General features: G+C 62.0%; 52 protein-coding genes and 1 tRNA gene (2 of these 53 running past the window's edge). 19 read left to right on the forward strand and 34 right to left on the reverse strand.

What is annotated here, in order from left to right:
- From ATO7_RS00550 to ATO7_RS00600, 11 genes are all read right to left on the reverse strand, one after another.
- On the reverse strand, positions 1-234 hold the 5' portion of the coding sequence (locus ATO7_RS00550) for a helix-turn-helix domain-containing protein (RefSeq protein WP_083558975.1). It extends 720 nt beyond the left edge of the window; the window shows 234 of its 954 coding nt (coding positions 1-234); it begins with the start codon at positions 232-234; the stop codon falls past the left edge of the window.
- 2 nt (positions 235-236) lie between these two features.
- Positions 237-989: a type IV pilus biogenesis/stability protein PilW gene (gene pilW, locus ATO7_RS00555; RefSeq protein ID WP_083558976.1), complete on the reverse strand. Its 753-nt coding sequence runs from the start codon at positions 987-989 to the stop codon at positions 237-239.
- Positions 986-2,089, reverse strand: coding sequence for a 23S rRNA (adenine(2503)-C(2))-methyltransferase RlmN (gene rlmN, locus ATO7_RS00560; protein ID WP_083558977.1), 1,104 nt, complete (start codon positions 2,087-2,089; stop codon positions 986-988). The genes pilW and rlmN overlap by 4 nt, the downstream gene beginning before the upstream one ends.
- A gap of 16 nt (positions 2,090-2,105) precedes the next feature.
- Positions 2,106-2,531 carry a nucleoside-diphosphate kinase gene (gene ndk / locus ATO7_RS00565; RefSeq protein ID WP_083558978.1) on the reverse strand — a complete coding sequence of 142 codons (426 nt, stop codon included), beginning with the start codon at positions 2,529-2,531 and terminating at the stop codon, positions 2,106-2,108.
- Between the two features lie 144 nt (positions 2,532-2,675).
- A complete protein-coding gene (locus ATO7_RS00570; RefSeq protein WP_083558979.1) occupies positions 2,676-3,038 on the reverse strand; it encodes a HesB/IscA family protein in 363 nt (120 codons plus the stop codon).
- A gap of 9 nt (positions 3,039-3,047) precedes the next feature.
- Complete coding sequence (locus ATO7_RS00575; protein ID WP_083558980.1) at positions 3,048-3,455, reverse strand: iron-sulfur cluster assembly scaffold protein; 408 nt, start codon at positions 3,453-3,455, stop codon at positions 3,048-3,050.
- On the reverse strand, positions 3,452-4,624 hold the full coding sequence (locus tag ATO7_RS00580) for a cysteine desulfurase family protein (protein ID WP_083558981.1): 1,173 nt from the start codon (positions 4,622-4,624) through the stop codon (positions 3,452-3,454). Before ATO7_RS00580 ends, ATO7_RS00575 begins: the two co-directional genes overlap by 4 nt.
- Before the next feature lies 1 nt (position 4,625).
- On the reverse strand, positions 4,626-5,792 hold the full coding sequence (locus ATO7_RS00585) for a cysteine desulfurase family protein (RefSeq protein ID WP_083558982.1): 1,167 nt from the start codon (positions 5,790-5,792) through the stop codon (positions 4,626-4,628).
- Positions 5,789-6,226, reverse strand: coding sequence for an Rrf2 family transcriptional regulator (locus tag ATO7_RS00590; RefSeq protein WP_083558983.1), 438 nt, complete (start codon positions 6,224-6,226; stop codon positions 5,789-5,791). Before ATO7_RS00590 ends, ATO7_RS00585 begins: the two co-directional genes overlap by 4 nt.
- Positions 6,223-6,990 (reverse strand): serine O-acetyltransferase, encoded by a 768-nt coding sequence (gene cysE / locus ATO7_RS00595; RefSeq protein WP_083558984.1) that lies wholly within the window; start codon positions 6,988-6,990, stop codon positions 6,223-6,225. The genes ATO7_RS00590 and cysE overlap by 4 nt, the downstream gene beginning before the upstream one ends.
- A gap of 88 nt (positions 6,991-7,078) precedes the next feature.
- Positions 7,079-7,876, reverse strand: a complete 798-nt coding sequence (locus ATO7_RS00600) for an RNA methyltransferase (RefSeq protein ID WP_083558985.1) — start codon at positions 7,874-7,876, stop codon at positions 7,079-7,081.
- On the opposite strand from ATO7_RS00600, the gene ATO7_RS00605 reads away from it, so the two are divergent.
- A complete protein-coding gene (locus tag ATO7_RS00605; RefSeq protein WP_083558986.1) occupies positions 7,875-8,645 on the forward strand; it encodes an inositol monophosphatase family protein in 771 nt (256 codons plus the stop codon). The two genes, ATO7_RS00600 and ATO7_RS00605, sit on opposite strands and share 2 nt — an antisense overlap.
- A gap of 12 nt (positions 8,646-8,657) precedes the next feature.
- Here ATO7_RS00605 and ATO7_RS00610 read toward each other — a convergent pair whose 3' ends face one another.
- A complete protein-coding gene (locus tag ATO7_RS00610) occupies positions 8,658-9,017 on the reverse strand; it encodes a hypothetical protein (RefSeq protein WP_083558987.1) in 360 nt (119 codons plus the stop codon).
- A gap of 50 nt (positions 9,018-9,067) precedes the next feature.
- Positions 9,068-9,610 carry an arylesterase gene (locus ATO7_RS00615; RefSeq protein ID WP_240499400.1) on the reverse strand — a complete coding sequence of 181 codons (543 nt, stop codon included), beginning with the start codon at positions 9,608-9,610 and terminating at the stop codon, positions 9,068-9,070.
- A gap of 73 nt (positions 9,611-9,683) precedes the next feature.
- Here ATO7_RS00615 and ATO7_RS00620 point away from each other — a divergent pair, with 73 nt between their 5' ends.
- Both ATO7_RS00620 and ATO7_RS00625 read left to right on the forward strand, forming a co-directional pair.
- Positions 9,684-10,355, forward strand: coding sequence for an ABC transporter ATP-binding protein (locus ATO7_RS00620; RefSeq protein WP_083558988.1), 672 nt, complete (start codon positions 9,684-9,686; stop codon positions 10,353-10,355).
- A gap of 9 nt (positions 10,356-10,364) precedes the next feature.
- Positions 10,365-12,839, forward strand: coding sequence for an ABC transporter permease (locus ATO7_RS00625; RefSeq protein WP_083558989.1), 2,475 nt, complete (start codon positions 10,365-10,367; stop codon positions 12,837-12,839).
- On the opposite strand, the gene yhbY is transcribed toward ATO7_RS00625, so the two are convergent.
- On the reverse strand, positions 12,840-13,193 hold the full coding sequence (gene yhbY, locus ATO7_RS00630) for a ribosome assembly RNA-binding protein YhbY (protein WP_206044747.1): 354 nt from the start codon (positions 13,191-13,193) through the stop codon (positions 12,840-12,842).
- A 139-nt stretch (positions 13,194-13,332) separates the two neighbouring features.
- Here yhbY and ATO7_RS00635 point away from each other — a divergent pair, with 139 nt between their 5' ends.
- Both ATO7_RS00635 and ATO7_RS00640 read left to right on the forward strand, forming a co-directional pair.
- Positions 13,333-15,282 (forward strand): tetratricopeptide repeat protein, encoded by a 1,950-nt coding sequence (locus ATO7_RS00635; RefSeq protein ID WP_146680089.1) that lies wholly within the window; start codon positions 13,333-13,335, stop codon positions 15,280-15,282.
- A complete protein-coding gene (locus tag ATO7_RS00640) occupies positions 15,279-15,551 on the forward strand; it encodes a hypothetical protein (protein WP_083558991.1) in 273 nt (90 codons plus the stop codon). The genes ATO7_RS00635 and ATO7_RS00640 overlap by 4 nt, the downstream gene beginning before the upstream one ends.
- Positions 15,552-15,569: 18 nt before the next feature.
- On the opposite strand, the gene ATO7_RS00645 is transcribed toward ATO7_RS00640, so the two are convergent.
- From ATO7_RS00645 to ATO7_RS00675, 7 genes are all read right to left on the reverse strand, one after another.
- On the reverse strand, positions 15,570-15,986 hold the full coding sequence (locus ATO7_RS00645; protein ID WP_083558992.1) for an SRPBCC family protein: 417 nt from the start codon (positions 15,984-15,986) through the stop codon (positions 15,570-15,572).
- Between the two features lie 10 nt (positions 15,987-15,996).
- Entirely contained in the window at positions 15,997-16,938 is a 942-nt protein-coding gene (gene secF / locus ATO7_RS00650; RefSeq protein WP_083558993.1) for a protein translocase subunit SecF, read from the reverse strand.
- 18 nt (positions 16,939-16,956) lie between these two features.
- Complete coding sequence (secD, locus tag ATO7_RS00655; RefSeq protein WP_083558994.1) at positions 16,957-18,822, reverse strand: protein translocase subunit SecD; 1,866 nt, start codon at positions 18,820-18,822, stop codon at positions 16,957-16,959.
- 141 nt (positions 18,823-18,963) lie between these two features.
- A complete protein-coding gene (gene yajC / locus ATO7_RS00660; RefSeq protein WP_083558995.1) occupies positions 18,964-19,296 on the reverse strand; it encodes a preprotein translocase subunit YajC in 333 nt (110 codons plus the stop codon).
- Positions 19,297-19,331: 35 nt separating this feature from the next.
- Positions 19,332-20,429: a tRNA guanosine(34) transglycosylase Tgt gene (tgt, locus tag ATO7_RS00665; protein ID WP_083558996.1), complete on the reverse strand. Its 1,098-nt coding sequence runs from the start codon at positions 20,427-20,429 to the stop codon at positions 19,332-19,334.
- An 11-nt stretch (positions 20,430-20,440) separates the two neighbouring features.
- Complete coding sequence (gene queA / locus ATO7_RS00670) at positions 20,441-21,457, reverse strand: tRNA preQ1(34) S-adenosylmethionine ribosyltransferase-isomerase QueA (RefSeq protein WP_083558997.1); 1,017 nt, start codon at positions 21,455-21,457, stop codon at positions 20,441-20,443.
- Between the two features lie 64 nt (positions 21,458-21,521).
- Positions 21,522-21,608, reverse strand: a tRNA-Leu gene (locus ATO7_RS00675).
- Positions 21,609-21,790: 182 nt separating this feature from the next.
- Here ATO7_RS00675 and ATO7_RS00680 point away from each other — a divergent pair.
- Both ATO7_RS00680 and ATO7_RS00685 read left to right on the forward strand, forming a co-directional pair.
- Positions 21,791-22,858, forward strand: coding sequence for a coiled-coil domain-containing protein (locus ATO7_RS00680; protein ID WP_083558998.1), 1,068 nt, complete (start codon positions 21,791-21,793; stop codon positions 22,856-22,858).
- A gap of 81 nt (positions 22,859-22,939) precedes the next feature.
- Complete coding sequence (locus ATO7_RS00685) at positions 22,940-24,655, forward strand: HDOD domain-containing protein (RefSeq protein ID WP_158522969.1); 1,716 nt, start codon at positions 22,940-22,942, stop codon at positions 24,653-24,655.
- Here the strand turns inward: ATO7_RS00685 and ahr are convergent.
- The gene (gene ahr / locus ATO7_RS00690; RefSeq protein ID WP_083559000.1) at positions 24,632-25,654 is read right to left on the reverse strand and encodes an NADPH-dependent aldehyde reductase Ahr; all 1,023 of its coding nucleotides are present in this window, start codon (positions 25,652-25,654) and stop codon (positions 24,632-24,634) included. The two genes, ATO7_RS00685 and ahr, sit on opposite strands and share 24 nt — an antisense overlap.
- A gap of 108 nt (positions 25,655-25,762) precedes the next feature.
- Here ahr and ATO7_RS00695 point away from each other — a divergent pair, with 108 nt between their 5' ends.
- Together ATO7_RS00695 and ATO7_RS00700 are read left to right on the forward strand one after the other, a co-directional pair.
- Positions 25,763-27,694 carry an acetoacetate--CoA ligase gene (locus ATO7_RS00695; protein ID WP_083559001.1) on the forward strand — a complete coding sequence of 644 codons (1,932 nt, stop codon included), beginning with the start codon at positions 25,763-25,765 and terminating at the stop codon, positions 27,692-27,694.
- A 69-nt stretch (positions 27,695-27,763) separates the two neighbouring features.
- Positions 27,764-28,903, forward strand: coding sequence for an acyl-CoA dehydrogenase family protein (locus tag ATO7_RS00700; RefSeq protein WP_083559002.1), 1,140 nt, complete (start codon positions 27,764-27,766; stop codon positions 28,901-28,903).
- Between the two features lie 64 nt (positions 28,904-28,967).
- Here ATO7_RS00700 and ATO7_RS00705 read toward each other — a convergent pair whose 3' ends face one another.
- Together ATO7_RS00705 and ATO7_RS00710 are read right to left on the reverse strand one after the other, a co-directional pair.
- Positions 28,968-30,020, reverse strand: coding sequence for a carboxypeptidase-like regulatory domain-containing protein (locus tag ATO7_RS00705; protein WP_083559003.1), 1,053 nt, complete (start codon positions 30,018-30,020; stop codon positions 28,968-28,970).
- Between the two features lie 150 nt (positions 30,021-30,170).
- On the reverse strand, positions 30,171-30,749 hold the full coding sequence (locus tag ATO7_RS00710) for a hypothetical protein (protein ID WP_083559004.1): 579 nt from the start codon (positions 30,747-30,749) through the stop codon (positions 30,171-30,173).
- 7 nt (positions 30,750-30,756) lie between these two features.
- On the opposite strand from ATO7_RS00710, the gene ATO7_RS00715 reads away from it, so the two are divergent.
- Positions 30,757-31,116 (forward strand): hypothetical protein, encoded by a 360-nt coding sequence (locus ATO7_RS00715; RefSeq protein ID WP_083559005.1) that lies wholly within the window; start codon positions 30,757-30,759, stop codon positions 31,114-31,116.
- 69 nt (positions 31,117-31,185) lie between these two features.
- On the opposite strand, the gene lptG is transcribed toward ATO7_RS00715, so the two are convergent.
- On the reverse strand, positions 31,186-32,256 hold the full coding sequence (gene lptG / locus ATO7_RS00720; RefSeq protein WP_083559006.1) for an LPS export ABC transporter permease LptG: 1,071 nt from the start codon (positions 32,254-32,256) through the stop codon (positions 31,186-31,188).
- The gene (gene lptF / locus ATO7_RS00725) at positions 32,253-33,347 is read right to left on the reverse strand and encodes an LPS export ABC transporter permease LptF (protein ID WP_083560946.1); all 1,095 of its coding nucleotides are present in this window, start codon (positions 33,345-33,347) and stop codon (positions 32,253-32,255) included. Before lptF ends, lptG begins: the two co-directional genes overlap by 4 nt.
- 226 nt (positions 33,348-33,573) lie before the next feature.
- On the opposite strand from lptF, the gene ATO7_RS00730 reads away from it, so the two are divergent.
- The 5 genes from ATO7_RS00730 (at position 33,574) to ATO7_RS00750 (ending at position 45,269) form a co-directional block, all read left to right on the forward strand.
- Positions 33,574-38,955, forward strand: a complete 5,382-nt coding sequence (locus tag ATO7_RS00730) for a beta strand repeat-containing protein (RefSeq protein ID WP_158522970.1) — start codon at positions 33,574-33,576, stop codon at positions 38,953-38,955.
- A gap of 220 nt (positions 38,956-39,175) precedes the next feature.
- Positions 39,176-40,441 (forward strand): SH3 domain-containing protein, encoded by a 1,266-nt coding sequence (locus ATO7_RS00735; RefSeq protein ID WP_083559008.1) that lies wholly within the window; start codon positions 39,176-39,178, stop codon positions 40,439-40,441.
- Positions 40,442-40,545: 104 nt separating this feature from the next.
- Positions 40,546-42,024, forward strand: coding sequence for a leucyl aminopeptidase (locus tag ATO7_RS00740; RefSeq protein WP_083559009.1), 1,479 nt, complete (start codon positions 40,546-40,548; stop codon positions 42,022-42,024).
- Entirely contained in the window at positions 42,021-42,452 is a 432-nt protein-coding gene (locus ATO7_RS00745; protein ID WP_206044748.1) for a DNA polymerase III subunit chi, read from the forward strand. Before ATO7_RS00740 ends, ATO7_RS00745 begins: the two co-directional genes overlap by 4 nt.
- Before the next feature lie 63 nt (positions 42,453-42,515).
- A complete protein-coding gene (locus tag ATO7_RS00750; protein ID WP_083559011.1) occupies positions 42,516-45,269 on the forward strand; it encodes a valine--tRNA ligase in 2,754 nt (917 codons plus the stop codon).
- Positions 45,270-45,280: 11 nt separating this feature from the next.
- Here ATO7_RS00750 and ATO7_RS00755 read toward each other — a convergent pair whose 3' ends face one another.
- The gene (locus tag ATO7_RS00755; protein ID WP_158522971.1) at positions 45,281-46,771 is read right to left on the reverse strand and encodes a patatin-like phospholipase family protein; all 1,491 of its coding nucleotides are present in this window, start codon (positions 46,769-46,771) and stop codon (positions 45,281-45,283) included.
- Positions 46,772-46,907: 136 nt separating this feature from the next.
- Here ATO7_RS00755 and ATO7_RS00760 point away from each other — a divergent pair, with 136 nt between their 5' ends.
- Genes ATO7_RS00760 through ATO7_RS00770 form a run of 3 tightly spaced genes read left to right on the forward strand, consistent with a single transcriptional unit; the run spans position 46,908 to position 50,782 of the window.
- Positions 46,908-47,822 carry an AAA family ATPase gene (locus ATO7_RS00760; protein ID WP_083560947.1) on the forward strand — a complete coding sequence of 305 codons (915 nt, stop codon included), beginning with the start codon at positions 46,908-46,910 and terminating at the stop codon, positions 47,820-47,822.
- A gap of 15 nt (positions 47,823-47,837) precedes the next feature.
- The gene (locus tag ATO7_RS00765; protein ID WP_083559013.1) at positions 47,838-48,821 is read left to right on the forward strand and encodes a DUF58 domain-containing protein; all 984 of its coding nucleotides are present in this window, start codon (positions 47,838-47,840) and stop codon (positions 48,819-48,821) included.
- Positions 48,818-50,782: a transglutaminase TgpA family protein gene (locus ATO7_RS00770; protein WP_158522972.1), complete on the forward strand. Its 1,965-nt coding sequence runs from the start codon at positions 48,818-48,820 to the stop codon at positions 50,780-50,782. The genes ATO7_RS00765 and ATO7_RS00770 overlap by 4 nt, the downstream gene beginning before the upstream one ends.
- A 5-nt stretch (positions 50,783-50,787) precedes the next feature.
- On the opposite strand, the gene ATO7_RS00775 is transcribed toward ATO7_RS00770, so the two are convergent.
- The 7 genes from ATO7_RS00775 to ilvN form a co-directional block, all read right to left on the reverse strand.
- Positions 50,788-52,074, reverse strand: coding sequence for a CmpA/NrtA family ABC transporter substrate-binding protein (locus tag ATO7_RS00775; RefSeq protein ID WP_083559015.1), 1,287 nt, complete (start codon positions 52,072-52,074; stop codon positions 50,788-50,790).
- Positions 52,075-52,125: 51 nt separating this feature from the next.
- Complete coding sequence (gene rimI, locus ATO7_RS00780; RefSeq protein WP_240499401.1) at positions 52,126-52,602, reverse strand: ribosomal protein S18-alanine N-acetyltransferase; 477 nt, start codon at positions 52,600-52,602, stop codon at positions 52,126-52,128.
- Positions 52,599-53,405, reverse strand: a complete 807-nt coding sequence (locus ATO7_RS00785; protein ID WP_083559016.1) for a uracil-DNA glycosylase — start codon at positions 53,403-53,405, stop codon at positions 52,599-52,601. Before ATO7_RS00785 ends, rimI begins: the two co-directional genes overlap by 4 nt.
- Before the next feature lie 6 nt (positions 53,406-53,411).
- Complete coding sequence (gene pssA, locus ATO7_RS00790) at positions 53,412-54,197, reverse strand: CDP-diacylglycerol--serine O-phosphatidyltransferase (protein WP_083559017.1); 786 nt, start codon at positions 54,195-54,197, stop codon at positions 53,412-53,414.
- Between the two features lies 1 nt (position 54,198).
- Positions 54,199-54,843 carry a phosphatidylserine decarboxylase gene (locus ATO7_RS00795; RefSeq protein WP_146680091.1) on the reverse strand — a complete coding sequence of 215 codons (645 nt, stop codon included), beginning with the start codon at positions 54,841-54,843 and terminating at the stop codon, positions 54,199-54,201.
- 88 nt (positions 54,844-54,931) lie between these two features.
- Positions 54,932-55,945 (reverse strand): ketol-acid reductoisomerase, encoded by a 1,014-nt coding sequence (ilvC, locus tag ATO7_RS00800; protein ID WP_206044819.1) that lies wholly within the window; start codon positions 55,943-55,945, stop codon positions 54,932-54,934.
- Positions 55,946-55,956: 11 nt separating this feature from the next.
- A complete protein-coding gene (ilvN, locus tag ATO7_RS00805; protein ID WP_083559020.1) occupies positions 55,957-56,457 on the reverse strand; it encodes an acetolactate synthase small subunit in 501 nt (166 codons plus the stop codon).
- Positions 56,458-56,629: 172 nt separating this feature from the next.
- Here ilvN and ilvB point away from each other — a divergent pair, with 172 nt between their 5' ends.
- Positions 56,630-57,671: the 5' portion of a biosynthetic-type acetolactate synthase large subunit gene (ilvB, locus tag ATO7_RS00810; RefSeq protein WP_240499402.1), read on the forward strand. The gene runs 824 nt beyond the window's last position; the window shows 1,042 of its 1,866 coding nt (coding positions 1-1,042); it begins with the start codon at positions 56,630-56,632; the stop codon falls past the right edge of the window.

The raw sequence follows: 57,671 nt of genomic DNA on the forward strand, positions 1-57,671 counted from the left end.
CAGCGCTTCGGCACACTTGCGGTAGTAGCCGCGCGCGTACACCGGCTCGCCCATGCCCAGATAATCGTCGCGCTCGACCATGTGCAGCACATTGTCGGTCAATCGCGTACGCGCACTCATGTCTTCGATCGACAGGCCGCGCTGTTCCCGCGTCTGGCGTACCAACTTGCCGGGTACCGGTATCTGGCTCAAATCTTCAGGAGCATCCAGATATTCGTAATCCTGCTCACTCATGGCTACCAGGCTTCCCCAGTATTCAGGTCAATGCGGGTTCCGATATCCGGCGCACGCGACAGCAATTCGTCGGCATAGGCCTGAACGGCGGTGCGATCGCCCAGCGCATGTTCGGTTCGCAGCCCCAGCACCAGACTTTCCAGCGAGTGCCCACCCTGCGCTTCCAGGCGCTGCAGAAATGCGCGCGCACGCAAGTAATCCTGGCGCTCGTAGCTGATCGCGGCCAAGTGGCGCAGCGCACGAGCGTAGCGCGGGTTATAGACCAACGCGCGTCGGAAGTTTTCTTCCGCACGCGCCACGTCGCCATTGCGTTGGTAACACGCTGCCGCGTTGCCGTAGGCGACTTCCGGCGTGGTGTAGCGCGGCATCGACAAGGCTTTGGCGAACTGTTGTTCAGCCGCATCCAGCTCGCCCTGATCACACAGAAACTGGCCGTAGCTGGCAATAATATTGCCATCCTCTGGTGCCAACGAACGCGCACGATCAAAGGCGCGACGGGCCTTGCCGCCTTCGCCGTAATGCGCATGCACCAGCGCCAAACCCCAATGGGTATCGGCCAATTTGTCGTTTTGCTCTAAAGCTTTGTTCAGGCGTGAGGAGGCCAGCTCGATATTGCCCTGGCGCAGATAATCCAAACCCAGCTGGGTGTTGATGCGCGCGGCCTGGTCAAGATCGGCCTCGAAACGCGGTGAACCGGTCTGCACACAGGCCGAGAGCAGCACAACGGCAAGCAATGTCGCCCAGCGCCGCATCATGACTGCACCACCACGGGAATCTCGCTCAAGCGACGGCGCTGGCGGTTCTTGACCTGCCCGACCAGCTGACCGCACGCGGCATCGATGTCGTCGCCGCGCGTTTTGCGCGTGGTGGTCACAATGCGCTTGCCACGCAGAATCTCGGCAAACGCCTGCACCGCTTCGGGCTTGGAGGTTTTATAGCTCGTGCCCTGAAACGGATTGAAAGGAATCAGATTGACCTTGGCCGGCAGACCGCGCAGCAGAGCCGCCAACGCGCGCGCCTGTTGTGCGGAATCGTTGACGCCATCCAGCATCACGTACTCGTACACGATCTGAACGTGCCGGTCCTTGCCATCGGTGTAACGGCGACAGGCCGCCATCAATTCCGACAGCGGATATTTACGGTTGATGGGGACGATCTCGTTACGCAGATCATCGTCGGCGGCATGCAGAGACACGGCCAACGCGGTGTCCACGGTTTCGCGCAGACGGTCGATGAACGGCACCAGCCCGGAGGTGCTGACCGTAACCCGGCGCTTGGACAGGCCGTAGCCGAGATCATCCAGCAGCACGCGAATGGCCGTCACCACCTGGTCAAAATTGGCCAGCGGCTCGCCCATGCCCATGAACACCACATTGGAGATCACGCGCTGCTCGCGCGGCACGGCGTTGAGCGCCTTCTGCGCAAACCACACCTGACCGAGGATTTCCGAAGCCGACAGGTTGCGCGAGAAACCCTGGGTGGCGGTGGCACAGAACTGACAGTCCATGGCACAGCCGACCTGCGAGGAGATGCACAAGGTGCCGCGTGCCGCCTCGGGAATGAACACGGTTTCAACCGCGTTGCCCTCGTCCACCCGCAACAACCATTTGCGCGTGCCGTCGGCCGAGACCTGCTCGGTAATGAGCTCGGGCGTGCGCACCTCGGCAATGTCCTGCAGCTGCTCGCGCAAGGCCTTGGCAATATCGGTCATCGCCTCGAAGCGCGGCTCGCTGCGCTGATACATCCATTGCATCAGCTGACGCGCACGAAAAGGCCGCTCCCCCAACGCTGCGAACCATTGTTCGAGCGCCGGGCGATCCATACCCAGAAGATTGGTGGGAGCGGCCTGTGTCATCGCGTTCTCGTCGGTCTTAGCCGCGCGGGCAGAGGCCGGATTCGCCGAAGAAGTAGTCGATTTCGACTTTGGCGGTTTCCGGCGCATCACTGCCGTGCACGGCATTGGCGTCGATGGAGTCTGCGAAATCAGCACGGATCGTGCCAGGCGCAGCGTCTTTCGGGTTGGTGGCACCCATCAGATCACGGTTCTTGGCAATGGCGCCTTCACCTTCCAGCACCTGCACCATCACCGGACCGGAAATCATGAACTCGACCAGATCGTTGAAGAACGGACGCTCTTTGTGCACGGCGTAAAAACCTTCCGCGTCGGCACGGCTCAACTGAACCATGCGCGCTGCCACGATCTGCAGACCGGCCTTTTCGAAACGGCTGTAGATTTCACCGATCACGTTCTTGGCAACGGCGTCGGGTTTGATGATGGAGAGCGTGCGCTCTGTCATGAAAAGCTCCTGTAAACAAAGCCCGATGACTGCGTGCGCAGCATCGGGCGCAAAAAGGGATCGTGAATGGAGCACCGCTTTACGCACCAGCGCACAGCAGCACTCCCTTAACCGACCGAATTTTAACGGTTTACGGCGTTTCTGTCACAGCGTCGCAGGGCGTGCGTTGCTGCTGGGCGCCGCCGTGGTGAAGCTTTCGCCGCAGCCGCACAGCTCCTCGGCGTTGGGATTGTCGAAATGAAACAGCTCATTGAGCCCTTCGCGACGAAAATCCAGGGTCAGCCCCTGCAACAACGGCAGGCTATCCACCTCGACAAACAACTTGACGCCATGCGCTTCGACCAGGTGGTCGCCCGGCGCAGCTTCGTCAGCGTAATCCAGCACATAGGAGTAGCCCGAGCAGCCCGTTTCACGCACGGCCAGACGCAAACCAAGGCCGTGGCCACGGCGTTCGATTTGCGAGCGGATACGCTCGGCAGCAGCAGGGGTCAGGGTAATCTCATTCATAGTTCGTACTCATTCAGCGGTTGGCGCCGACACGGCCTCGACCGTCGGCGCATCATCCAGGGCCTGATTCAAGGCTTCCACGGCCATCACCGCGCAATAACGCTTGACCGCAGGCAGGTCCAGTTGTTCCGCGATCAGACGCGGTTCCAGCGTGGCCATGGCGTCACGACGCCGCCCGGTGACATGGGCACACAGCCACGCGCCAGTGGCAATCAAATAGGGGCAACCCAGTGCCTGGAACAGCGCATCATCGATGCGCCCGTCCGGCGCCACCAGCAATTCAAGCTGCAGCACCGCGTGGCTGGCCGGCGTCGTGGCACGCCCACGCGAAGGTTTTTGTTCGGCCTCGAAACAACCATGACGGCGCGGCTCGCGAAACAGCTTCCAGATCTTGTCCGAATATGCACTGGGATTCATGCCGCTGCCTCCTCGCGCCACAGAGGTGACAGCGCGCGCAAACGCCGCACGCTGGCGATCACGCGCTGAGCCGCCTGATCGACCTGCTCGGCCGTGGTGGTCGGGCCAAAGCTGAACCGCAAACTGGCGTCGGCCAGGCTGTCGCTACGCCCCAGTGCGCGCAGCACATAGGACGACTCGGCATGGTCCGAAGTGCACGCCGAACCACTGCTCACGGCCAGATCGATCAGATCAGCGCGCAGGGCCTCGCCATCGACACCGTGAAAACTCAGATTGAGGATATGCGGTGATTGCGCGGTTTGCGCACCATTGACCTCGACCTGCGGCAGACCAGCAACAAGCTGATCCAGCAAACGACGGCGCAACCGCCCCAGATGGCGGAACATCTGCTCACGCTCCGCCTCGGCCAGCTCCGCAGCACGGACCAGCCCGACAATCTGATGCACCGGCAAGGTGCCCGAGCGCAGCCCGCGCTCCTGGCCACCACCGAACACCAGCGGCTGCACCTTGACCGGAGGTTTGCGCCGCAGATACAGCGCGCCGACCCCTTTGGGGCCACCCAGCTTGTGCGCCGAAAAGCTCATCATCGCGACGTCCCAGCGGCGCGCCTCGATGGGCAGCTTGCCCAGCGCTTGGGCCGCATCCACATGCAGCAGCACCTGAGCCTCACCGCACACCCGGGCCAGTGCCGGAATGTTGTGGACCACACCAGTTTCGTTGTTGACCAGCATGCAGCTGGCCAGACAGGTCTCATCGGTTATGGCCGCGGTCAGCGCTTGCGTGGTAATCAGCCCTTGTTCATCGGTCTCCAGCCAGTCCAGGCTCCAGCCCCGGCTGGCCAGCTGACGGCACGGATCCAGCACCGACTTGTGCTCGGTCTTGGCCAGCGCAATACGCTTGCCCTTGTTGCTGTAGAACGCCGCGCCACCCAGCAGCGCCATGTTGTTGGATTCTGTCGCACCGGACGTGAACACGATGTCCTCGGCCTTGGCGCCGATCAATGCGGCGAAGCGTTCACGGGCCTGCTCCACGATGTGCGCGGCCTGACGTCCGGGCGCGTGATCCGAGCCGGGATTGGCAAAATGGCCCGTTTCGGTCATGCACATGGCCATAGCCTCGGCGACCTCGCGACGCACCGGCGTGGTCGCGGCGTGATCAAGGTAAATCATTTCAGCCACCGAACAGTCCTGCCGCGAAAGCCGGCGCGCGCGTGCCCACGATCTCGTTCAGCGCCTTGAGAAAGACATCGACCTCATCATGCGTGTTGCGCACCCCAAAGCTGACCCGGATCGCGCTGTGCGCGGTGTCTTCGTCGTAACCCATGGCCAGCAGCACATGGGTGGGCTGACCGGTGCCGGCGTGGCAGGCCGAACCGCTGGTCACCGCGATGTCACGCCGATCCAGTTCCATCAACAGCGCCTCGGAATGAAAGCCGCGCACGCCAAACTGACAGGTGTTGCTGACCCGGGCGGCCTCGCGGGCAAAAATCTGCACATTGGGCAGGCTCGTCAGGCCCTGCTCCAGGTGCTCGCGCAAAGCCAGCGTGTGCTGCTGCCGCGCCTTCAGATCGCGCCGCGCCAGCACCGCCGCCTGCCCGAAACCCACGATGCCGGGCACGTTCTCGGTGCCGGCACGCAGGTGATGCTCATGCCCGCCACCGAACAGCAGCGGGCGCAATTCCACATCACGCTTGCACAGCAGCGCGCCAACCCCCTTGGGGCCATAAATCTTGTGCGCAGACAGGCTGAGCAGATCAACCGGCGTGGCGGCGAAATCCAGAGCCAGCTTGCCCGCGGCCTGAACCGCATCCGTGTGCATGCGCGCGCCATGCGCTCGGGCCACGCCGCCGAGTGCGGCGATGTCCTGGATCACCCCAGTTTCGTTGTTGGCCCACATGATCGACACCAGCGTTGAATCCGACGCCCCCTCGGCCAGCACCCGCGCCAGACTGTCTTCGCTGATCCGCCCCTCGCCATCCACCGGCAGGATATCCACCTGCGCGCCGGCGTCGGCGCGCGTCTGGGCCGCCTCCAGCACCGCCGCATGCTCGGTGCTGGCAACCACATAGCGAGCCTGCTGTTGGCCCGCGCCCGACGCCACCGCATTGAACGCCAGGTTGTCGGCTTCCGTGCCACCTGAAGTGAACACAATTTCGCCCGGCTGCGCGCCAAGCAACGCGGCTACCTGCTCACGCGCGGTGTCGATCGCCTGGCGCGCCAGACGCCCGGCTCGGTGCACGCTGGACGGGTTGCCGTAGTGCTGACTCAACCACGGCTGCATGGCCTCCAGTACGTCCTCGGCCATGGGCGTGGTGGCATTGTGATCGAAATAAATCATGCGCGCGGCGCCTCATCGCCCTGCTCTGCACAACCGGGCTGACCACCCCTGGCGCACTCGCACAGCGAGGCCAGGGTGGCGTCCTCCAGATAGTTGCGCATGCACTCGGACAAACCCGACCAGAATTCACTGAGCAGGGTTTGGTGCACCGGCCCGGCCGCATCCTGGGTGATTTTCTGCGCTTCCACCGCAGCAACAACCTCGGCCACGCTGATCGCATCCGCAGCGCGACACAGGCGGTAGCCACCGCTGGCGCCTCGCACGCTCTCCACCAGGCCCCGGTTCTTCAGACCGCAGAAAATCTGTTCAAGATACTTCACCGACAGTCCCTGACGCCGCGCCACATCGGCCAGCGGCACCGGTTGCTGGCAGCCGTGCAAGGACAGATCAAGCAGGGCGGTCACCGCGTAGCGACCGCGCGAGGTGACATTCACTCCTCAGCCTCCTGACACGGATCGAATTCCGGCACGTCGAGTTCGGGAACATCAACCTGTGGCTCGCGCCCGCCAAGCTCGCACAAGCGTTTGCAGATCTGTTTGAGCTGCTCGTCCTGGGCATGGATGTGCTCCAGCATCTTGCTGATTGCATTGGCCACAGGGTCGGGCATGTCCTTGCTCAAGCCGTAAGCGTCGAAACCCAGCTTCTTGGCGATCGCAACCGTGGCGTCCGAAGGTTCGGGCGTTTTTTCGCGCAACACCTGACGCGCCAGCACGCCAACCATAGTGGCACCATCCGGCACCTCCTTGGTGACCACCGCGTTGGAGCCGATACGCGCCCCCTCGCCCACAGTGAAAGGTCCGAGCACTTTTGCCCCCGCTCCCACCACCACATTGTTCTTCAGGGTGGGATGACGCTTGCCTTTGTTCCAGCTGGTTCCGCCCAGCGTCACGCCCTGATACAGGGTGACGTCGTCACCGATTTCGGCGGTTTCACCGATCACCACGCCAAAACCGTGGTCGATGAAAAAACGCCTGCCGATGCGCGCACCGGGATGAATCTCGATACCGGTCAGCCAGCGGCTGACATGCGCCACCCAGCGCGCCAGCCAGTGCAGGCGGCGACGCCACAGCGCATGCGCGACACGATGGAACCACAGGGCATGCAGGCCCGGATAACAGGTCAGCACTTCCCAGGTCGAGCGCGCCGCGGGGTCGCGACCGAATACCGACTGGATGTCTTCACGCATGGACGAGAACATGGGCTTTCCTGCTGAACCGGCGACTGCCGCCGCCTTTTCCTACTGAACGAGTCGGAATTTTAACGCGATCCGCGCCAGGGCATGCAAATCACGGCTCCGCCGTGGCGCTGTCCAAGGTCTTTTCGGTGGCGGCGAGCTGCCCGCGCAGGATGTTGATCTCGTTGGTATCAAGCGCTGCCCGCGCATAAATGCGCCGGATGCGGCGCAGGATGGCGTCCTGGTTCTTGCCGGCAAAAAACCCGGTGCGCTTGATCACCCGGTCAATGTGACCGATCAGCCCCTCCAGCTCTTCAGAGCGTGCCGGCCGGTAGCCCTCCGGCGCAGCTTGCGGCAGGCGCGCCGCCGACTGTATCCATTCGTAAGCCAGAATCTGAACCGCCGCAGCAAGATTCAGCGAGGCAAAAGCGCTCTGCGTGGGAATCCGCACCAGGCGCTGGCACAGATCCACTTCCTCATTGGTCAGACCGGTGCGCTCGCGCCCGAACACCAGGGCCACCTCACCGTCGCCGGCCAGCTGCCCGGCCTCGGCGCAGAAATCGCGCGGCAACATCACCTGCGGGCCGATATGGCGCTCGCGCGCCGTTGTGCCCACCACCAGTGTGCAATCAGCCACGGCTTCAGCCAGCGTCGCGCAGACCCGCGCGTTGTCGAGCACGTCGACCGCGCTGACCGCGCGCGCGGTCGCTTCATCACTGGGAAAAATGCCCGGCTTGGGGTCAACCAGCACCAGCTGACTCAGTCCCATGGTCTTCATGGCCCGGGCCGCGCCCCCTATGTTGCCCGGGTGAGTCGTCCCGCACAGCACAACGCGCAACGGCGGTCGGCCGTCTGCCGGGTTGTGCGTGGTATCCTGTGCGGCTGTTTGTCCTGCCCTGTCGGCGTCCATGCACCCTCTCGTCAATATCGGAATTTCTGCCGCACGTGCGGCTGGCAACATTATGATGCGCCACCTGGATCGCGTCGATCAGTTGAAGATCGACCGCAAGGGCCGCTACGACTTCGTCTCCGACGTCGACCACCGGGCCGAGCAGGCGATCATCGAGACCATTCACCGCGCCTACCCGGATCACGCGATCCTGGGCGAGGAAAGCGGCGAGCATGGCGAACACGAGGTGCAATGGATCATCGACCCGCTCGATGGCACGACCAACTACCTGCACCAGATTCCGCACTTCTGCACCAGCATCGGCATCGTTGATCGTGGCGAGCTGGCCCACGCGATTGTTTACGATCCGTTCAAGGAAGAGCTGTTCACTGCGAGCAAGGGCCGCGGCGCGCAGCTCAATCGTCGTCGCATCCGCGTCAGTGGCGCACGACGCCTGGATCAAGCTCTGATCACCACTGGCGAACCGCTGGACGAAGGTCCGCGCATGGACCGCTACCTGCCTCAGCTGGAGCGCGTCACCAAGGGCGGTGGCGGCATTCGCCGCAGCGGCTCGGCGGCGCTCGATCTGGCCTATGTTGCAGCCGGTCGCTACGACGGCTTCTGGGAACTCAACCTCAAACCCTGGGATATCGCTGCCGGCATCCTGCTGGTGCGTGAAGCCGGCGGTGCGGTGCAAGAGTTGGCCGGCGGCGATCCGCTGAAAAGCGGCGACATCGCGGCGGCCAACACGCGTCTGATTGAACCTTTGATGGCAGCGATTGCGGGCTGAGGCTGATCACGCTCAGTTGAGCACCCGGTAACCGCGCCCGCGCAAGCAATTGCGCAACACCTGCCCTTTTTCGCTTTCGCCCTGGAGCGCGCCACCGGCGCCACCACCGACCGCGCCGGCACCCGCCGAGCGCGCGATGGCGGAACTGTCACCGCCCAGCACCGCGGTGATCGCGCCGCTGACCACGGCGCCGAAACCCGCGCTTTTGGCCGCGGCTTGGCCGGTCGAGACCTGGTCGGCGTAGGCCTCGCATTCGCTGTAATCCTGCTGATACCGGGCCTGATCAACACCTTTGGTGTCCACAATCGCATTTTTGCTGGCGCATGCAGCCAGCCCGCCGATCAGCATCAGTGCGCACACACGTTCGATCATGATTGGACTCTCCGTTCGTTCGCCAACATCGCCAGGGTAACAAGCACAGCCTAGCGCGACGCCGATCCCAGCAACGGCTCCAGCACCGGCCAGACCACATCCAGCATGCGCGGCTGTGCCGCCGCGGTTGGATGGATGCCATCATCCTGAAACAGGCTCGGGTCGGTTGCTATGGGAGCCAGAAAAAACGGCACCAAGGGCACATCCGTGTGAGCCGCAACCTGGCTGAAGCTGGCCTGGAAGGCCTCGCTGTAGCGCGCGCCATAGTTGGGCGGAATGCGCATCTCGAACAGCACCACACGGGCGCCGGCCTGGCTCGACAGCGCAATCATGCTGGTCAGGTTTTCGCGCATCTGCTCAAGGCTTTGCACGCGCAAGCCATCGTTGGCGCCCAGTTCGATGAGAACCACCGCCGGTTTTGCGCGGTCCAAAGCCTGTGGCAAGCGACGCAGCCCCCCTTCCGTGGTCTCACCCGATATGCTCGCATTGATGACCTGGTGCGGGAACGACTGCGCGCTCAAGCGCTGTTGCAGCAAACTGACCCAGCCCTGCGCCTTGGGGACGCCGTAAGCCGCAGACAGGGAATCACCCATCACCAGTATGTTCGGGCTCGCTTGCGCCGCGAACGAAACTAAGCAGACAAAGAAAATCAGGACTCGCGCCATCATGTCACTCGCCATCCAGGCTGAAAAAATCGAAAAAAGCGTCGGTTCCGGCAGCAGCCGCATCCAGATTCTCAACGCCACCAGCGTCTCTATCGATAGCGGTGAGACTGTCGCCATCCTCGGGCGTTCCGGCGCCGGCAAAACCACCCTGCTGTCTTTGCTTGCTGGTCTGGACCAGCCCAGCGCCGGACGTATCCTACTTGACGGCCACGCGCTCAATGGCCTGGACGAGGAACAACGCGCCAAAGTGCGCGCCGGGCGCGTGGGCTTCGTGTTTCAGTCCTTTCAGCTGCTCAGCGGTTTTACCGCCTTGGAAAACGTGCGCCTGTCTGCTGAACTGGCCGGCTTGAGCGACGCCCGTGAGCGCGCGATCAGCGCCCTCAAGGATGTCGAACTGGGCCACCGCCTGGAGCATTTGCCGCGCCAGCTGTCCGGCGGCGAAAAGCAGCGAGTCGCGCTGGCCCGGGCCTTTGTCGCCAGGCCGGCCATCCTGTTTGCCGATGAACCCACCGGCAACCTGGACGCGGCCACCGGCGCGCACATCGTGGAACTGATGTTCGCGCTCAACGCGCAGCACGGCACCACCTTGGTGCTGGTGACGCATGACGAAGCCCTGGCCGCACGCTGCCAGCGCCAGTTGCGCTTGCGTGACGGCCAGCTCGTCAACGCCTAGGAGAACATCATGAACTGGCGTTTACGCTGGGCGCGCCACCACCTCAGCGCCCTCATCCACGACAGCGAACTGCGCGTACTCGGCCTGGCGCTGGTTTGCGCGGTAGCCGCCAGCAGCGCGGTGCAGCTGTTCGGCGACCGCATGGCCCGGGCGATCACCGCACAAAGCGGTGAATCGCTGGGCGCGGATCTGATCATCAGCGCGCGCAGCCCGATCGATGACACAGCGATCAGCGCACTCAACCCGCAGCTGCGCATGGCCAGAACCATTCACCTGCCCTCGGTGATCTGGTTTGGCGACAGCAATCATCTGGCCGGACTAAAAGCGGTGGATGAGCACTATCCATTGAAGGGTGAGTTGCGCACCGCCGCCGCACCGCTGCACGAAGAACGTGTTGCACGGCAGATTCCCGAGCCGGGCAGCGCCTGGGTCGACGCCCAGCTGTGGAGCGAGCTGCGCCTGCAGCGCGATGCCACGATCGAGGTCGGTGCCACAACCTTGCGTGTGTCGCGCCTGCTGACCTACGAGCCGGATCGCGGCTCAGGCTTTGTCGACATCGCACCACGCCTGCTCATCAACATGCAGGATCTGCCGGCGACCAAGCTGCTGCAACCCGGCAGCCGCGCCCAGTACCGCGTGCTGGTCAGCGGCGATGAAGACAGCCTGCAACAGGTCAAGGCGCTGGAATTCCCACCCGATACGCAGCTCAGTACACCCGCCGACGCACGCCCGGAAATTCGCAGCGCAGTGAGTCGGGCTGAGAGTTTTCTGGCCTTGGCCAGCATGACCGCCAGCCTGCTAGGCGCCATCGCCGTGGGCCTGTGCGCGCATCAATACGGCCAGCGTCTGCGTGCCGATGTTGCCCTGCTACGCTGCCTGGGGGCCGCGCGCCGGGATATTCTCGGCGCCTTGCTGATCAGCCTTCTGACCATGGCCAGTGTGGCCGGTGGGCTGGGCGCTGCGATCGGCTGGGCTGTGCAATTCCTGCTGCAGGATTTGGCCCAACTGATGCTGCTGCCAAGCCTGCCGCCGCCGCATCCGCTGGCACTGGCTCAGGCCTGGCTGATTGCCCTGATTCTGCTCGCCGGCTTTGCCCTGCCGCCACTGCTGGACGCAACCCGGGCGGCGCCGATTGCCGTGCTGCGCAATGACAACCCACAGCAGCGCTCCGGCTGGGGCTGGCAATTTGCCGCACTGGCCGGGTTGGTCGGCCTGCTGGCCTTGCAGGCCCCGACCTGGAGCATGCTCGGCGCGGTGATCGCTGGCCAGGCGCTGACCGCAGCGCTGCTGGCGGTGTTGAGCCTGGCTATCCTGGCGCTGCTGCGACCATTGCGCCATGCCGCGCTGCGCGGCTGGCGTCTGGGCCTGGGCAATCTGTTGCGCCGCACCGGCCTGTCGATTGCCCAGAGCATGGCGCTGGGCCTGGGCCTGCTGGCGCTGCTGCTGCTCACCGTGGTGCGTCACGATCTGCTGCAGGGCTGGCAGAACAAGCTGCCGCCCGACACCCCGAACCAGTTCCTCATCAACATCCAGAGCGACCAGGTCGAACCTCTGCAGGCGTTCCTGAAAGCCCGCGGGGTAACCGCTCAGCGCATCTGGCCGATGGCCCGAGCGCGCCTGGTGGCGGTCAACGACCAGCCCGTTGATGCCGACAGTTTCAGCGATCCGGAAACCCAGCGCTGGATCAACCGGGACTTCAATCTGTCCTGGGCCGATCAACTTGGTGATGACAACCGCATGGTCGAGGGGCAGTTCTGGGGCCCAGAAGCCCACGGACAAGCGCTGATCTCGGCCGAGCTTTACGTGCAGGAGCGTCTGGGTGTGGGCATCGGCGACACCCTCAGCCTGGACTTTGCCGGTGATGTCCGGCGTTTCACCATCCACCATCTGCGCGAGGTTGACTGGGAATCCTTCCAGCCCAATTTCTTCTTGCTCACCCCGCCCGGGGTGCTCGACGATGTGCCTGCAACCTGGCTGACCAGCTTCTACCTGCCCCCGGAACAACGCAGCGCAATGCGCGACCTGAACCAGACTTTCCCCGGCGTCACAGTGCTCGACCTGGATGCGCTGATGGATCAGGTGCGCACGATCATGCAGCGCATTGTCGGCGCGCTGGAAATGGTCTTCGTGTTCACCGTGGCGGCGGGACTGATCGTGCTGCTGGCGGCCATGGAAGCCGGCCGCCACGAACGCCGCCGTGAGATTGCCCTGATGCGCACCCTGGGCGCCTCGCGCCGGGAAGTGCGCCAGGCTCTGCTCAGCGAGTTCGCCGCGCTAGGGGCGCTCAGCGGTCTGGTCGCCGCACTGTGCGCCCAGGCGGTCGGCTGGGTGCTGGCGGCCCAAGTGTTCGAGATTCCCTATGAAATCCGCTGGCTGACTGTGGTGGGCAGTGCAGCCGCCGGGGCCGTTCTCGTTTGCGCCCTGGCTTGGCTGAGCCTGCGTCCGGTGACCAACACGCCACCGGACCGCATCCTGCGCGAATGATCAGCGACGCGTCCGCGGCGGGTTCTTTTTTGCCCGGGCCTGGGCAGCCGTCGCCTGGGCGGCGCGCTCGGCCTTGCGCTGCAGGGTCTTGGACGGACGGTACAGAATGACCACGGCACCGATGGTTGAGACGATCTCGGCCTTGACCGCAGCAGCCAGCTCGACCGCCATCTCGGCGCGCTCGTCACGCTCTGCACCGGCCAGACGCACCTTGATCAGTTCATGATGCTCAATGGCCTGATCGGTCTCGGCAATAATCGCCTCGGTCACCCCCTTGCCACCGGTTTGAATAATCGCCGACAAACTGTGGGCACGGGCTTTGAGTTCGCGTTTCTGCGCAGATGTCAGGCTCATACACACTCTCCGGTACAAGGGCCGCAATTTGCAGTCGGCTGGAAAAAAACGTATTCAGGCATTCACAGTACATCCTGGGACGGCGGCGAATTGTACGCGCGCCGGTGATCGGAAAACCAATAACGGATTCTCTAACACCTTGTCTTTTCCCCACCACATGCGGCCGCTGACCCGCGCCCTCAGTCTGCTGGCCTTGAGCCTGGGTCTGAGCCTGAGCACGTCGGCAGCAGCCAGTAATGACGCGCGCTTGCAGTCGATCAAGCAACAAACCCTGGCGCTATACACTTTGCGCCTGGCCGACCAGCGCCAGTTTTCCTCCAGCGCCAGCGTACTCATCGGCCAACGCAACCCCGGCGTGCGCCTGCAGCGCGTGCGCATTGCGGTGGATGGTCAACTGCACATCGACTATGCCTACCATGGCAGCGAAGCTGCCCTGCTGGCCGCCGATGCCATGCACAAGCTGGGACTGGTCAATCTGGCCGGCGGCCCGCATGAAATCAGTGTCGAAATGCAGTGGGCCCAGCAAGGCGGTACCTACACCGAGGCGCGCACGCAAACCCTGCGGCTGGACACCTGGCCGCGCGGCTTCTCGGTCCAGCTTGATGCGCGCGAACGTGGCAGCCAGCGTATCGCAATCCAGACCCCAATCGACGGCGCCGGCATCTTGCGCAGCGCACGTTTCGAGCTGGCCCTGGGCCGCGCGCTTAAAGCGGTGACCCAGATGCAGATGCTGGCCCATGTCGACCCTGTTCTTGCCGGCACAGCCAGTGCCCAGGAACTGCTCGCCCAGAGTCTGGCTGCCTGGGGCCTGGACAGTGCTGCTCAGGCCACCTACAGCCAGCTCAGCCAAGCCCGAACCGACAACGAAACACGCAACCGGGCGCGCCTGCGCGCGGCCGAGCTGGCCTTGCAGCTGGGCCAGATGGATGAAGCAGGCGAACGCCTAAACGCGGGCACCAACAACTGGTCGGCCGAGCAACAGGCTGCGGCCAAGCTGCTCGATGCACGCCGCCTGCTGGCCCAGAACAAGGTTGAAGCCGCACTCAAGCAAACGACTGACGCCGGGCCGGCCCTGCTGCGCTACAACCTCGCCGTGGCCTTGATCGACAGCCGCCAGGACGACGCTGCGGACCGCTTGCTGGAAACCCTGGCTACGGCGCCCGCACCGGCGGATGAATACCACGCGCGCATTCAGGATCTGGCTCAGCTCAAACTCGGCTACCGTCATCTGCGCTTCGGCCGCGCCGAGGCCGCCCAGGCCATGCTCAGCCGTATGCGTCTGGGCAGTCCGTATACCAACCGCGCCCTGCTCGGTCGGGGCTGGAGCAAGCTGCTGCCGCTGGCCCTGCAGCAAGGGCGCCTGATCGCTGTGCCGGATGACGGCTTCCGCCCCTTGTTCGTGCAAGCCATTGACGCGGCGCTGCGCCAGCCCGGCAATGCCTCGCGTGCGGCGGTGCGCGACGCCATCACCGACTGGGCCCGCCTGCAGGATCAGGATCCCTTCGATGCGGCCGTTCAGGAGGCTCTGGTCGCCACGCCCTATGCGCTGCTCAAACTGGGCGAGTACGCCCGGGCGATCCAGTACAGCGAAAAAGCGATTGCTCGCCTGGAACTGATTCGTGACGACCTCAAGGCCGGCATGCGCCAGTCACGCAAGGGGCTGGCCCTGAACGGCGCCGAACTGGTGCGTGAGCAGTGGCCGCCGGAACCGGCAGCCTGGGCCCGGCGCTACGCCACCGGCGCCTGGTGGCGCAGTGACGCGGACCCGCTACCCATTCCGGACAACGCCTACCGCCCCCGGCTGCTGCTGGACGGTGACACCCTGACCATGCTCAACGACATGCACATGCTGAACGAGGTCGAACAGCTCACCGATGCCATTGCCGAGCACCCGGACCTCAAGCTACGCGCCACCCAGCTGCGCAAACGCATCGAATCCGAGCGCCAGGCGCAGCAGAAAAACCTGGATCGTCAGGCTTATTACTGGATGTACCAGGAACTTGAGCGGGCAACCCGCTATTTGATCATGGCCCGCTTCAGCCTGGGGCATGCCTACGCCCACGAAAATGCCGCAGGAGAACAGCCATGATGCTGCGCACACTCGCTGCCCTGAGTCTGGCGCTGGCCAGCCTGAACACCAGCGCAGCCGACGACTTGGGCATGCGCATCAGTGGTGATGACAGCGCCAACTTCGGCCTCACCATCAGCAACTGGATTGAGGGTCAGGATGCCGGCACGCTGGCCCCCGGCCTGATTCGCGAAGACGCGGTGGCTCTGGACGAATGGCAGCTGCGCATGCAGATCCGCATGGAACGCGCGGTGTCACCACCGGGCGCGCCCATCAATCAGACGCGCTGAGGTTCAGCACGATACGGCTCAGGCGATGCGCTTGAGCCCCATCTTGAGAGCCTGGGACAGGCCCAGCTCCAGGGCGCGACCGATCGGCGCCAGCGGCGCTTCGAAATCAATCGTCCAGGTCACCTGGCTGCCACGCTCGGTGGCAGCGAAGTCCAGGCGCCCTTTGTGATTGCGCACCGGGCCACCATTGCGGGTGATGCGGTACTCGATGAATTCGTCGGCCTGCGCAGCCGTCACGGTTTCCTCGATACCCAGCGGCGGCGGCCCCATGCGGCGCACCGAACCCGCACCGTTGACGTCGGGCTGACCGTCACGAATACGACGCACCGGAATCAGGAACACTTTGTTCAGCTTGTTGTGATCGGCCAGCGCCGCAAACAGCTCGCCGACCGGGCGCGCCGAGTCCTGGGTAATACGAATATGGTGTTGCGACATAACAAAGTCCTCAGACTTGGGCGCCGTTATCGTCCAGCCCTTCAGCTGGCGGCGGCGGAATCAGATCATCACGCTTGAGCCCCAACGCCAAAGAGACATTGCCGGCCACGTAAATCGACGAGTATGTACCCACGCCCACGCCGATCAGCAGAGCCAGCGAGAAACCAGACAAGGCTTCACCGCCGATCAAGAACAGCGCGATCAAGACGATCATGGTGGTCAGCGAGGTCATCAATGTGCGCGAAAGCATCTCGTTGATCGAACGGTTCATGACCTCGACCTCGTCACCACCGGTTTTGCGCCGGTAGTTTTCACGGCAGCGGTCGAACACCACAATGGTGTCGTTCAGCGAGTAACCGATCACGGCCAGAAGCGCTGCCAGCACCGACAAGTCGAAATCGAGCTGCAGCAGCGAAAAGATCCCCAGCACGATGAACACATCGTGGCCCAGTGCGGCCACGGCGCCCGCCGAGAATTTCCAGTGGAAGCGAAAAACCACGTACAGGAAAATGCACGACAGGGCCCAAATCATGGCCAGGCCGCCGTCCACAGTCAGCTCTTCACCAACCTGCGGCCCCACAAACTCGACTCGGCGCAAGTCCACGGCCGTGCCGTCGCTACGCAGCGCCGCATAGACCTGCTCGCTGAGTTCACTGGCATCTTCCGATTCGCGCGGTGGCAAGCGAATCATCACATCATCCGCGGCACCGAAATGCTGAACGATGGCATCGCCAAAATCATTCGCCGCAAGCACCTCGCGTACGCTGCTCAGTTCCACCGCTTCCGGGTAGCCGACCTCGACCAGCACCCCGCCGGTGAAATCGATGCCGAAGTTGAGCCCGCGTGTGGCAATCAGCGCGAATGAGGCTATCACCAGCAACAGTGACATCACACCGCTGATCTTGCGGATACCCATGAAGTTGTAGTTCGTGGGTTTGGAAAACATGCGCATAATCTGATTCCTCGCCCGTTAAACCGGCAGGTCGTCGCGGCGGGTTCCGCCGTACAGTGCATTGACGAGCACGCGGGTGCCCAAAATGGCGGTGAACATGGATGACAGCACGCCGATCGACAGGGTCACGGCAAAGCCTTTGATCGGGCCGGTGCCAAACACAAACAGCACGATGGCCGCGATCAGCGTGGTGATGTTGGCATCCGCAATGGTTACAAAAGCTTTTTCGTAACCTGAACGGATGGCCTGCTGGGCGCCGGAGCCATCAATCAATTCCTCGCGGATGCGCTCGAAAATCAGCACATTGGCGTCCACAGCCATACCCACGGTCAGCACAATCCCGGCGATACCAGGCAAGGTCAGCGTGGCCTGCAGCAGCGACAGCGCCGCAATGATCAGCACCAGGTTCATGAACAGGGCCAGATTGGCGATCAAGCCGAACACACGGTAGTACAGCACCATCAGCACGACCACCAGGGCGAAACCGATCAACACGGCCTCCATGCCCTGATCGATGTTGTCCTGCCCCAGGCTCGGGCCAATGGTGCGTTCCTCGACGATGGCGATGGGCGCGGCCAGCGCACCCGAGCGCAGCAGCAAGGACAGGTCATGGGCTTCCTTGCTGGTCAGGCCGGTGGTCTGAAAGCGCTTGCCGAACACGCCGCGCACTGTCGCCACGCTGATGACTTCCTCGGTTTCGATGCGCTGACGCACCTCTTCCCCGGCGGCGTTGCGACTGATACGGATATCGGTTTCCTTGAACAGCACCGCCATCAGGCGGCCGACGTTGCTCTCAGTGAAACCGAACATCGACTTGGCGCCTGCACCGTTCAAGGTGACCGAAACGGCCGGCGTACCGGACTCCTGATCAATCGTCGCCGCGGCGTCGATGATCTGGCTGCCAGTGGCAATGACATCGGACTTGAGCAAGATCGGACGCCCGGTACCGCGTTCATAGAACAGATCGGTATCGGCCGGCACCACGCCCGTGCGGTCGGCCAACTGCGCGTCCTCACGCTCGGCCACCGCACGATATTCCAGCGTCGCCGTAGCATCGAGAATGGACTTGGCCTGCGTCGGGTCCTTGACGCCCGGCAACTGGACCAAAATGCGGTCACGGCCCTGGCGCTGGACCAGCGGCTCGGCCACGCCCAGCTGATTGACACGATTGCGCAGGGTGGTCAGGTTCTGCTTGACCGAGAAATCAACCAGCCGGTTAACCTCTTCTTCCGACATCGCCGCGCGCAGGGTCAGCGCTTCATCCGACGTCGGCTCAATGCTCAGCTCGCGGAACTCTTCGCGGATCGCCCGCAGGGCGGCATCGCGGGTTTCGATGTCGCCAAAATCAAGCTCCACCGCGCCATCAGCCTGGCGCCGCCCGGTATAGCGAATCGGCGGCTCGTGGTTACGCAGGAAGCTGGGCAGGTCACGGGCGTATTGCTCGGCCGCGCTGCTCAGCACGTATTCGACGTCCACCTCCATCAGGAAGTGCACACCACCACGCAGGTCCAGCCCCAGAGCCATAGGTTGGCCACCCAGTCCGAGCAACCAGCCCGGAGTGCGCGGAATCATGGTCATGGCCACGATGTAGTCGTAGCCCAGGGTACGCTTGAGCGCATCCGCTGCGGGCAGCTGACTGTCTTCGTGGTCGAGACGAATCTCCACCCGCCCCTGCTCGTCAAAACGGCTGGTATAGGCCTCGATGCCGGCGCGCTTGAGCGCCGCTTCAACCCGATTCAGCTCCTGCGGCGTGGCCGCATCGCCGCTGTCCGGCGACACCAGCAGAGCCGCATCCTCACCATAAATATTGGGCAAGGCGTAGAGGAAGCCGCTGGCCACAACGGCAATCAGCAGCAGCACTTTCCACAGGGGAGATTTGTTCATGTGACGTCCCGGCAGGCAACGCGGTAAGCGCGTGACACTGCGATGAAGCAACGATCAGGCAGCGGGGCCCCATCGAAAAACCGACGAAGGCACCGCTCCCAGGCGCCGTCGTCGGGTGAATGTCGGTCTATGTGGGGCGAATCAGAGCTGTTTCAAGCTGCCTTTGGGCAAAACCTGGGCAAGCGCAGCTTTCTGCACTTTGACCTCGGTGCCTTCAGCGATCTCGACCGTCATGTAGACCTCACCCACCGCGGTCACACGACCAGCCAGACCACCGCTGGTGACCACTTCATCACCTTTGCTGATGCCGGAGACCATCGATTTGTGTTCTTTGTTCCGCTTCATCTGCGGACGAATCAGCATGAAGTAGAACAGCACGATCAAAGCCACCAGCGGAAACAGCTGCGCCATCAGGCTGGGCTGTGCGGCGGAACCGGCCTGCTGGGCCATTGCGGAGGAAATCAACCAATCCATTGCTTATCCCATTGGGGTCGCGAAAAAGAGCCGGATTATGCCATGAACCGGCGGCGAAACTCAGTGTAAAACGCCGAAAAGCGTCCCTGTTCAATGGCTTCGCGCATCTCAGCCATCAGGTTCAGGTAGTAATGCAGGTTGTGGATCGTGTTCAGCCGGGCACTGAGAATCTCGCCACAACGCTGCAGATGGTAGAGATAGGCGCGGCTGTAGTTCTGGCAGGTGTAGCAGTCGCATTGCGGATCCAGCGGACCGGTATCGTTGCGATGGCGGGCGTTGCGTATGCGGATAATGCCTTCGCTGGTGAACAGATGACCGTTGCGGGCGTTGCGCGTCGGCATCACGCAATCGAACATGTCGACCCCGCGCGCGACGGCCTCGACCATGTCCAGCGGTGTGCCCACCCCCATGAGATAACGCGGCGACTGCGCCGGCATCTTGTCTTCCAAGGCATCCAGCACGCGGATACGGTCAGCTTCCGGTTCCCCCACCGACAATCCGCCAATGGCGTAACCGTCGAAGCCGATATCGGCCAGGCCGACGATGGACTGCGCTCGCAGATCCTCATGCATGCCACCCTGCACAATGCCGAACAGCGCACCGCCCCGCCCGGCATGGGCCTGCTTGCAACGCGCCGCCCAGCGCAGAGACAGCTCCATCGACTGGCGCGCCTCATCGTGGGTGGCCGGATATGCGGTGCATTCATCGAACTGCATGATGATGTCCGAGCCCAGGGCCTGCTGAATCTCGATCGAGATTTCCGGGCTGAGAAACACCTTGTCGCCGTTGACCGGCGAGCGAAATTCCACGCCTTGCTCGGTCAGCTTGCGCAGTTCGGCCAGGCTCCAGACCTGGAAACCGCCTGAGTCGGTCAGAATCGGGCCGTGCCAATGCATGAAATCATGCAGGTCACCATGGGCTGAAATGACCTCGGTGCCAGGCCGCAGCCACAGATGAAAGGTATTGCCCAGAATGATACTGGCGCCGATGCCGCGCAGCTCTTCCGGGGTCATGCCCTTGACCGTGCCGTAGGTACCCACCGGCATAAAAATCGGTGTCTCGACCACGCCGCGCTCGAAGCTCAATCGCCCACGTCGCGCGCCGGCATCCTGGGCCAGCAGTTCAAAACTCATTGCCGGTGTTGTCATGCTGCGCGCTCCAGCCACATGGCATCGCCATAAGAGAAAAATCGGTAGCGCTGCTCAACCGCATGACGGTAGGCGCGCATCACTGGTGTGTAGCCGGCGAAGGCACTCACCAGCATCAGCAAGGTCGATTCGGGCAGGTGGAAATTGGTCATCAACGCATCGACCACCCGAAAGCGATAACCCGGCGTAATGAACAGCCGGCTGTCTCCATCGAAAGGCTGTAGCTGGCCGCTTGCCGCCGCGCTCTCCAGCGCGCGCACCACGGTGGTCCCAATGGCCACGACCCGCCCTCCGGCCGCTTTGGTTTCAGCAACCCGGGCGACCAGTTCCGCGCTGACCCGCAAACGCTCGGCGTGCATGCGATGCTCGCTGAGGTCGTCTGCACGCACCGGCTGAAATGTCCCTGCGCCAACATGCAGGGTCACGTAATCCATCTGCGCGCCGCGCGCGCTGACCGCATCCAGCAGGGCCTGATCAAAATGCAGACCGGCGGTCGGCGCCGCCACCGCACCTGCATGACGGGCGTAAACCGTCTGGTAGCGTTCATTGTCCTGGGCATCGGCGTGGCGCTGGATATAAGGCGGCAACGGTACCTCACCATGAGCCTGCATCAGGTCGCTCCAGCCCGGCTCCGCATTACGCAGGTGGAACAGCTGCCCGTCGCGCCCCAGCACCTCGATGCTGGCCTGCTCCAGCGCGATGATCGCGCCGGGCTTCGGCGTTTTGCTGGCACGCAGAAACGCCCACACATGATGATCGTCAACCACCCGCTCGATCATGATCTCGACCGCGCCGCCAGTCGGCTTGTGCGCATGCAAACGCGCCGGAATCACGCGCGTGTCGTTGAAAACAACCAGATCGTTGGGGCGCAGCAAGGTCGGCAGATCGCGCACCCAGCGGTCGTGCAGCTGGTCGCCATCGAGCTGGAGCAGCCGCGCGCCCGCGCGTTGCTCAGGCGGTTGCTGGGCGATCAATTCGGGCGGCAGGGTGTAGGCGAAATCGCTGCGTTGCACGGGATTATCCGGAAGGCCAGTCTGTGCGGCCGCGATCCGGCAAGCGGATTTCCAATCAGGATTATGGTGCCGGAGGCGAGAATCGAACTCGCACTCTGTTGCCAGAACCGGATTTTGAATCCGGCGCGTCTACCAGTTCCGCCACTCCGGCACGAGTGAGGGCCGCTTGATGCAGGGCCGCGGATTATATCCTCGCCAATCGGCCAGCGGAACCGCTGTGGCGAGATTCTTTGAAAGTTTCTTGAAATATCGCTGCACGTGCTTGAATTTACTGGTCTCACGGCGCGGCTTACGGTAAATTCACGTCATATCCAGTACGCGGTGGGGAGCGTAATGACGTTTCGATTTTCTGCGCCGGTTTATCTGGCCGGCATCACAATCTTGTTTTGCGCCAATTCAAGCTGGGCGCAAGCGCCCGTTGGTGCCGAACGTATCATCGCTGCGGAAACCCGGGCTGCGGCTCTGGAGGCACAGAACCAGCAACTCAAGAACACCATTGAGACGCAAACGGCCGCGCTCAAGCGACTCGACCAGGAGATCAGCCTGGCCAAGCAAGAGCAAGCTCTGCAACGCGAGAAAAATGCGCAGGCCAACCGCATTCTTCAGCAGCGCATCACCGAGCTGCAAACGCAAGCCAACGAACAAGCCCAGCGCATTCAGGCCTTGCAGCAGGATTCCAACCGCATCCGTGCCGAGCAGGCGCAGACAGCTGCCGCGTTAAAAGATGCGGAAGACGCGCTGGTCAACGCGGAACAGGCGCGTGGCGCCGAGCTTCAGGCTGCCATGGCGCAACGCACTCAACTGGAACAGCAGATGAGCGCAGAGCGTGAAGCTGCGGTCGCAAAACACGCCGAGGTCGAACAGCAGCTTCAAAGTGAAAACCAGCGGGTCAAACAACAACTCGCCTACGTGCTGGAACGCAATGAAACCTTGCAGCAAGCCTTGAGTGAAGCCACAAGTAGCAGTGAATTGCAGGCTTTGCAGCAATCCAACGAGGAACTGCGCGGACAACTTTCAATCTTGCAGGACCGCAATAGCGAACTGCAGCAGGCACTGGCCGCCCGCAGCGAGCAAGAGCATGCAGAATCCAGTCGATTGCAAGCCGAATACTCCGCATTGCAACAGGAGTACAACGCAGCGCTGGATGGCATCCGCAGTTGCGAAGCACGGTTACGCGACAGCAGCAACGCCAACGCTGCAAGCGGCAATGCCCGCAGCGCCGAGCTGGAAGACGCCCTGGCCCGGGCCAATCGTGAAATTCGCTCCTTGAATGAGAGCCACCAACGCGAACTGCAAACCGAACGCAGCATGGCAGCCGGCAGCGAAGCTGCGCTGGAAGAGCAATATTCACAGCAAGTTGCACAACTGCAGCAAGCACTGAAAACCTGCCAATCCCAATAAGTAGGTCGAGACGGCGTCTTTGACGCCGTCTTCACATCTTGGTGCGGACAATCCTGGTCATCCAACGGGCTATTGATGACCATGACCGCACAGCGCCAAAACCAGACCGACGCCAGCCACTTCGCTCCGGTTTTTGCCCTGACCTATCGTGGGATTTCTGCTGACGCTGACGAACCCCGCATTGTCGAGCTACTCGCCCGCCTGCTGCGCCTGTCCAGCGACCAAACGCGGCAAGCCCTGCAGCAGCCGCCACTCAAGCTCGCCGAATATGCCGATCGCGAGCGCTTGCGCAAGCATCAACTTGGTCTGGCCCGACTGGGCTGTATAACCAGTATCGATGACGCCTGGTCCTACGCAGACTGGTCCGTCGACGCGGAACTCAAAGAACACTACGCCGTTGCGCACGACGACGTCGAACCTCGTGTGTTCGGCCTGTTGCGCGTCAACCCGGCGCCAGGCCATGCCACCCTTAGCCTGAAGGGTGCGAGCGTCGAACATGCCTCTGCGCATGTTCTGAATCATGAAGACATTCTGCTCGACACCTCGCCGCAAATGGCCGCCCGACTGCGTGAAGACATACAGCGGCTCAGCAAACATTTCTCAAACGCCGATTGCGTGATCAAAACCGCCTTGGGCTTGTATCCGCAGGACGCCATCAATCTGAGCGAACTGCTCGACACCCTGCAACGGCGGCTCGACGTACACACCCTGGACGCCCCCGCGCAGTCACCCTTGCATCCGCTGCAACGTCCCTTCTCCGGGCGCCAATGGCCCTTGATGTTGCACGCAGGCAGTCAAGCGCTCGCCGATCTGGCTACATTGCCTCTGGCCAAACGGTGCGACATTCTCAATCACTGGCCGGTGCTGTGTGAGGCACAAACAGAGCCGCACACCAGCGATGCCTCCAACGCATTACGAAGCTGGCAACGCGGCGCCGAGAGTCGGCAACGCGGCTTGGCGCAACTGCGCGAGCATTGCGAGCATCTCGACCGCCTGCCCACGCTGCCAGCTGTCGCCTTACAGGTCTACCGCCTGACCATGGACCCCAACAGCAGCGTGGAAGCGCTGTCGCAGCTGGTCGAGCAGGATCCCAGCTTGAGCACCCGCATCCTGGCCATGGTCAACTCCAGCTGGTTTGGCCTGCGCGCCCGGGTCGACTCCATCGCCCATGCGCTGGTCGTCATCGGCCGCCAGGAACTGGCCCATCTGGCCCTGATGATCAGCAGCGAAAAGGTCTTTCGCGGCCTCAGCGGCGACGCCGCGCAAGCGCTGTGGCGCCACTCCGCGCGTGTCGCCGATATCGCGCGGGTGCTCGGACAACGCGTCAATCACGCTGAACCCGCCACCCTGTTTACCGCGGCCCTGCTGCATGACGTGGGCAAGATTGTGTTGCTTAGCTTCGAGGGCTCACGCCTGACGACGCTGCAGAATCAGGCCCGTGATCTGGGCCTGCCCCTGTTTGAGCTTGAGCGTGAAACCTGGGAACACGATCACGCCAGCCTGGGCGCTGCTCTGCTGGCTCACTGGGGCCTGCCTGCAGGCCTGTGCGCCAGCGTGGCCGAGCATCACGGCCCGCGCCCTGGCAACGGCCAGATCAGCCGAGATGCGGCCCTGATCGCGCTGGCCGATGACCTGGCACACCGCATTGACGGCAGTGAACCCTGGAGCGACAGCACACGCCTGCGCCGCGCCCAGATCGACGCCCTGACACCGCTGCTCGGTCAGCTCACCAACGACACCCTGGCCTTGCTCGCGGAGGACCTGCGCGATGAGTTACGCAGCCCCATCAGCGCGTAATACCACGCGGTAGCGCGCCTTGCCGTCACGCAGATGCGCAATGGCCTGATTGACCTCGCTCATCGGAAATTCCTCAACCCACGGTCGAATCTTGTGGCGGGCGGCAAAGCTGAGCATGTCTGCCACCACCTTGGGCCGCGCCATGGGCGAACCGGACACGGATTTCTGCCCGCCAATCAGACTGAAGGCCGGAACCTTAACCGGCTCCAGCACTGCGCCAACAAAATGCAGCCGTCCGCGCGGCGCCAGGGCTTGCAGATAACCCACCCAGTTGAGCGGCACATTGACCGTGACCAGCACAAAATCATAACGCCCGGCCTCGCCTTTCAAAGCCTCGGCATCGCGACTGCTGAGCACGCGGTGCGCGCCCAGCTCGCGCGCCTCATCGGCCTTCGATTCGCTGGAGCTAAAGGCCGTGACCTCACAACCCCAGGCACGCAGAAACTGCACGGCAAGATGGCCCAGACCGCCGATGCCGACCACCGCAACACGGTCGGTGGGTTTGACCCCGAACTCAACGATCGGACTGAACACGGTGGCGCCACCGCAGAACAGCGGCCCGGCCGAAGCGGCATCCAGATCCTGGGGCAACGGTTCTGCCCATAACCAGTGCGCACGCACGCGCTCGGCAAAGCCGCCGGCCCGCCCCACGATGGTCGGCTGATTCTTGCGACACAGATGCTGATCACCGCCGACACAGCTGTGGCAATGATTGCAGCTGGCCACGAACCAGCCGATGCCGACCCGATCACCCGGCTTGAGGCGTTTGACCGCATCACCACAGGCCACCACGCGACCAATGATTTCGTGGCCCGGAACCAGCGGGTACTGGCTGTTGCCCCATTCGTTGTCGAGCATGGACAGGTCCGAATGGCACACACCGCAATACTCAACAGCCACCTCCACCCAATCCGCGGCCAGCGGACCCAGCTCGAATTCGTAGGGTTGCAGCGCTTCGCCCGGGGCCTGAGCTGCCCATGCTTTTACCGTGCCGGTCATGTCGCGAATCTCTTCAAGTCAGCAGTCGATCCTCGCCAATCGCGACGCTTGCATCAAGCCCCTGCGGCCGTACTATGACGCCCACAATCAAAACCGCATGAGAGACGCATGACCCAGCCGTTGTGGACCCCCGACAGCACGCGCATCGAAGACGCCGCACTCAGCGCCTTTTGTACGCGCTATCAAAGCGAACATCCGCAACTGAACACGCGCGACTACGCCGAGGTTCAGCGCTGGTCTCTCGAGCAGGCCGATAGCTTCTGGTCTGCGCTGTGGGATTTCTGCGAGGTGATCGGCGAGCGCGAGGGTCCGGTGCGCGAAGGCCAGGGCATGCCGGGCACACGGTTTTTCCCCCAGGCGCAACTCAATTTTGCCGAAAATCTGCTCGAACGCGGCGATGACGAAGCCATTGCGGTGCGCTTTCTTGGCGAAGATGGTGAACGCGCCAGTCTGACCCGCGGCGAGATCCGGCGCAAAGTCGCCAGCCTCGCAGATCACCTGCGCCGTAGCGGCCTGCAACCTGGCGAGCGGGTGGCTGCAATGATGCCGAATCGTCCGGAGACCCTGATCGCCATGCTGGCCACCGCCAGCCTGGGCGCGGTGTGGTCATCCTGTTCACCGGATTTCGGCCTGGGCGGCGTGCTCGACCGTTTCGGCCAGATCGAACCGGCCGTGCTGCTCACCTGCGCCGGCTATGTCTACGGCGGCAAGAGTTTCGACACCCGCGAAAAGGCCAGCCAGATTCTGGACAAACTGCCCAGCGTGCGCCGCGCCATCATGCTCGGCAACGATGTGCCCCAAGGCTTCGAGCCCTGGTCGGCGCTGATGGACCGTCAGGACGAGCCCCTCTACTACCGGCGCATGCCGTTCAATGCGCCGCTGTACATCCTCTACTCCAGCGGCACCACCGGCGCGCCCAAATGCATAGTTCACGGGATCGGCGGCACCCTGCTGCAGCATCTCAAGGAACATCGTCTGCAGGCCGACATCCGCCCTGGCGACCGGGTCTTCTACTACTCCACCTGCGGCTGGATGATGTGGAACTGGCTGGTCTCCGCGCTGGCCAGCGAAGCCTGCGTGCTGCTGTTTGACGGCTCACCGTTCGAACCGTCACCGCAAGCCCTGTTCGACTACATGGACGAAACCGACGCGACCTTCTTCGGCGTGTCCGCGAAATACATCGATGCGCTCAAGGTGCGCGGCGTGTGCCCGCGCGAAAGCCATCGACTCGACCATCTGCGTGCGCTGGCCTCCACCGGCTCGCCGCTGGTCCCGGAGTCTTTCGACTACATCTACCGTGACATCAAGCGCGATATCGCCGTGCAGTCGATCTCCGGCGGCACCGACATCGTCTCCTGCTTCGTGCTGGGCAACCCGTGGAGTCCGGTCTACAGCGGCCAGATTCAGGGACCGGGCCTGGGCATGGACGTGGATGTGTGCGATGACGAAGGGCGCAGCAGCGCGGTCGGCGTCAAGGGTGACCTGGTCTGCCGCTCGCCCTTCCCATGCATGCCGATCGGCTTTTGGAACGACCCCGACGGCCAGCGCTACCGCAATGCCTACTTCAACACTTTCCCCGGCATCTGGCATCACGGTGACTTCGCCGAGAAAACCGCGCAGGGCGGACTGATCATTCACGGCCGCTCCGATGCCACGCTCAACCCGGGCGGCGTGCGCATCGGGACTGCCGAAATCTATCGCCAGGTGGAACAGATACCGGCAGTGATCGAATCCCTGGCGGTAGGCCAGAACTGGCGCGACGATGTGCGCGTGGTGCTGTTCGTGGTTTTGGCCGAGGGCCAGGCGCTGGATGATGCGCTGGAGGCCGACATCCGTGATCGCATACGCCGCGGCGCCAGCCCCCGGCATGTCCCCGCGCGGATTGTTGCGGTGGCCGACCTGCCCCGCACACGCTCGGGCAAACTCGCCGAGCTGGCCGTGCGTGCGGTCATCCAGGGCGAAGCGGTGAAAAACCTCAACGCGCTCGCCAACCCCGAAAGCCTCGAGGCCTTCAAGGACATTCCGAGCCTCAAAAGGTAATTAATCTTACCGATCGCATGAGGGCAATGGATATGCTTGAATAAGGGCACACAACGCTGATGGAACAGCATGAAAAGCCCTTATTACACCCCTGAGCACGACGCTTTCCGCGAACAGGTTCGCCGTTTCGTGGAAAGCGAGATTACCCCCCATATTCAGAGCTGGGAGGATGCCGGGCAAATCCCCCGCGCGCTGTACAAACGGTGCGCCGAGCTGGGCCTGCTCGGGATCGGCTACCCCGACACCTACGGCGGCACACCCGTCGATGACGGTTTCTATCCGATGATCTTCGTCCAGGAGCTGTGCCGCAGCGGCTCGGGCGGCATCGTCGCCGCGCTGGGCAGTCTGGGCATCGGGCTTCCGCCAATCCTGGCGCTGGGATCCGAGGCTCTGAAACAGCAGATCATTCCGGACGTTCTGGCTGGCGAGCAGATCGCCGCACTGGCCATCACCGAGCCCGGCGGCGGCTCCGATGTGGCCAATCTGAGCTGCCGCGCCGAGCGTGATGGTGATCACTACGTGGTCAGCGGCAGCAAGACCTTCATCACCCAGGGCATGCAGGCCGACTGGTTCACCGTGGCCGTGCGCACCGGCGGCGCGGGCATCGGCGGCATCTCCCTGCTCGCCATCAACGCCGCCTCGGAAGGCTTCTCGCGCACCCCCTTGCGCAAGATGGGCTGGCATTGCTCGGACACGGCGACCCTGTACTTCGATCAGTGCCGGGTCCCGGTCAACCAGTTGATCGGCACCGAGAACCAAGGCTTTCTTGGGATCATGCGCAACTTCAATAACGAACGTCTGGCCCTGGCCGCACAGGCCTGCGGGCTGGCCGCCGTGTGCATCGAGGAATCGCGCCGCTACGCCGAGGAGCGCAAGACCTTCGGCAAGCCCTTGAGCAAGCATCAGGTCATCCGTCACAAACTGGTCGAGATGCAGGGGCGCTACCTCGCCGCCCAGGCCTTGCTGGAGCAGCTGACCTGGCGTGTCGATCACGGCGAAGTGCCGATTGCCGAGCTGTGCATGCTGAAAAATTTCGCCACCGCCACGCTGGAGTACATCGCCGGTGAAGCGGTGCAAATTCACGGTGGTGCCGGCTTCATGCATGGCAGCACCGTCGAACGCATCTTCCGAGAGACCAAGGTGCTCTCGATTGGCGGCGGCGCAAGCGAAGTCATGGCCGACCTGGCCGCGCGCCAGATGGGCCTCTAGGCCACAAAAAAGCCCGCCAGGCGAACCCTGGCGGGCTTTGCAGCAGCTCGGCCAGAACGTCGGCTTAGCCGATGCGCTCCCAGGTGTAATCAAAATCTGCGGTGATATTCATAGGGAATGAACCCTGCCCATCAACGGTGCAGGTGCCGTTAATGGAGAAGGCGTAACTCACCACCGCCTTAGTACCAACTTCGCCACTGCCGGACGTGGTGTAGGTGAATTCGCTGACGTTGACATTGCCATCGAAACCACCGGTGCAGGCCTGCTGGAAACCTTCGGTATACGCTTCCGATAGATCACCCGCGTAGACTTGACCGCTGCTCTCGCCGAGCGGAACCTGATCGGTAGAAATGTCGATGGTTTCACTAAAGGGTTGACCGTTCACCGTGCCACTGATGATCAAACGCCAGGTCGAGCCATCCGGAACGGTGAACTCTCCATTGCCACCATCTGCCGGGGGATTGAACGTAATGATGGTGGTTGAACCATCCGCGTATTCGATCTGGCAGGAGTAGCTGCCATCAACGGTCGCGCAGTTGACCACGTCCTCAACCTGGTCCAGCACGGCATCAAAACCCTGATGATCCGCGCTGAATGACGAGGTGAAAAAGTTGAAGCCGCCATCAACGCCTGCGTCGTTGTACAAGGCGGCGAACTGCTCGTTGATCACATCAACCGCGCTTCCAATGCTGTTGGCACCAACCTGCCCATTGACCCAGCTATCGAACAGTGCAGCCAAGTCATCCTGTTCGGCGGCCAGACGCAACGCCAGACCGGTCAGATCGTGAATGTTGGCGACGCCATCGCCATCCTCGTCATAGGAGAACAACTCCGTCTCCCCCAGCACCGCCCGAAAGATCAGAGGCGGGGTCAGGTTGGTCACGTCGGCATCAAACAAACCATTCGCATCCGTGATTGCCATGGCTTCCTGGCCATTGGCGCCTTTGATCAGAACGTCAGCACCTGCTAGCGGTGCGCCGGTGGCAACAATGCCACTGACATAGCGCTCCTGCGGCTCGCCACCACCACTGCTGCCCCCACAACCAACCATAAACGCGGACGCCGCGAGCACGCTGAAAAATGCACTCTTGCGCGGTGAAACCTGGAACTTCATCATCGTAATCCCCTCCTGGAAAGATGACCTTAAGCGTGATCAACAGCCGGCTTTTGAGATACCCCCAAAACACGGGGAATTGCGCATACGCCGGGCAAAAAAAAACGCCCGCGTTGATCGCAGGCGTTTCTCTGAGGAACGTCTAATCAGCCATTAGGGAACTGGATTTCCGTTGACCTCGCCTTCGGTTAGCTGATCGCGCGTGCCATCCGAGTTCAGCTGCTGAACCACCAGGCCACTGACCGTATCAACCCAGGTTTCCACCGGCTCTGGCGCCGCCCCATCAATGCTCGTTTCCTGCTTGAAATGACAGGCCTGGAACGTCCCTCCGGGCACGCTAACGGATTTGATTCCGAAGTAGGTGCGGGTCATCGACACATCCTGCGACATGCTGAAACCAAAGGTGTTGATATCTTGCTGGTAGGTCTCGGTGTGCGACTCCCCAGGTTGCAGATCGAATTCCAGCTCGTAGGACGGCGTGAACGTAATCGTGACGGCGGTCGGCGATGTGGTTTCGGTGCCCAGCACATTGATCACGCTGGCCGCTTCATTCATGGTCTGGTAGGTGTCGGTGCTGGACGGCGAACCATTTGAGGTCGTCATATTGGAAACCGTCTTGATCGCCGACTGCCCGTTAAAGCTGCCGGTGGTCACGCTGCGATCATCGCTCACCGTGACGCTGTTGTCGTCACGCTTCAGGGTCCAGCTGTAGCTGCTTCCCGGGGTCAGCAAAACAGGTTTGAAGCACGCTTTGGCGCTGCCGGTGGACGGCGTCGCACTGGGGCTTGGTGTTGCGCTTGCCGTAGGGGTCGGCGTGGGCGCGCTACTCGGGCTGGGAGACGGGCTACTGGTCACCACCGGACCACCGGGCGTTGCGCTGGGCGATGGCGTCGCACTTGGAGCAGGTGTGGCGCTGGCGCCTGGCGTTGCCGTCGCGGTGGGGTTTGGAGTCGCTGTCGCCATGGGCGTCGGCGTGGGGTTGCTGGTGGCATCAATGATGACCGAGTCGTCGTCATCCAGGATGCACCCACTAAACATTGTTGAAACCAGCGCTGCGCCCAATAACTTCTTCATGAAAGCCCCCAGTAAGTCCGGATAAATGGAGAAATCTCCAACACGCGCACTATTGCCTGATGGCGAATGAAGCACCACCCCTGATTTAGGGGGGCTAACGCCTTACAGCAGCATGCAATCGCCATGCGGCCAGACAGGCTAAAAGCGCTGTCGGCGTTAAAGCCGCCAGGGCGGCCGGCCAGTCGTAGACCTGCCCCAGACTGCCCGCCACTTCGTTGAACACGTAAAACGCGATACCCAGCATGACGCCGACGAACAAACGTTGGCCCGCACCGGTGTCGCGCAACGGACCAATCACAAACGGCACAGCCAGAATAACCATGACCATGACGGTCAAAGGCGTTGCCAACTTGCGCCACAGCGCATACTGCGGCGCGGTATTGTCCAGCCCGTTGCTGTCGAGATAGCGGATGTATTGGAACAAGCCGCGCAGCGACAAACTGTCGGCCCTCAACACGAACAGCTTGAGCACGTCCGGATCAAGGTCGACAACCCATTCGGCACTGTCGCGCTCACGAATCCGCACGCTGCCGTAATCAAGCAGCGTCTCGCGCAACCCGCTGGCCTGCCATTCTCCATCAGCAAAATCCGCACGCGCCATTGCGACCGTCTGAATCAAACGGCTGTCGTTCTGGTTCACGTGAAGAACCTGGATGTCTTCGGCGACCTTGTCCTGAGGCAGATGCCCAATGCGGATGTATTGCTCGCCCTGGCGCAACCAAACGACAGAACTGGACACTCGTCCCTCGCCAAAACGGGCGGTGCTGGAAATATTGTCAGCCGCCTGCTTGGCCACCGGCACGGCGAACTCGCCCATGGCCAGAACCAGCAAGCCCAGCGCCAGGCCAGCCTTACCGGCCGACCAGGCCACCCGGTAGACCGAAACGCCGGCTGCCTGCATGACCACCAGCTCACCCGCCGCAGCCAAGGCGCCAAGCCCGAGTATGGTGCCCAGCAAGACCACCAGCGGAAACATCTCATAAAGCAGCTGAGGCATTTTGAGCAGAGTGACCAGCGCCACCAGTTGCAGGCTGTAATCGCCCTGCCCCAGATCATCAAGCTCCTCGACCAGGGTCACGAAACCGCTGATGCCGGTCAGCGCCAGGGCCACAATCACCGACATGCCCAGCAAAGCATTGCGGATGTGCGCATCCAGTATCTTCATGCGCGCTGCACCTTGAGACGTTCAATCCAGCCGCCACGCACGGCATACAGCCGCAGAATCGCCAACGCCAGCACCAGGTGAACCCACCACAGCCCGATCCAGGCCGGCAGCTTGCCCGACTCCAGCCACGCCTGCGCGATGCCCAGCAAATTGAAATAAACAATGTAGATGACGATGCCCATGGCCACTTTGCTGTAGCGCCCGGCCCGCGCCTCGATACGCGACAAAGGCACTGCCAGCAGGGCCAGCAGCAGCACTGCCAACGGCGATGACAGGCGCCACTGCAGCTCGGCCTGATCGCGCGGATCAGCCGAACCCAGCAAAGCCATGCTCGGCTTGGTCGCCTGCTTGCTTGAACGATAGACAAAATCAGGCGGATCGATGGTCACCCCGTGCTCATCAAAGCGGGTGATTCGAAAATCGGCCTGGCCGGCCGCACCATCCACCCGATAACCATCCAGCAACACGATGTTGCGTGCGCCGGTTATGGGATCGGTGCGCTGTACACCGCGCGGCGCGGTGATCACACTTTCACCACGCTCGCTGAGCAAACGCGCAAACACGCCGCGAATCTCGCTGCGGTCATCCGACACCGACTCGATGTAGAACACCCCGCCATCATTGGGCAGCTCACGAAAGCGCCCCGGCTCCAGCACACCGAACTTCAGATCCTGCGCCGCTTTCTTGGTCAGAAAATCAACCGTGCGCCCGGCACTGGGACTGAGCCACAAGCTCAGCAATGCGGTCACAAGCGCCAGCATCAATCCGAGATGCAAAAACGGACGGTACATGCGTCCCAGGCCCACGCCGCAGGCGTGCATGGCGGCGATCTCACTGTCGCGGTACATCCGCCCCAGACTCAGCATGGCCCCGAGCAACAGCGAAATCGGAATCAGGATGGTCAGATATTGCAGGCTCGACAGCAGCACCACTTTCCACAGCAGCTCGGGCGGAATGCTGCCTTTGGCCGCCTCGCCCAGAAAACGTGCGAAGCGGGTACTCAGCATCACCGCCATCAGCACCGCGGTGACCGCGGCCCAAGTGCGTGCCGCTTCCGCCAGCAGGTAGCGCTCCAGAATGCGCTTGGACAAGCCCGACTCCAACTCAAGATTTCCGCGCAATGGTATCCGTGCGCCGGGTCCAACGCCACGCGTCGGTGTACATAACTTTGTCAAGCCTGTTTAATAAAGGCGATTGGGGAATCAAGAAAAGAGCTGGCAGCCAAGACAGTTCAGGGGGAATAAGATGATCGGATTTGGGGAAGCTCGGCTCGGAGGGCGCGGACGCGCTGCGCAGCTAACTATCGGCGGTGCGCGTGTGCAATCGGCCAGAGCCCTGTGCTTCCGGCTACTGGTACTCATGGGTGTGGTGTTTGCGTCTACGCAACCGAGCTATGCGCTCGATCTGACGTACCACACGACCTTGAAAAACTTCGTTTCAGGCCCCGACCGACCGGAGACCAGACTGATCCAGAGCAGTGATGGAAAGCTCTACGGCACCACGTACTCCGGCGGCACTGAAGGCCGCGGTACGATCTTCACGCTGGCACCTGACGGATCCGACTTCAACATCCTTTACCAATTCTCCGCCGCCGACACCGACGGGGCAAACCCCAACGCCGGCCTGATCCAGGATAACAATGGTGCACTCTACGGCACTACGGAGTCCGGAGGCACAAGCTCCCGCGGAACGGTATTCAAACTCGCCGCTGATGGCTCCAGCTTCGAAACCCTCTATCACTTCTCCAGCAGCAGCACCGATGGCCAAAGGCCCCGCGCCGGCCTGATCCAAGGCAGCGACGGCACCCTCTACGGAACCACGCACTCCGGCGGCACCGTCTCCCGGGGCACTGTATTCAAACTCGCCACGGACGGCTCAAGCTTCGAAACCCTACATCACTTCACCAATGGCCTATGGCCTCGCGCCGGCCTGATCCAGGGCAGCGATGGTGCGCTCTACGGCACTACGGAGTCCGGCGGTACAAGCTCCCGCGGAACCGTGTTCAAACTCGCCACGGACGGCTCGAATTTCCAAATCCTCTACGACTTCTCCAGCTTCAGTACCGACGGCCAAACCCCCCTCGCTAGCCTGATCCAAGGCAACGATGGTGCGCTCTACGGCACTACACAGTCCGGAGGCACAAGCTCCCGCGGAACGGTATTCAAACTCGCCGCTGATGGCTCCAGCTTCGAAACCCTCTATCACTTTTCCAACAGCAGCACCGATGGCCAATCCCCCTACGCCGAGCTGATCCAGAGCAACGACGGTACGCTCTACGGCACCACGTCGTTCGGCGGCTTCCATGGTGGCGGCACCGTGTTTACTCTGACGCAGGACGGATCAGGCTTCGAAACCCTCCATCACTTCTCCAGCAGCAGCACCGATGGCCAATACCCCTACGCTGGCCTGATCCAGGGCAGCGATGGCGCGCTCTACGGCACTACGCAATCTGGCGGCACAAGCTCCCGCGGAACCGTGTTCAAACTCGCTACTGATGGCTCCGGCTTCGAAACCCTCAATCACTTCTCCAACAGCAGCACCGATGGCCAATATCCCTACGCTGGCCTGATCCAGGGCAACGACGGAACACTCTACGGCACGACCAGAAACGGCGGCACAAATAACAACGGCACTGTGTTCAGGCTGGCCCCTGACGGTTCCAGCTTCGAAACTCTTTATGAACTCTCTTTGAGCAACACAGATGGCCAACACCCCGAAGCCAGCCTGATCCAGGGCAGCGACGGCATGCTATACGGTACCACCGTCTTCGGTGGCACATATAACTACGGCACTGTGTTTAAGTTACCGCCGGACGGTTCCGGTTTCGAAACTCTCTATCACTTCTCCAACAGCGGCGATGGCCAGTACCCCTACGCTGGCCTGATACAGCTCAACGACGGAACACTTTACGGCGCGACCAGATTCGGCGGCACAAACTCCCGCGGAACCGTGTTCAAACTGGCCGCTGATGGCTCCGCTTTCGAAACTCTCTATCACTTCTCCAGCAGCAGCAGCGATGGCCAAAACCCCTCCGCAACCCTGCTCCAAGGCAGCAACGGTGCGCTCTACGGCACTACGCAATCTGGCGGCACACATAACGTTGGCACTGTGTTCAAACTAGCCGCTGATGGCTCCGCTTTCGAAACTCTCTATCACTTCTCCAGCAGCAGCAGCGATGGCCAAAACCCATCCGCCAACCTGCTCCAAGGCAGCAACGGTGCGCTCTACGGCACTACGCAATCTGGCGGCGCACATAACAGAGGCACCGTGTTCAAACTGGCCTCTGATGGCTCCGGCTTCGAAACTCTCTACCACTTCTCCAGCAGCAGCAGCGATGGCCAAAACCCCTTCGCAGGTCTAGTCCAGAGCAGCGACGGTGCGCTCTACGGCACTACGGTAAACGGCGGTGGTTTTGGTGGGACCATATTCAAACTAGCCAATGACGGCTCCAACTTCAAAACTGTTTACCGCTTCGCCAACACCAGCACCGATGGTCACAACCCTAGCGCCGGCCTCCTCAAAGGTGACGACGGCACCCTCTACGGCACTACCAGAAACGGCGGCACAGGACTCCGCGGAACCGTGTTTGCCCTAAGCGAGGCACCCGCCGACTTCGGTGATGCGCCAAGCGCCGCTCAAAGCGGTTTAGCCTCGGATTATCCAGTTCTGCGGGTGCAAGATGGCGCGCGCCATGCCGTTTCTCCGCTGTATCTGGGCAACGCAGTAGATGGCGAGGACGATGGCCAACCCTCCGCCAACGCCACCGCCGATGACCTGGATGGTGTGAGCAACGACGAAGATGGTGTCACTTTCAGCAACCTCACCATTGGCAGCAGTGCCGCCGTGATGTCGGTGGTTGTCAGTCAGGCCAATGTCGGGAAAATCAATGCCTTCGTAGACTTCGACACGAACGGTGATTTCGGCGACAGCAACGAACACATCATCAGCGACGAGCTGATTGAAGGTTTAAGTGAAGCAATCCCATTTGAAATTCCGTCTACAGCCGCGGCGGGCACTACATTCGCACGGGTACGCCTGAGTTCGGCCGGCGGTGACGGCCCAACCGGCGGTGCCGATGATGGTGAAGTCGAGGACTATCAAATCACGCTGGCACTGCCGACCTTGAGTATCAACGAGGCCAGTGTGGCTGAAGGCAACAGCAGCACCAGCAATTTGAATTTTGAGGTCACACTCTCCGCCGCTGTATCACACGATGTGAGCTTCAACTTCGTGACCGCGGATGATACCGCCGTGGGCGGCAGTGATTATCAACCGATCAGTGGCGCGGCCACGATCAGTGCTGGAGACACCAGCGCACAAATCAGCATTGCGGTTTATGGCGATACCACATTCGAGAATGATGAAACCCTGGCGCTCACTCTGTCGTCCCCGATCGGCGCCACACTCAGCACTGGCGCGGCGACGGGCACGATCAGCAACGATGACAGCGCACCGAGTGTTTCGCTTGCCGTCAACACCAGCACCATTGCAGAAGATGGCGGCAGCGCCACTGTGACGGCGCAGTTGAGCGCCGCATCCAGCCTGCCGGTGACCGTGAATCTGTCCTATACGGGCAGCGCGACCGGAGTGGACTACAGTGCCAGCGCATCCAGCATCACCATCGCGGCCGGCCAAACCAGCGGCACGGTGAGCCTGACGGCCATCCAGGATGCGCTGGATGAGTTCGACGAAACCATTGTGGTATCGATCGACAGCGTGACCAATGGCAGCGAAAACGGCGAACAGCAACAAACGGTAACGATCACCGATGATGATCCGCCACCGATTGTCACGCTCACGCTGGGTGCCGGCACCTTGCCAGAAAATGGCGGCAGCACCACCTTGACCGCCAACCTGAACACGCCATCCGCCAAAGATGTGAACGTAGACTTGGGATTTTCCGGCACCGCCTTGGGCAACGGCACGGACTATATCGCCAGCGCAAGCAGCATCACCATCCTGGCCGGCACGACCAGCGGCAACATGACACTGAGCGCCGTTGAAGACAGCTGGGATGAAACTGATGAAACCATCGTCGTGGATATTGTCGGGGTCAGCAATGGCACGGAAGATGGCACTCAGCAAATCATCGCAAGCATCCTTGATAACGATGACGCTCCAACGGTCAGCCTGTCGCTGAGCAGCAGTACATTTGATGAAGCCGCTGGCACAACCAGGGTGATAGCCACCCTTTCGGATGTGTCTGGGCAGGCTGTGAGCGTGGATCTCGGGTTTGCCGGCAGCGCATCCTCCTCAGATTACAGCGCCACATCCACGCAAATCCTGATTCCGGCCGGTTCGCCCAGCGCGGACCTGCTGCTGACCGCCACGGCAGACACCCTCTTTGAAGGCAATGAAAGCGTTGTGGTGAGTATCAGCGCACTAAGCAATGCCAGCAGCGGCTCTCCGAGCGAAGTCACGGCCACGATCATCGACGACGATGCTGCCCCCACAGTTTCGCTGACGCTGAGTGACAGCCCGCTGGCCGAAGCCGGCGGTAGCGCCACGGTAACGGCCAGTTTGTCCAACCCCAGCACGCAAGACGTAAGCATCGATCTGACGTACTCCGGCACGGCATCCGGCAGTGACTACACAGCCAGTGCGAACAGCATCACGATTGCAGCAGGCGAGCTGACCGGCAGTGTCACCCTCACTGGCCAGAATGATCAGACCTTTGAGGGCGACGAAACCATCGTGGTGGACATCGACAATGTCACCAACGGCGCAGAATCCGGCAGCCAACAGGTCACCGCCATCATCACCGATGACGACAGCCAACCCAGCGTAAGCCTGGCGTTGACTGGCAGTCCGTTTGCTGAGGCGGGCGGTGTCGCCACAGTCACCGCGAGCTTGAGTAACCCGAGCAGTGACGGCATCACGGTTGAACTCGTTTTCGCAGGCAGCGCTGGCGGCAGCGACTACAGTGCCAGCGCAACACAAATACAGATCGCGGCAGGAGAAAGTAACGGATTCATCACCCTGACCGGCATTCCTGACAGCATTTACGAAGGCAACGAGACGGTGCAGGTCAGTATCGATACCGTAACGAATGCGGTAACAGGTGCGCCGAGCAGCATTACGGCAACGATCGCGGATGATGATCCAGCGCCAACGCCACCGCCGGTAGCAACGCCAACGCCGACATTCCCGTCGACACCACCTCCGACGCCAACACCTGTGGCAACGGCAACGCCCACATTGACACCCACACCACAACCGACGCCAACGCTGGTTCCGTCCCCACTTCCCACACCCACGCCTGTACCCACAGCAACACCTACGCCTACGCCTACGCCTACGCCTACGCCTACAGCGTCGCCAACACCACTGCCCACCGCAACACCGATACCGGGAAGTGTGGTGATCAACACGTCAGGTCCAGTCCAGGACAACATTTTGCCTGCCGGTAGCAAAAATGTGCCGCTGCTTTCATTTGGTGTACGCAATCCCAGCGAGCAGATTGCTGTGGTGAGTCAGGTCAGCGTTCTCCTGTTGGACAATGATGGCCATCTTGCCGTCGAATCTGTTCGACTGGTCCTTGATGCCAACGGGAACCAACAGGCGGATGTGGGCGAATTGATTCTCGCCAATCTCGCAAACATACCTGACGACGGGCTGCTGTCATTTGAGCTTGCAGACCCCCTATCGTTTGCCGCTCGGGCGAACAAACGTTTTGTCGTCGTTGTTGATTTCAAGTAACGAGGCCACAGATGAAAAAACGTTCTTTGCCACAGGCACTCGCTTTCAGCACTCTGCTAGCACTGTTGACATCGTGTAGCGACGGCAGCAGTGCCAATGTAGACAGCGTGAACGCCTCCTACTCCGCCACTGACCCGCAAGTAGAAGCAACCGGCACAGACAGTGGAGATGCCGTCAACATGGAGGTATTTGACGTTCACAGTGCCGTCGTAGAACTGCAATGAGCGATCTCAGATGGCACACCCTGGCCCTGATGATCTTGGGCTGGTTCAGTGTGACGCCTTGCCTGGCAGATACAGGTACGGCTTGGGCTGGAGCTCTGCTGCGAGCGGAGCCGAGCACTGAATCGAGGATTATCGGCATTGTTGAGCGTGACCGGAGCGTATCCATAGTTGAGCAACTGGGCGACTTCGTTCAGGTCCGATTGCCTGATGGATCGGAAGGTTTTGTACGCCGCGTGATGTTGTACTTCGAATCTTCCGAGCCGACGCAACTGAACTATTCTGCAACGGGGACGACAAGGACCCGAGCGAACCTCCGCGCCAGCCCAGATCTTGAATCTGAGATTCTCGATGTACTCCCCGCTGGCGAACGCCTTGAAATTCATGAACGCCACGGCCGTTTTGTCAAAGTCCGAAATCTGAATAGCAACGCACTGGGTTATGTGTCGGAGCATCTGCTTCGCATTGGCCCCAGCGAACAGCGCATCCCCATCCCTGAGCCCGTTCGGATTATCGGAGTCGAGAGCCAAGTTCCTGACTCGGAGGATAATGTCAATACACAGGCATCCACCGAAAACACGCTCGACGCCCCGAAGTCCGAGGACGTTGTGCTAGAACCTCAATCCATTCATGTGGAATCCAGCGAGCACGAAGACAATGAATTGACTCTTGTCTCTCCCCAACCGACGAAAGAGTCATCCAGCGAATTCCACCGCTGGTATGTGTCGCTGGACGGTGGATATGCCTCCAGCGATATATCGGCAAGCGAGCTCAATCGTGCCTTAGAGTCGGCCGCAACATTTGTAGATCTCACTCAACTTGATACATCCAGCGCCGCTTGGTCCGCGTCAGTCGGATTTCACATCACAACAGCGTGGGCTGTAGAGCTTGGCGTACTGGACCTGGGAAGCTATTCCAGCAAAATTGATATCCGCAATGCGGACGAAGCCGCTGTAAAAGAGATTCTTGCTGATCAGCATCCGGTTGGTGGTACCGGTGCGCGTGTCGCCATCTCTGCTCAAAAAACCCTGCACGACTGGATATTTGCGGGAACCGTCGGTCTGTTCAGGAGCTTCGACACAGAGGTCAGTGTAGACATCGACGGCACATCGCACGTAGTCGAAGGTGAAGATACATCCATGCTGCTGGACGCGTCCGTAGGATATCGCCTGTCCCGGCGGTGGCTGATACAAGCTTATGTTTCGCATCTGGAACTTAACCAGACAGCAGTCAATGCCGGGTTACGATTGAGATTCAACCTCTAGAGAGCAACGCTTAGAGCTTTCCCAGGGGGCTCGTATGCGAACAACTCTCGGTCAGCAATCCGGGGCTGGGCTATTATCCCCCCACACTTCTGATCTTCATCAGCATGAAATATCAAATCAAAGCCGGCGCTGCAGACAAGCAGCGCACCGCCTGCCTTGTCCTCGGTGTCTTCGAGCGCCGCAAGCTGTCCGAACCGGCACAAGCGGTGGATCAAGCCACCGACGGCCTGCTCACCGAGATGCTGGGCAGCGGCGACATGGATGGCCGCGTCGGTCAGACTCTGCTGCTGCACAAGCCGCAGGGCGTGGCGTGCGAGCGCATTTTGCTTGTAGGACTGGGCAAGAACACAGACTTTAATGCCACCCGTTACACCCAAGCGCTGACCAGCGCCGCTCAGGCACTCAGCAAACTCGGCGGCAAGGACTGTTACAACACGCTTTCGCTGCTCAGCGTCCAGGGCATGGATGCGAGTTTCGCCGTACGCCAGGGCGTGCTGGCCAGCGCAGCCGCGTTTTACCGTTTCGACGAATTGCTGATCAAGAAAGCCCCGGCCAGCAAACTCAAAAGCATGACCCTGGCCGTGGCTGCGCGCAGCGCCGCACTGGATGCCGCACTGGCCCAGGCCACAGCCACCGCTGCCGGCGTCAAGCTGACCATGGACCTGGGCAACCGCCCGGGCAACCTGTGCACCCCCTCAGACCTCGCGGCACTGGCCCAGGACATGGCCAAAGGCCAGAAGAACTTGAGCTGCACGGTGCTGGAAGAAAAAGACATGGCCAAGCTGGGCATGGGTGCGCTGCTGTCGGTCTCACGCGGCAGCCGCCAGCCGGCCAAGCTGATCATCATGGAATACAAGGGCGGCAAGAAAGGTGACAAGCCGGTCGCTCTGGTCGGCAAGGGCCTGACCTTCGATGCCGGCGGCATCAGCCTCAAGCCTGCGGCCAAGATGGAAGAGATGAAGTTCGACATGTGCGGCGGGGCCACCGTGTTCGGCGTGTTCCAAGCCCTGATCGAAGCCCAGCCGAACATCAATGTGCTGGGCATTGTGCCGGCTTCGGAAAACCTGCCCGACGGCGATGCCAACAAACCTGGCGATGTGGTCAAGAGCATGGCCGGGATCAGCATCGAGGTGATCAACACCGATGCCGAAGGTCGCCTGATTCTGTGCGATGCGCTGACCTACACACAGGAAAACTACGACCCGGAGGTGATCATCGACATGGCCACGCTGACCGGCGCCTGTGTGGTAGCGCTGGGTGATCAGGCCACCGGGCTGTTCGCCAACAACCAGCAGCTGGCCGACGAACTGCTTGCCGCCGGCCAGAGCACAGCCGATCGGGCCTGGCAGATGCCGCTGTGGGAGGAATACCAAAACCAGCTCAAAAGTGCGGTTGCCGATGTGGCCAACGTGGGTGGGCCGGGCGCCGGCGCGATCACCGCCGCCTCCTTCCTGCACCGCTTCACACGTAAAGCGACCTGGGCCCACCTGGATATCGCCGGCACCGCCTGGAATGCGCGCAAGCTGGGCACCGGCCGCCCGGTGCCGATGTTGATGCAATACCTGTTCAACAAGGCTTCGTGACCCGCGTCAGCTTCTATGTGCTGAACGCGCCGGATGCGGACGTGCATGATTTCGCATGCCGTCTGCTCGAGCGCATCCACAGCCAATCGCAGATGGCTTACGTCAACCTGCCCGACGCCCAGGTCGGGCAGGTTTTCAACGAGCGCCTGTGGACATTCAAACAGGGCAGCTTCGTGCCGCATGACCTGGAGCACGAGGACAACACCTCACCGATCGTGCTGGGCATGGGTTCACAACTGCCGGCCCAGCGTGATGTGCTGCTCAATCTGGACCTGGGCCAGCCCCAGCCACCCGACTTTTTTTCCAGCTTCGAACGTGCGCTGGAAATCGTCGCCGGTGATGCAAACGAGAAGGCAGCCGCACGTCAGCGCTACGCTTTCTACCGCAGCCGCGGCTACGAGCTCGAAACTCATCAGATCGGCGCCTGACCCGGCGTCCCCTGCCCTCTATAATGGCCGGCTTTTTCCCGGTCACAGCAACGCTGCTTTCGCATGGACAAGAACTACGATCCCGCCGAGATCGAATCCCGCTGGTACACCCAGTGGGAGGACAACGGATACTTCCGCATGGGCATGGAGGGTGATGCGTACTGCATCATGATCCCGCCGCCGAACGTGACCGGCAGCCTGCACATGGGGCATGCCTTCCAGGACACGATCATGGATGCGCTGACCCGTTATCACCGCATGCAAGGCCACGCCACGCTGTGGCAGCCGGGCACCGACCACGCCGGCATCGCCACCCAGATGGTGGTGGAACGACGCCTGGCCGCTGAAGGCACCAGCCGCCACGATCTTGGCCGCGATGCCTTCATCGAAAAGATCTGGGAATGGAAAGCCGAGTCTGGCGGCAACATCACCCGCCAGCTGCGCCGCATGGGCGCCTCGGTGGACTGGGAGCGCGAACGCTTCACCATGGACGAAGGCCTGTCCGAGGCGGTCACCGAGGTGTTCGTCAAGCTGCACGAGGAAGGCCTGATCTACCGCGGCCAGCGTCTGGTCAACTGGGACCCGGTGCTCAAGACTGCGGTGTCGGATCTGGAAGTCGAATCGCAGGAAGAAAACGGCCATCTGTGGCACTTCCGCTACCCGCTGAGTGACGGCTCCGGCCATCTCACGGTTGCCACCACCCGCCCGGAGACCATGCTTGGCGACAGCGCCGTGGCGGTGCACCCGGACGACGAGCGCTACCAGCATCTGATCGGCAAAACCATCACGCTGCCCCTGGTCGGGCGCGAGATTCCGGTGATTGGCGATGATTACGTCGATCGTGAATTCGGCACCGGGGTGGTCAAGATCACCCCGGCACACGACTTCAATGACTACGAGATGGGCCAGCGTCATGGCCTGCCGCTGATCAATATTCTCAACGACGACGCCAGCCTCAACGACGATGTGCCCGAAAAATATCGCGGCATGGATCGTTTCGATGCGCGCAAGGCCGTGGTCGCCGATCTCGATGCCCTGGGCCTGCTCGACAAGGTCGATGACCATCGCCTGATGGTGCCGCGCGGCGACCGCACCCATCAGGTGCTGGAGCCCTATCTGACCGACCAGTGGTTCGTCAAAGCCCAGCCCCTGGCCGAGCCGGCCATTGAAGCGGTGGAATCCGGACGCATTCGTTTCGTGCCGGAGAACTGGTCCAAGACCTACTTCGAGTGGATGCGCAACATTCAGGACTGGTGCATTTCGCGTCAGATCTGGTGGGGCCATCGCATCCCCGCCTGGTATGACGACGCCGGCAACATCTACGTCGGGCGCAACGAGGACGAAGTGCGTGAAAAGCATCAGCTGGATGCTGGCCTTGCGCTGCGTCAGGACGAGGACGTGCTCGACACCTGGTTTTCCTCCGCACTGTGGCCGTTCTCGACCCTGGGCTGGCCGGCCAACACTGCCGAACTGGCCAAGCATTACCCGACCAGCGTGCTGGTCACCGGCTTCGACATCATCTTCTTCTGGGTTGCCCGCATGATCATGATGGGCCTGAAGTTCATGGACGATGTGCCATTCCGCGAGGTGTATGTGCACGGCCTGGTGCGCGACGCCTCCGGTGCCAAGATGTCCAAGTCCAAGGGCAACGTGATCGATCCGCTGGATGTGGTCGACGGGATTACCCTGGATGCCCTGCTGGACAAGCGCACGGCCGGCTTGATGCAGCCCAAAATGGCGGAAAAAATCGCCAAGCAGACACGCAAGGACTTCCCCGAGGGCATTCCGCAACACGGCACCGATGCGCTGCGCTTCTACTTTGCCGCGCTGGCTTCGACCGGGCGTGACATCCGCTTCGACACCCAGCGACTGGCAGGCTACAAGAATTTCTGCAACAAGTTGTGGAATGCCGCGCGCTATGTGGACATGACCGTCGAAGGCATCGACCTGTCAGACGACGGCGAGATCGAAACCAGTGTCGCCGACCGCTGGATCATTTCCAAGCTGCAGCACACCGAAGCGACCGTCAATCGCCATTACGCGGGCTATCGCTTCGACCTGATCGCCGCGGAACTGCATGAATTCGTGTGGCACCATTTCTGCGACTGGTATCTGGAACTGACCAAGCCGGTCATCAACAATGCCGACAATCCGGCCGCCCGCCGTGGCACCGCCCGGACCCTGGTGCGCGTGCTGGAAACGGTGCTGCGCCTGCTGCACCCCTTGATGCCCTACATCACCGAGGAGATCTGGCAGCGTATTGGCCCGCTGGCCGGCAAGCAGGGCGAAACCATCATGCATCAGCCCTACCCGGTGGCCGACCCCAGCAAGGCCGATCCGGCCGCCGAGGCCGACATCGCCTGGTTGCAGCAATGCCTGCTTGGGATCCGCCAGATTCGCGGCGAAATGGACATCGCGCCGGGCAAACCGCTGGACGTGTTGTACCAGGATGAAAGTGCCGACGATGTGTCACGCCTGGCCTCAATGGGGCCGTGGTTGAACGCACTGGGCCGCATCAACAGCCTCGAGCCTGCTGGCGACAACCCGCCGGAATGCGCCATGGCAGTGGCCGGTTCACTCAAGCTGCTGGTGCCAATGGCCGGATTGATCGACAAGGATGCGGAGCTGGCCCGACTCGACAAGCAGATCGCCAAGCTGGAAAAAGAACTGGCCGGCGCAGCGGCGCGGCTGAAGAATCCGAGCTTCGTCGAGAAGGCCCCCGCGGAAGTTGTCGAAAAAGCCCGTCAGCAGGCTGACGCGCAAGCCCGCACCTTGAATGAACTGAAAGCCCAGCAGGACAAGATTCGCGCCCTGTAGGCGCGATACGCTCAGGCGGCGTGCTGTTTGACGCGCCGCTTTTCGATCTTGTCCAGACACAGGGCCAACGTCCGGCTGATCACCGTCTGATGGCGGATCATGGCCAGCTTGGGCCAGGTTGCACGCTCGCCCTGGATGATCATGCGACGCACGTCCTGAATCCGCGGATTGCGGATCACGCGCGTGTAGCTGTTCATGTCAAAGCTCGGCAGGATGGTCACGTTGCCACGATAGTCCTGATCAAGGATGCCGGAGGCATGATCCAGGTGGCGGCGCAGGCGATTCAGTGGGTGCGGCAGATTGTTACGGGTGAACTTCAGCGCCAGCTGGGCCTGATGACGCGCCGCGCCCAGGGCCAGACGTCCAGCACCGTGCATCAGACCCGCCTCATCCGGCTCGCGCTGGGTCAGAAACGGCAGCACATGCGGGTTGGTCTGACTGACGATGAAATGATTGACGTTGAACAGCCGACGCAGGCGCATGCGCGGCAGGTCGCTCTGCAGCGAGCCATCTGCCCAGCGCAGTGACGACATGTACGGCTCGCGTTTGCCTTGCAGGTTACGCGTCGCCAATTTCACCGGCGGGAACAGGAACGGCACGGCGCAGGATGCGAGCACCGCCTCACGCATGTACAGATGCGGGAAGGTCAGATGGTTGAGCAGGCGTGCCGGCTGGTTGTCGGCCACCGGTGATACGGTGATGTTCATCGAGATGCCGGACAGGGCATGGGCCTCTTCGAAGGTCACATCCGGCAGATTCTCCGACAGACCACGGCGCAGCTTGTTCTGATCCATGATGCCGCCGGTGCGGCGCATGTCGCGCGGCGACAGCAGGCCCCACAAATCCAGATAGAGGTTGTCCGGATCCATCAGGGTCTGGGCCTCTTCCCGGGTGCGCGCCGAGACACAGGCCCCGACCAGCGATCCCGCACTGGAGCCCGACATGATGTCCGGCAGCAGATCATGCAGATACAGGGCGCGGACAATACCGACATGGAACAGCCCCATGGTGGCACCGCCGGATAACATCAGTGCCGAACGCCCGTAGCTCTGGGCCAGATCGGAAAAGAATGACCGTTTGGTCGCTTTGCGGATGCGGGAATCAGGCTGCTCGGCAATCCAGTCCAGGGCTTCGGTCACCGTGTCCAGATAGGACTCGATCAGATATTTGGTGCCCAGCGGGCTGACCCCGTAGAGCAGCGGGTTGCCCGAGTTGCCCAAGTTCCAATGCAAACCCTGACGCAATTCATACATCAGGTCATCGGGGCGGTCCTGATAGCGCAGACGACGGATGGTATCCAGACGCTCACGCACCAGCTGGTGGTCGTAGTCCTTGCTGGTTTCGGTCTCGCGCCATTCGTGCCCGCCGCTGAAATGCTCGTAATCGGTCGCAGCCTCCAGCCATTCGTCGTAATTGATCGCGTTGTCCATTGCACGCTGGGCCTCGTAAAGGCGATAGCGATCACGCAGCTTGTGCATCCATGGCGTAGAGGTATTCGGCACCTTTCCCGTCCTGAAATATTGTGTAGGTCTTATGCAGTGATCATGCCACTGGCGGCACCCCGACGCGAGCCGCAGCGTGGACAAGCCTGCCCGGCCACCGCACAATCGGGCGCTGACCCACAGCCTGCCGAGCCGCATGAGCGACCGCATCGCGTCGATACTGACCTCCGCCAGCGAAATCATCCTGGGCAAACCGGATGTCCTCAAACTGTCCTTGAGCTGCCTGCTGGCACAAGGCCACCTGCTAATCGAAGATGTGCCCGGCGTGGGCAAGACCACGCTGGCGCAGACCCTGGCCCACCTACTCGGCCTGCAATACCGCCGCATCCAGTTCACCAGCGATTTGCTGCCGGCCGACATTGGCGGCGTGTCGGTGTTCGACAAGGACAGCGGCCAGTTCCGTTTCCAGCCCGGCCCGGTGTTCTGCCAGGTGCTGCTGGCCGATGAAATCAACCGCGCCAGCCCGAAAACCCAAAGTGCGCTGCTCGAGGCCATGGAAGAAGGCCAGGTCACAAGCGATGGCGAGACACGCAAGCTGCCGCAGCCGTTTTTTGTCATCGCCACGCAGAATCCGCTGGATCAGATCGGCACCTTTGCGCTGCCCGAATCGCAGCTCGACCGCTTCCTGATGCGTTTGTCGCTGGGCTACCCCTCGCATCAGGCTGAAAAAGAGTTGCTGCTCGGCCAGTCACGCCGCGAACTGTTGCTGCAGCAGGGCAACGTGCTCAGCGATGGCGATGTACTGGATCTGCAGTCTCAGGTCGGCGGCATCACCGCCAGCCCGGCACTGATCGACTACATCCTGGCCCTGGTCAATGCCAGCCGCAGTCATGCGCGTGTCGCACTGGGCCTGTCACCGCGCTCCGGCCTGGCCCTTAAGCGCGCAGCCCAGGCCTGGGCCCTGATCGATGGGCGCAAAGCGGTGGTGCCGGAAGACGTTCAGGCGGTGTTTCCGCACGTCGCTGGTCATCGCCTGCAGCTCAACAGCGGCGACGACAGCGGCGTCGCGACGCTGATCAAGGAGCTGCTCGCCGACGTCGCCATCCCCTGACCCAGCGCCGATCAGGTGTCCCTGTTCCAACGTCTCAACCAGCGCTTCGAAAGCTGGGTGGTGTCGCGACACAAGCCGCAAGCGCCACCGGTTACCATTCGGCGCGGGCGCTGCTACATCCTGCCGACCCGGCCGGGATACGTGTTTGCCTTGATGCTGCTGGCCATGCTGCTCGGCGCCATGAACTACAGCAATTCACTGGCCTTTGCGCTGACCTTTCTGCTCGGCGGCATGGGTATGGTCGCCATGCACCACACCAATGCCAATCTGCTCAAGCTGAACGTGCATGTGCCGCGCATACCCTCGGTGCACGCGGGTGATCCGGTGTGGGTGCCGGTGCAATTCAGTCACAGCACGCAGAAAACCCGCTACAGCGTGCTCTGCGGCCTCAAGCGATCGGCGCTGTCCGCAGACTCTGCAGTGGACTGCGAAGCGGACGAGAACGTGCTGAGCGGGTTCGAGATTCCCGCGCAGCCGCGCGGCGTTTACCGCGTCCCGCGCTTCACCGTGGCCACCGAATTCCCCCTGGGCCTGTTCCAGGCCTGGAGCTGGATCACCCTGAGCAGCGAGTACCTGGTTTACCCCAAACCCGCCGCCCACACACGCCCGATACCGCCGGTTGCCGGGGAACGCGGCAAACGTTCCGGTGCGCAACGCGGGCGCGATGATTTTTCCCATCTGCGTGACTACCAGTACGGCGATGCGCCACGCACCATTCACTGGAAACGCTACGGCCATACCGGGCGCCTGACGGTCAAGACCTTTGCCGATCCGATGGATGAATCGCTATGGCTGGATTGGGCCAGCTTGCCTGACCTGATCGATCCGGAGCAGCGACTATCGCAGCTGTGTCGCTGGGTCCTGGATGCCGAAGCCGGGTATCAGGCATACGGCCTGCGTCTGCCGGGCGTCGAGCTCAAACCCTCGCGCGGCGCCGCCCATCGGCAGCAATGCTTGGAACAGCTGGCCCGTTTCGGCACGCCCGGAGGCACCACATGAGTGCCGTTCACGATCATCTGTCGGCGGCCAAGGTCTACCGCGTCCTGGCGGTGCTGTTCCTGATCGCCGCGCCCCATCTACCGCGCCTGCCGCTGTGGGCCAGCGCCCTGGTCATCGCCATGGGCATCTGGCGCGCGCTGGCCGCCCAACGGACTTGGCCAATGCCCGGTGCGCTGCTGCGCAACCTGCTGGCGGGCCTGGCTCTGGTCGGCATCTGGACCCAGTACCAGACCCTCAATGGCCATCACGCCGGGGTCGCGCTGCTGGTTGTGATGCTGGGCATGAAACTGACCGAGATGACCACGCGGCGTGATTATCTGGTGGTGATCTATCTCAGCTATTTCCTGCTCATCACCCATTTCCTGTTCAGTCAGGAAATGATCATGCTGTTGCTGATGTTTGCCGGCGCGCTGGCGATTACCAGCGTGCTCATCGAGGTCAACCACCCGCAGGGCATCCTGCCGCTGAAACGCAACCTGCGATTGTCAGGCACGCTGATGCTGCAGGCCGTGCCACTGATGCTGATTTTCTTCGTCCTGTTTCCGCGTATTCCCGGGCCACTCTGGGGCATTCCCACCGATGCCGGCGCAGGCATGACAGGCCTGAGCGACTCGATGGAGCCGGGCATGATCAGCGAACTGGGCATGTCGGACGCGGTGGCCTTCCGGGTCCGTTTTGACGCCGAGGCACCACCACGCAGCGAACTGTACTGGCGTGGCCCGGTGTTCGAGTACTTCAACGGGCGCAGCTGGTTGCCAGGGCCAGGAAACGATCTACCCATCCGCGCACAAGTTGAATTCGAAGGTCCTCCCACCGTTTACGAAATGCAGCTGGAGCCGCATGGCAAACGTTGGCTGCTGGCGCTGGACCTGCCGCAAGGCCCGTTGCCCGAAGGCGCCACCATGGGCCGCGACCTGGTGCTGCGCCACAAATGGGATGTGATCGACAAGAAACTGTACAGACTGGCCTCGGGCACACGTTACAACGTGGGCAGCGAAGCCAGCGAGCGCTATCGGCAACATCTGCTGTCCCTGCCCCAGGCCTCCAACCCGCAAACCCACGAGATGGTGCTGAGCTGGAAAGCGCAGGATGATGCGCCCCAGGCGATCATCGCCACTGCCCTGCAACACTTCGCCAACCAGCCTTTCCATTACACCCTGCGTCCGCCGTTGCTGATGAACCAACACAGCATCGATCAATTCGTGTTCGAGACCCGCCGCGGCTTTTGCGAACACTACGCCAGCGCCTTTACCTTCATGATGCGCGCAGCGGGTATTCCGGCCCGGGTTGTCACCGGCTATCAAGGCGCCGAACGCAATGGCGATTACTACATCGTGCGCCAGTCGGATGCTCACGCCTGGAGCGAAGTGTGGCTGGAGGGTCGCGGCTGGGTCCGCATCGACCCCACCGCTGCGGTTGCACCGGAACGCGTTGAACTGGGCCTGGGCGGCGCACTACCGGCCAGCGAACCGATTCCAGGATTGGCGCGCCTAGGTCGCGGTACGCTGGTGCAACTGCAGCTACGCTGGGACCAGGTCAACGCCGCCTGGAACCGCTGGGTTCTGGCCTACGGCCCGGAACTGCAGCAGAACATCATGTCGGCATTGGGCATGCCAGGCTTGCGCGCTTTGCTTATCACGCTCACCGTGCTCACGCTGTCCAGCCTGCTGATTATCAATCTGATTGTCGCCCGCGCCCATCAAAGCGAGCTGGAGCGCGATCCGGTGCAACGCATCTGGCGACGCTTCCTGGGCAAACTCAAACGCGCGGGACTGGCGCCACAACTGCACGAAGGCCCAATTGACCTGAGCCAGCGCGTGGCCCGCGAGCGACCGCAACTGGCCGACGATGCGCAACGCATCAGCCAGCTGTACGTGCACCTGCGCTACGCCAGCCGACAAACTGACCCGGTTCTACTCAAACGTTTCCGCCAACGCGTCCGACAATTTCGGTCACGCTGACGCGCTCAGCGTATCGCCCACATCGCGTCCAGCGGCGCGCGGATGTGGCTGATATCCAGACCGTTGAGATATTTCATGGTCTGACGCGGGCGGTAACTGCGCCCGTCGAAGAACAGGTCCGCACCCATCAGCAGCTTGTGCGATGCCTCATCCAGCTCCCAGTCCTGATCGTGCTCGCCTTCGTTTTTGTAGCCGATATTGGGATACGCCACATTCAACTCCCGCGCCGCTTCACGATAAAGCTTGGGCAGATAAACATCCTGTGCGGCACGCTTGAAATCCAGCACCTCGGAGAAATCGCCCCAACGAATGATCTGCCCCAGGTACCAAACGGCCTGCGAATACCAGGGAAAATTCGCCGCACCGAACTGAAAAACCAGATCGCGCGGCTGGGCGCCAGCCAAGGTATCAATGCCTTTGGTCAGCACCTCCAGGGCCTGCACCGGCACGTTGAGCGCGTCTCGCGCGCTGAGCAGCGGCAGCGCATCCTGGCGATGGTTCTCCAGCCAGTCCGCGGCCTGCATCAGGGCACGAAGCAGTGCGCGATGGGTGCGTGGATGTTCGTGCAAAAAATCGTCCTGCACCGCCAGTACCTTGCCGAGACTGTGGTTCCAGAAGGCCTGCTTGCTGAACATCAGTGACACCAGACCTTGCGCCGCGGCCAGGGAGCCCCAGGGCTCATCCAGCCAGGCACCGTCATAATTGCCATCCCGTAAACTGCGCAGCACCCGCCCCGGCGTGATCGCAACCAGCTCGACGTGTTCCTGTGGATCGATCCCCACGCTGGCCAGGCAGTAGCGCAGGTCATAACTGCCATTGCTGTAGCGATCACTGACGGCAAAACGCAGACGCGGCATACCGGCCTGGCGGCGTTGCGCCACCAGCACGGCCAGCGCCTGCAGGGACTGCGCGGGTGTCACGCGCTGCTGTCCCAGGCCTGCATCCTGCAAAGCCTGCAACCAGCGCGCATGCAAGCCAAAGCTGGAACCGCCCAGCGACAGCACGAAGGCCGTGCGCAAAGCCTGAACCGGACCGCCGATGCCCAAGCTCGCACACAGTGGCACGGTGCCCGGCAGATGCGCGGCCTGCAATTCACCACCGGCCAATTTGTCGCGACTGCGCTGCCAGGAGGTCTGACGCGCGAGGCTGACCTCAAGACCCTGCTCGCGGAAAAACCCGCGGGCCTGGGCAACCAACAACACTGCCGCATCCGTAGTCGGCAGAAAGCCCAGGCGCAAAGGCGGATGTGTCGGCTTCCTGCGCCCGAGGAGGCCGCCCAAATTGATTTTCATGCCCTGCCTCCGGCGAAGCTGGTTCGCCGCGCGCCCCGCTGGCGTACTGCCTCAGTATGCCACAGGCGTTTTCAGCTCCCGACACAGCACCACGGCATCTTCGCGGCCATCATCATCCGGGTAATAGCCGCGGCGCACCCCGACCTCTTCAAAGCCGGCGGAGCGGTACAACTGGATCGCCGCGTGGTTGGACGCCCGAACCTCCAGAAACATGCGCTGTGCGGCCTCGCCTTCAGCGTGATCGACCAGCGTATTGAGCAGACAACGGCCCAACCCCATACCCTGAAAATGCGGGTGTGCGCAGACATTCAGAATGTGCCCCTCGCCCACCGCCAAGGTCATCACGGCGTGACCCGCAATATCGCCGTTTTCACTTTCAGCCACCCAGCTTGGGTAGCCGAACTGCAGGCAGTCCTCAAAAATGCCGCGGCTCCAGGGAAACGGATAGGCCGCCTGTTCATTGAACGTCACCGCATCCAGATCGTCGGCCTGCATAGCGCGCACCCGCCAGGCCACCGGCGCACTCAAGCGCTCACCGTGAGCAGGCTACGGGCGCGTTTCAGGTCGACCCAGGCCTTGGCCTTTTCGCGCGGGCTGCGCAGCAAATAGGCCGGGTGATAGGTCACCACCACCGGCAGGCGCGCATCTCCGAAATGCTGCGGCTTGCCACGCATGCGCCCGATCGGCTGTTCCGAACCCAACAAATTCTGCGCCGCGATGCGTCCGACCGCGATCAGCAAATCCGGCTGTACCAGGGCAATCTGGCGCTGCAGATAGGGCATGTCTTGCGCGACCTCGTCCGGACGAGGATCTCGATTGTTGGGCGGGCGGAACTTGCAGATATTGGCGATGTACACATCGCGCTGACGCGACAGACCGATTGCGGCCAACATCTGATCCAACAGCTGGCCGGCGCGCCCCACAAAAGGTTCGCCGCGACGATCCTCCTCCGCACCGGGCGCTTCCCCGATGACCATGACGCGGGCATCACGTGCACCCACGCCAAACACGGCCTGCTGGGCATCACCGCGTGACTGCGATTTGACGTAGGCCTCAAGGGCGGCCCAGTCCATGCGCGCAATGGCTGCGCGACGCGCCGCTGCGGCTTCCTCTTCATCACGTCGATCTGCGCTGAGCTGAGCCTCTGCTGGTGCCTGTGGGGGCGGCGTCGACGGCCGGGCCGGTGCTGTTTGTGCTGGCCGCGCCTCAGAAACGGGCACTGGAACCGATTCCGGGACGTCTGCAACAGACTCCACCTCGGCGGCGGACGCCGCGCGAGAGCGCCACAGGGTCAGGCCCAGCTCAGCCAGATGAGCGCGGGTATAGCTCATGGCGACCTACTCGTCTCCGGGCAGATCCTGATCTGACGGAATCGAACGTCGACGTCGCCAGCGGCTGAGCGCCAGAACAGGGCCGGACACGGTGTAGACCAGCGCAAACCCGAACAGCACGCGCGGCGGGTCCATGGCGATCAGCACGAACAGACTGACCATGATCAAGACATAGGCGAACGGCACCTTTTCCGACAACTTCAAATCCTTGAAGCTGCGATACGGCACGTTGCTGACCATCAGCAAAGCAGCCGCCAGTGTGATCACCAGTGCCGGCACGGCCATGACTTCACCGCTTAAGCCACTGGTCTCGCACACCCACACAAAACCCACCACCAAAGCCGCGGCGGTTGGGCTTGGCAGGCCGAAAAAGTAGCCCTTGTCACCGTCGGATGCGACATACACATTGAAGCGCGCCAGCCGCAGAGCGGTGCCCGCCACGTAGATGAAAGCGACCAGCCAGGCCACCTTGCCGCCCAGCCAGAAGGCGCCATCCAGCGTGTTCAGCGACCAGGTGTAAATCATCAGGGCCGCCGCCAGACCGAAGGTCACCAGGTCGGCCAGCGAGTCGTATTCCTTGCCGAAGTCGCTCTGGGTGTTGGTCAGGCGTGCGACCCGACCATCCAGCGCATCGGCAAACATGGCGGCGAAGACCGCCACAGCCGCGATCGAAAACCGGCCATTGATGGACGCCACGATGGCGTAGAAACCGCCGAACAATGTGGCGGTGGTGAACAAGTTGGGCAGCAGGTAGATCCCGCGGCGACGCTTGCTGACTTCAGGTTCAGCCATGTCAGGAACTCACATCCAGGTTGGAGGCGTTGTGCACCATTGTAGCCAGCACATCGCTGCCGGCACGAACCTTTTGCTGCAGCTTCACGTCGATACGGCTGTTGACCGGCACGTACAGATCCAGGCGTCGAGCCAGCCGGCGCATGCCACAACGGCGCCCCTGCCCGACCCGCTGACCGAATCCCGCGTTGCAGGGTCGTTGCCCCAGCAGACTGCCTTCGCTGACCACCATCACGATGTCATCGAACTCGTCAGTGCGTATCCAGCTGGCCTGTTCCGCATGATGCGCGCCGCGCGGGGTTTTGATTTCCATCAGCGTGCCCTCACACGGCGCTCGCAGATAGTAGACGCCGTAGCGGTTGATGCGGATGCTCAGGCGGATGGCTGCGCGATCCAGGTAGGGGTCATGGCACTCGCGGCGGTGAACAATGGTGCCATCCACCGGCACCACCAAACCCAGCGCCTGCGGCGGCACGATGCGGTCGGTATCGCGCGACAACAGTGCGACCAGGGCACAAAGGCCGCCGGCCACCACCCAGGGCCAGGCCGAGGTCATGCTCATCGACAGCAGCACCCCGATCAAAGCCAGCGGCATCAGCAAAACCCAGGCTTCTCTGGCCACATGCAAGAAGGTGCTGTATTTCATGGTGAGCGCGCGCCGAAACCCCGTAAACAAAAAATGGGCTGACAAGTCAGCCCATTTTCAACCTTTTTTGGCAAGCCGTGGGGACGTTTTAGTTCTTGTCCTTGTCGACCAGCTTGTTGGCGGCAATCCACGGCATCATCGAACGCAGCTTGCTGCCAACCTGCTCGATCTGATGCTCGGCAGCATGCCGACGCGAAGCCTTCAGGACCGGCTGGCCGGCCTGATTTTCGGCGATGAACTCACGTGCAAACTTGCCTTCCTGAATGTCGGTCAGGACGCGCTTCATTTCCGCCTTGGTTTCTTCGGTAATGATGCGCGGGCCGGTCTTGATGTCGCCGTATTCTGCGGTGTTGGAGATCGAGTAACGCATGTTGGCGATGCCGCCTTCGTACATGAGGTCAACGATCAGCTTGAGCTCATGCAGGCACTCGAAGTAGGCCATTTCCGGCGCATAACCGGCTTCGGTCAGGGTTTCGAAACCGGCCTGAACCAGCGCGCTGGCACCACCGCAAAGCACGGCCTGCTCGCCGAACAGATCGGTTTCAGTTTCTTCACGGAAGTTGGTTTCGATCACACCGGCACGGCCGCCACCGTTGGCCGAAGCGTAGGACAGCGCGATGTCGCGGGCCTGGCCGGAGGCATCCTGGTGCACAGCGATCAGGCTCGGCACGCCGCCGCCCTGGGTGTAAGTGGAACGCACCAGGTGGCCCGGACCTTTGGGCGCGACCATGATCACGTCCAGATCCGCACGCGGCTGGATCAGTTCGAAATGGATGTTGAAGCCGTGAGCGAACGCCAGGGTGGCGCCCTGCTTGAGGCTGGATTCGATCTGCTGATACAGCGCCAGCTGATGCTCGTCGGGGACCAAGATCATGACCAGATCGCCCTGCTTGACCGCCTCATCAACCGTCTTGACGCTCAGGCCAGCGGCTTCAGCCTTGGCCCACGAAGCCGAACCTTCGCGCAGACCAACGGTGACCGAGACTCCCGATTCTTTCAGATTGAGGGCATGGGCATGGCCCTGGGAGCCATAGCCAAGAATCACGACCTGGCGGCTCTGGATCAGTGAAAGGTCCGCGTCTTTGTCGTAATAGATATTCAAGCTCATGTGTCTTATCCGTGAAGTTTCAGGGTTTGGTTACCGCAGCCGATCGCGCTGACGCCGCTACGTACCAATTCGAGGATCTGACCACTACGGGTCATGTCTGCAACGAAATCATCCAGTTCCGAACTGGTTCCGGTGAATTCCAGGGTCAGGCTGTGGGGGATGTCATCAAGCACCTGGGCGCCATATTTGGCTGCACGCGCGGTGATCGACTCGACATCCTCCGCCGCCACATTCAATTTGAGCAGCAGAATTTCGCGCTCGATGTGGCCACCTTCGGTCCAGTCCGCCAAGTCGACCACATCGACCAGCTTCTGCAATTGCTTGTTGATCTGGGCGATAACCTCGTCAGACCCGGTCGTGGTCAGCGTCAGACGCGAAACCGACGGGGTTTGCGTCGGCGCTACGGTTAGCGACTCGATATTGTACCCACGCGCGGAAAACAGACCGGCTACGCGTGACAGCGCACCAGCTTCGTTGGCCAACAGAACAGAGATGATGTGTCGCATCGCAACAAGCGGCAAAAAAGGGGCGCGAACATACTGCTCAGCGCGGCGAAAATCAAGCTGGGCTCAGGCCTCAAAGCCGCCGGCTGGCCACCAACATGTGCAACGCGCAGTACAAAAGCCTTTATCTACATGTCGAAAATTCATTAGAATGCGCGGTTCTGTGCAGCGCAACATGAAAATCCCCATGACCGAAGATTTTGGCCCTGAAGCCGCCCCCAAGCACCCCCTGTCCGGAACCCGCATGACGGGTGCAGAGATTGTCGTACAGGTGCTTGCAGACGAAGGCGTCGACACGGTTTTCGGTTACAGCGGCGGCGCCATTCTGCCCAGCTACGACGCGATCTTCCGTTATAACAACGACAATCGCCAGGCCGATGGCAGCGACCCGATGCCGCTGATCGTGCCCGCCAATGAACAGGGCGCGGGCTTCATGGCCGCCGGCTACGCCCGCGCCAGTGGCAAGGTTGGTGTCGCCCTGGTGACCTCCGGCCCCGGCGCAACCAACACCGTGACCCCGGTGCGTGATTGCATGGCCGATTCCATTCCGATCGTCGTGATCTGTGGCCAGGTGCCGACCGGCGCCATCGGCACCGATGGCTTTCAGGAAGCGCCGGTGGCCAACATCATGGGCGCGGCCGCCAAACACGTGTTTCTGGTCACCGACCCGGCGCGCCTGGAAGAAACCATGCGCACGGCCTTTGAGATCGCCCGCACCGGTCGCCCCGGCCCGGTGGTGATCGACATCCCCAAGGACGTCCAGAACTGGGAAGGCGAATATCAGGGCTCCGGCTACCTGCCGGTGCCAGGTTACCGCCAGCGCATGCACGCGGTGTCGCGCAACAAGTTGTCGCAACTGGAGTGCGTGCGTTTCTTCGATATGCTGAAGGAATCGCGTCGACCGCTGATCTACGCCGGCGGCGGTGTCATCAATGGCGAAGCCTCGGCCGAGCTGGCCACCCTGGCGCGCGAGTTGAAGATCCCGGTGGTCACCACCCTGATGGGCCTGGGCGCCTTCGACACCACCGACGATCTGTGCATGCACATGCTGGGCATGCACGGCACGGCATACGCCAACTATGCGGTGGATGATTGTGACTTCCTGATTGCCCTGGGCGCCCGTTTCGACGATCGCGTGGCCGGCAACCCCAACGAATTTGCCGCCAACGCCCGCCACATTGCCCATTTCGACATCGACCACTCGGAGATCGACAAGG

Source organism: Oceanococcus atlanticus (genome assembly GCF_002088235.1).
In the GTDB taxonomy this organism is placed as follows: Bacteria; Pseudomonadota; Gammaproteobacteria; order Nevskiales; family Oceanococcaceae; genus Oceanococcus; species Oceanococcus atlanticus.

Bases quoted from the DNA above. Each gene is read 5' to 3' on its own strand.
- ATO7_RS00610 (WP_083558987.1), bottom strand. From the start codon at position 9,017: ATGATCGAACGTGTGTGCGCACTGATGCTGATCGGCGGGCTGGCTGCA.
- ATO7_RS00680 (WP_083558998.1), top strand. From the start codon at position 21,791: ATGACGTTTCGATTTTCTGCGCCGGTTTATCTGGCCGGCATCACAATC.
- ATO7_RS00785 (WP_083559016.1), bottom strand. From the start codon at position 53,405: ATGAGCTATACCCGCGCTCATCTGGCTGAGCTGGGCCTGACCCTGTGG.
- ATO7_RS00600 (WP_083558985.1), bottom strand. From the start codon at position 7,876: ATGGACGCCGACAGGGCAGGACAAACAGCCGCACAGGATACCACGCAC.
- ATO7_RS00700 (WP_083559002.1), top strand. From the start codon at position 27,764: ATGAAAAGCCCTTATTACACCCCTGAGCACGACGCTTTCCGCGAACAG.
- ndk (WP_083558978.1), bottom strand. From the start codon at position 2,531: ATGACAGAGCGCACGCTCTCCATCATCAAACCCGACGCCGTTGCCAAG.
- secD (WP_083558994.1), bottom strand. From the start codon at position 18,822: ATGAACAAATCTCCCCTGTGGAAAGTGCTGCTGCTGATTGCCGTTGTG.
- ATO7_RS00575 (WP_083558980.1), bottom strand. From the start codon at position 3,455: ATGAATCCCAGTGCATATTCGGACAAGATCTGGAAGCTGTTTCGCGAG.
- rlmN (WP_083558977.1), bottom strand. From the start codon at position 2,089: ATGACACAGGCCGCTCCCACCAATCTTCTGGGTATGGATCGCCCGGCG.
- ATO7_RS00625 (WP_083558989.1), top strand. From the start codon at position 10,365: ATGAACTGGCGTTTACGCTGGGCGCGCCACCACCTCAGCGCCCTCATC.
- ATO7_RS00570 (WP_083558979.1), bottom strand. From the start codon at position 3,038: ATGAATGAGATTACCCTGACCCCTGCTGCTGCCGAGCGTATCCGCTCG.
- lptG (WP_083559006.1), bottom strand. From the start codon at position 32,256: ATGAAGATACTGGATGCGCACATCCGCAATGCTTTGCTGGGCATGTCG.
- yajC (WP_083558995.1), bottom strand. From the start codon at position 19,296: ATGGATTGGTTGATTTCCTCCGCAATGGCCCAGCAGGCCGGTTCCGCC.
- ATO7_RS00760 (WP_083560947.1), top strand. From the start codon at position 46,908: ATGAGCGACCGCATCGCGTCGATACTGACCTCCGCCAGCGAAATCATC.
- ATO7_RS00580 (WP_083558981.1), bottom strand. From the start codon at position 4,624: ATGATTTACCTTGATCACGCCGCGACCACGCCGGTGCGTCGCGAGGTC.
- ATO7_RS00750 (WP_083559011.1), top strand. From the start codon at position 42,516: ATGGACAAGAACTACGATCCCGCCGAGATCGAATCCCGCTGGTACACC.
- ATO7_RS00640 (WP_083558991.1), top strand. From the start codon at position 15,279: ATGATGCTGCGCACACTCGCTGCCCTGAGTCTGGCGCTGGCCAGCCTG.
- ilvN (WP_083559020.1), bottom strand. From the start codon at position 56,457: ATGCGACACATCATCTCTGTTCTGTTGGCCAACGAAGCTGGTGCGCTG.
- ATO7_RS00620 (WP_083558988.1), top strand. From the start codon at position 9,684: ATGTCACTCGCCATCCAGGCTGAAAAAATCGAAAAAAGCGTCGGTTCC.
- pilW (WP_083558976.1), bottom strand. From the start codon at position 989: ATGATGCGGCGCTGGGCGACATTGCTTGCCGTTGTGCTGCTCTCGGCC.
- ATO7_RS00775 (WP_083559015.1), bottom strand. From the start codon at position 52,074: ATGAAAATCAATTTGGGCGGCCTCCTCGGGCGCAGGAAGCCGACACAT.
- ATO7_RS00645 (WP_083558992.1), bottom strand. From the start codon at position 15,986: ATGTCGCAACACCATATTCGTATTACCCAGGACTCGGCGCGCCCGGTC.
- ATO7_RS00705 (WP_083559003.1), bottom strand. From the start codon at position 30,020: ATGATGAAGTTCCAGGTTTCACCGCGCAAGAGTGCATTTTTCAGCGTG.
- ATO7_RS00585 (WP_083558982.1), bottom strand. From the start codon at position 5,792: ATGATTTATTTCGATCACAATGCCACCACGCCCATGGCCGAGGACGTA.
- secF (WP_083558993.1), bottom strand. From the start codon at position 16,938: ATGCGCATGTTTTCCAAACCCACGAACTACAACTTCATGGGTATCCGC.
- pssA (WP_083559017.1), bottom strand. From the start codon at position 54,197: ATGGCTGAACCTGAAGTCAGCAAGCGTCGCCGCGGGATCTACCTGCTG.
- ATO7_RS00685 (WP_158522969.1), top strand. From the start codon at position 22,940: ATGACCGCACAGCGCCAAAACCAGACCGACGCCAGCCACTTCGCTCCG.
- ATO7_RS00795 (WP_146680091.1), bottom strand. From the start codon at position 54,843: ATGAAATACAGCACCTTCTTGCATGTGGCCAGAGAAGCCTGGGTTTTG.
- cysE (WP_083558984.1), bottom strand. From the start codon at position 6,990: ATGTTCTCGTCCATGCGTGAAGACATCCAGTCGGTATTCGGTCGCGAC.
- ATO7_RS00605 (WP_083558986.1), top strand. From the start codon at position 7,875: ATGCACCCTCTCGTCAATATCGGAATTTCTGCCGCACGTGCGGCTGGC.
- ATO7_RS00735 (WP_083559008.1), top strand. From the start codon at position 39,176: ATGAGCGATCTCAGATGGCACACCCTGGCCCTGATGATCTTGGGCTGG.
- ATO7_RS00615 (WP_240499400.1), bottom strand. From the start codon at position 9,610: ATGGGTGATTCCCTGTCTGCGGCTTACGGCGTCCCCAAGGCGCAGGGC.
- tgt (WP_083558996.1), bottom strand. From the start codon at position 20,429: ATGAGTTTTGAACTGCTGGCCCAGGATGCCGGCGCGCGACGTGGGCGA.
- yhbY (WP_206044747.1), bottom strand. From the start codon at position 13,193: ATGAGCCTGACATCTGCGCAGAAACGCGAACTCAAAGCCCGTGCCCAC.
- ATO7_RS00770 (WP_158522972.1), top strand. From the start codon at position 48,818: ATGAGTGCCGTTCACGATCATCTGTCGGCGGCCAAGGTCTACCGCGTC.
- ATO7_RS00695 (WP_083559001.1), top strand. From the start codon at position 25,763: ATGACCCAGCCGTTGTGGACCCCCGACAGCACGCGCATCGAAGACGCC.
- ATO7_RS00740 (WP_083559009.1), top strand. From the start codon at position 40,546: ATGAAATATCAAATCAAAGCCGGCGCTGCAGACAAGCAGCGCACCGCC.
- ahr (WP_083559000.1), bottom strand. From the start codon at position 25,654: ATGACCGGCACGGTAAAAGCATGGGCAGCTCAGGCCCCGGGCGAAGCG.